The organism is Microbacterium sp. CJ77 (assembly GCF_002911615.1).
Taxonomy (GTDB): domain Bacteria; phylum Actinomycetota; class Actinomycetes; order Actinomycetales; family Microbacteriaceae; genus Microbacterium.
Genome location: NZ_PQBR01000025.1, coordinates 399,776 through 456,837 on the forward strand (window position 1 = coordinate 399,776; position 57,062 = coordinate 456,837).

The 57,062-nt window shown below is 67.2% G+C and carries 53 protein-coding genes (2 of these 53 running past the window's edge); 39 read left to right on the forward strand and 14 right to left on the reverse strand.

Annotation, left to right across the window (positions count from 1 at the left end; translation table 11 throughout):
- From C2868_RS16660 to C2868_RS16675, 4 genes are all read left to right on the forward strand, one after another.
- A protein-coding gene (locus C2868_RS16660) for a hypothetical protein (RefSeq protein WP_146048096.1) crosses the window boundary here: on the forward strand, positions 1–307 show its 3' portion. 155 nt of this gene lie to the left of the window's left edge; 307 of the gene's 462 nt are visible here — the last part of the coding sequence; its start codon lies off the left edge, out of view; its stop codon occupies positions 305–307.
- A gap of 283 nt (positions 308–590) precedes the next feature.
- Positions 591–1,424, forward strand: a complete 834-nt coding sequence (locus C2868_RS16665) for a DUF4238 domain-containing protein (protein WP_100809980.1) — start codon at positions 591–593, stop codon at positions 1,422–1,424.
- Positions 1,425–1,735: 311 nt separating this feature from the next.
- Positions 1,736–2,221, forward strand: coding sequence for a hypothetical protein (locus C2868_RS16670; RefSeq protein WP_100809981.1), 486 nt, complete (start codon positions 1,736–1,738; stop codon positions 2,219–2,221).
- 313 nt (positions 2,222–2,534) lie between these two features.
- Positions 2,535–3,431, forward strand: a complete 897-nt coding sequence (locus C2868_RS16675) for a hypothetical protein (RefSeq protein ID WP_100809982.1) — start codon at positions 2,535–2,537, stop codon at positions 3,429–3,431.
- 136 nt (positions 3,432–3,567) lie between these two features.
- Here the strand turns inward: C2868_RS16675 and C2868_RS16680 are convergent, their stop codons facing one another.
- Positions 3,568–5,010: an IS1182 family transposase gene (locus C2868_RS16680; RefSeq protein WP_081766114.1), complete on the reverse strand. Its 1,443-nt coding sequence runs from the start codon at positions 5,008–5,010 to the stop codon at positions 3,568–3,570.
- Between the two features lie 434 nt (positions 5,011–5,444).
- On the opposite strand from C2868_RS16680, the gene C2868_RS16685 reads away from it, so the two are divergent.
- Positions 5,445–5,798: a hypothetical protein gene (locus C2868_RS16685; RefSeq protein ID WP_100809985.1), complete on the forward strand. Its 354-nt coding sequence runs from the start codon at positions 5,445–5,447 to the stop codon at positions 5,796–5,798.
- A complete protein-coding gene (locus C2868_RS16690) occupies positions 5,755–7,422 on the forward strand; it encodes an ATP-dependent endonuclease (protein ID WP_100809986.1) in 1,668 nt (555 codons plus the stop codon). The genes C2868_RS16685 and C2868_RS16690 overlap by 44 nt, the downstream gene beginning before the upstream one ends.
- Before the next feature lie 45 nt (positions 7,423–7,467).
- Here C2868_RS16690 and C2868_RS16695 read toward each other — a convergent pair whose 3' ends face one another.
- A complete protein-coding gene (locus C2868_RS16695) occupies positions 7,468–7,917 on the reverse strand; it encodes a hypothetical protein (RefSeq protein ID WP_100809987.1) in 450 nt (149 codons plus the stop codon).
- Between the two features lie 312 nt (positions 7,918–8,229).
- On the opposite strand from C2868_RS16695, the gene C2868_RS16700 reads away from it, so the two are divergent.
- From C2868_RS16700 to C2868_RS16715, 4 genes are all read left to right on the forward strand, one after another.
- The gene (locus C2868_RS16700; protein WP_181003498.1) at positions 8,230–10,986 is read left to right on the forward strand and encodes an AAA family ATPase; all 2,757 of its coding nucleotides are present in this window, start codon (positions 8,230–8,232) and stop codon (positions 10,984–10,986) included.
- A gap of 127 nt (positions 10,987–11,113) precedes the next feature.
- Positions 11,114–12,091: a hypothetical protein gene (locus C2868_RS16705; protein ID WP_100809989.1), complete on the forward strand. Its 978-nt coding sequence runs from the start codon at positions 11,114–11,116 to the stop codon at positions 12,089–12,091.
- Positions 12,091–12,924: a GSU2403 family nucleotidyltransferase fold protein gene (locus C2868_RS16710; RefSeq protein WP_100809990.1), complete on the forward strand. Its 834-nt coding sequence runs from the start codon at positions 12,091–12,093 to the stop codon at positions 12,922–12,924. Before C2868_RS16705 ends, C2868_RS16710 begins: the two co-directional genes overlap by 1 nt.
- 90 nt (positions 12,925–13,014) lie before the next feature.
- Positions 13,015–13,278: a ribbon-helix-helix protein, CopG family gene (locus C2868_RS16715; protein ID WP_100809991.1), complete on the forward strand. Its 264-nt coding sequence runs from the start codon at positions 13,015–13,017 to the stop codon at positions 13,276–13,278.
- 70 nt (positions 13,279–13,348) lie between these two features.
- Here C2868_RS16715 and C2868_RS16720 read toward each other — a convergent pair whose 3' ends face one another.
- Positions 13,349–13,585, reverse strand: a complete 237-nt coding sequence (locus C2868_RS16720) for a helix-turn-helix domain-containing protein (RefSeq protein ID WP_146048098.1) — start codon at positions 13,583–13,585, stop codon at positions 13,349–13,351.
- Positions 13,586–13,659: 74 nt separating this feature from the next.
- Here C2868_RS16720 and C2868_RS16725 point away from each other — a divergent pair, with 74 nt between their 5' ends.
- On the forward strand, positions 13,660–14,322 hold the full coding sequence (locus C2868_RS16725; RefSeq protein WP_146048099.1) for a hypothetical protein: 663 nt from the start codon (positions 13,660–13,662) through the stop codon (positions 14,320–14,322).
- On the forward strand, positions 14,309–15,460 hold the full coding sequence (locus C2868_RS16730) for a site-specific integrase (RefSeq protein ID WP_100809994.1): 1,152 nt from the start codon (positions 14,309–14,311) through the stop codon (positions 15,458–15,460). The genes C2868_RS16725 and C2868_RS16730 overlap by 14 nt, the downstream gene beginning before the upstream one ends.
- Positions 15,461–16,069: 609 nt before the next feature.
- Here C2868_RS16730 and C2868_RS16740 read toward each other — a convergent pair.
- Both C2868_RS16740 and C2868_RS16745 read right to left on the reverse strand, forming a co-directional pair.
- Positions 16,070–16,723 (reverse strand): cation diffusion facilitator family transporter, encoded by a 654-nt coding sequence (locus C2868_RS16740; protein ID WP_036300494.1) that lies wholly within the window; start codon positions 16,721–16,723, stop codon positions 16,070–16,072.
- Positions 16,720–17,079, reverse strand: coding sequence for a helix-turn-helix transcriptional regulator (locus C2868_RS16745; RefSeq protein ID WP_100809995.1), 360 nt, complete (start codon positions 17,077–17,079; stop codon positions 16,720–16,722). Before C2868_RS16745 ends, C2868_RS16740 begins: the two co-directional genes overlap by 4 nt.
- 1,180 nt (positions 17,080–18,259) lie before the next feature.
- On the opposite strand from C2868_RS16745, the gene C2868_RS16750 reads away from it, so the two are divergent.
- Together C2868_RS16750 and C2868_RS16755 are read left to right on the forward strand one after the other, a co-directional pair.
- Positions 18,260–18,484, forward strand: coding sequence for a hypothetical protein (locus C2868_RS16750; protein WP_100809996.1), 225 nt, complete (start codon positions 18,260–18,262; stop codon positions 18,482–18,484).
- Position 18,485: 1 nt separating this feature from the next.
- Positions 18,486–18,779, forward strand: a complete 294-nt coding sequence (locus C2868_RS16755; RefSeq protein ID WP_100809997.1) for a putative quinol monooxygenase — start codon at positions 18,486–18,488, stop codon at positions 18,777–18,779.
- Here the strand turns inward: C2868_RS16755 and C2868_RS16760 are convergent.
- The 4 genes from C2868_RS16760 to C2868_RS16775 form a co-directional block, all read right to left on the reverse strand.
- Positions 18,776–19,783: a YafY family protein gene (locus C2868_RS16760; protein WP_100809998.1), complete on the reverse strand. Its 1,008-nt coding sequence runs from the start codon at positions 19,781–19,783 to the stop codon at positions 18,776–18,778. The two genes, C2868_RS16755 and C2868_RS16760, sit on opposite strands and share 4 nt — an antisense overlap.
- Before the next feature lie 65 nt (positions 19,784–19,848).
- The gene (leuD, locus tag C2868_RS16765) at positions 19,849–20,445 is read right to left on the reverse strand and encodes a 3-isopropylmalate dehydratase small subunit (protein ID WP_100809999.1); all 597 of its coding nucleotides are present in this window, start codon (positions 20,443–20,445) and stop codon (positions 19,849–19,851) included.
- A gap of 1 nt (position 20,446) precedes the next feature.
- A complete protein-coding gene (gene leuC / locus C2868_RS16770; protein WP_100810000.1) occupies positions 20,447–21,919 on the reverse strand; it encodes a 3-isopropylmalate dehydratase large subunit in 1,473 nt (490 codons plus the stop codon).
- Positions 21,920–21,990: 71 nt separating this feature from the next.
- Positions 21,991–23,238 (reverse strand): CaiB/BaiF CoA-transferase family protein, encoded by a 1,248-nt coding sequence (locus C2868_RS16775; RefSeq protein ID WP_100810101.1) that lies wholly within the window; start codon positions 23,236–23,238, stop codon positions 21,991–21,993.
- A 392-nt stretch (positions 23,239–23,630) separates the two neighbouring features.
- Here C2868_RS16775 and C2868_RS16780 point away from each other — a divergent pair, with 392 nt between their 5' ends.
- The 11 genes from C2868_RS16780 to C2868_RS16830 all read left to right on the forward strand — a co-directional run bounded on the left by C2868_RS16780 (position 23,631) and on the right by C2868_RS16830 (position 34,212).
- Entirely contained in the window at positions 23,631–24,467 is an 837-nt protein-coding gene (locus tag C2868_RS16780; RefSeq protein WP_100810001.1) for a mycofactocin-coupled SDR family oxidoreductase, read from the forward strand.
- Positions 24,468–24,547: 80 nt separating this feature from the next.
- A complete protein-coding gene (locus C2868_RS16785; protein WP_100810002.1) occupies positions 24,548–25,666 on the forward strand; it encodes a sugar ABC transporter substrate-binding protein in 1,119 nt (372 codons plus the stop codon).
- Between the two features lie 24 nt (positions 25,667–25,690).
- A complete protein-coding gene (locus tag C2868_RS16790; protein ID WP_100810003.1) occupies positions 25,691–27,340 on the forward strand; it encodes a sugar ABC transporter ATP-binding protein in 1,650 nt (549 codons plus the stop codon).
- Positions 27,341–27,368: 28 nt separating this feature from the next.
- A complete protein-coding gene (locus C2868_RS16795) occupies positions 27,369–28,418 on the forward strand; it encodes an ABC transporter permease (RefSeq protein WP_157813872.1) in 1,050 nt (349 codons plus the stop codon).
- A 40-nt stretch (positions 28,419–28,458) separates the two neighbouring features.
- Positions 28,459–28,896 (forward strand): heme-binding protein, encoded by a 438-nt coding sequence (locus tag C2868_RS16800; RefSeq protein WP_100810005.1) that lies wholly within the window; start codon positions 28,459–28,461, stop codon positions 28,894–28,896.
- Between the two features lies 1 nt (position 28,897).
- Positions 28,898–29,995, forward strand: coding sequence for an amidohydrolase family protein (locus C2868_RS16805; RefSeq protein ID WP_157813873.1), 1,098 nt, complete (start codon positions 28,898–28,900; stop codon positions 29,993–29,995).
- Entirely contained in the window at positions 29,992–30,381 is a 390-nt protein-coding gene (locus C2868_RS16810; protein ID WP_100810007.1) for a hypothetical protein, read from the forward strand. Before C2868_RS16805 ends, C2868_RS16810 begins: the two co-directional genes overlap by 4 nt.
- A gap of 1 nt (position 30,382) precedes the next feature.
- Positions 30,383–31,321 carry a hydroxymethylglutaryl-CoA lyase gene (locus C2868_RS16815; RefSeq protein WP_100810008.1) on the forward strand — a complete coding sequence of 313 codons (939 nt, stop codon included), beginning with the start codon at positions 30,383–30,385 and terminating at the stop codon, positions 31,319–31,321.
- Between the two features lie 78 nt (positions 31,322–31,399).
- Positions 31,400–32,125, forward strand: a complete 726-nt coding sequence (locus tag C2868_RS16820) for a GntR family transcriptional regulator (RefSeq protein ID WP_100810009.1) — start codon at positions 31,400–31,402, stop codon at positions 32,123–32,125.
- Between the two features lie 159 nt (positions 32,126–32,284).
- Positions 32,285–33,409 (forward strand): ATP-binding cassette domain-containing protein, encoded by a 1,125-nt coding sequence (locus C2868_RS16825; RefSeq protein WP_100810010.1) that lies wholly within the window; start codon positions 32,285–32,287, stop codon positions 33,407–33,409.
- The gene (locus C2868_RS16830; RefSeq protein ID WP_100810011.1) at positions 33,406–34,212 is read left to right on the forward strand and encodes an ABC transporter permease; all 807 of its coding nucleotides are present in this window, start codon (positions 33,406–33,408) and stop codon (positions 34,210–34,212) included. The genes C2868_RS16825 and C2868_RS16830 overlap by 4 nt, the downstream gene beginning before the upstream one ends.
- A 51-nt stretch (positions 34,213–34,263) precedes the next feature.
- On the opposite strand, the gene C2868_RS16835 is transcribed toward C2868_RS16830, so the two are convergent.
- Entirely contained in the window at positions 34,264–34,659 is a 396-nt protein-coding gene (locus C2868_RS16835) for a YccF domain-containing protein (RefSeq protein WP_100810012.1), read from the reverse strand.
- A gap of 245 nt (positions 34,660–34,904) precedes the next feature.
- Here C2868_RS16835 and C2868_RS16840 point away from each other — a divergent pair, with 245 nt between their 5' ends.
- From C2868_RS16840 to ligD, 3 genes are all read left to right on the forward strand, one after another.
- Entirely contained in the window at positions 34,905–37,355 is a 2,451-nt protein-coding gene (locus C2868_RS16840; RefSeq protein WP_100810013.1) for an ATP-dependent helicase, read from the forward strand.
- A gap of 236 nt (positions 37,356–37,591) precedes the next feature.
- Positions 37,592–38,770: an SseB family protein gene (locus C2868_RS16845; RefSeq protein WP_146048100.1), complete on the forward strand. Its 1,179-nt coding sequence runs from the start codon at positions 37,592–37,594 to the stop codon at positions 38,768–38,770.
- A 130-nt stretch (positions 38,771–38,900) separates the two neighbouring features.
- Positions 38,901–39,932 carry a non-homologous end-joining DNA ligase gene (gene ligD, locus C2868_RS16850; RefSeq protein ID WP_100810015.1) on the forward strand — a complete coding sequence of 344 codons (1,032 nt, stop codon included), beginning with the start codon at positions 38,901–38,903 and terminating at the stop codon, positions 39,930–39,932.
- Positions 39,933–40,090: 158 nt separating this feature from the next.
- Here the strand turns inward: ligD and C2868_RS16855 are convergent, their stop codons facing one another.
- Both C2868_RS16855 and C2868_RS16860 read right to left on the reverse strand, forming a co-directional pair.
- Entirely contained in the window at positions 40,091–41,122 is a 1,032-nt protein-coding gene (locus tag C2868_RS16855; protein ID WP_100810016.1) for an ATP-dependent DNA ligase, read from the reverse strand.
- A 57-nt stretch (positions 41,123–41,179) separates the two neighbouring features.
- Complete coding sequence (locus C2868_RS16860; protein ID WP_100810017.1) at positions 41,180–42,331, reverse strand: AI-2E family transporter; 1,152 nt, start codon at positions 42,329–42,331, stop codon at positions 41,180–41,182.
- A 104-nt stretch (positions 42,332–42,435) separates the two neighbouring features.
- Between C2868_RS16860 and trxA the strand changes: the two genes are divergently transcribed.
- Positions 42,436–42,819 (forward strand): thioredoxin, encoded by a 384-nt coding sequence (gene trxA / locus C2868_RS16865; protein ID WP_100810018.1) that lies wholly within the window; start codon positions 42,436–42,438, stop codon positions 42,817–42,819.
- Between the two features lie 59 nt (positions 42,820–42,878).
- Positions 42,879–43,139 carry a hypothetical protein gene (locus C2868_RS16870; protein ID WP_100810019.1) on the forward strand — a complete coding sequence of 87 codons (261 nt, stop codon included), beginning with the start codon at positions 42,879–42,881 and terminating at the stop codon, positions 43,137–43,139.
- 13 nt (positions 43,140–43,152) lie between these two features.
- On the opposite strand, the gene C2868_RS16875 is transcribed toward C2868_RS16870, so the two are convergent.
- Both C2868_RS16875 and C2868_RS16880 read right to left on the reverse strand, forming a co-directional pair.
- Positions 43,153–44,436 (reverse strand): acyl-CoA dehydrogenase family protein, encoded by a 1,284-nt coding sequence (locus C2868_RS16875; RefSeq protein WP_100810020.1) that lies wholly within the window; start codon positions 44,434–44,436, stop codon positions 43,153–43,155.
- 69 nt (positions 44,437–44,505) lie between these two features.
- The gene (locus C2868_RS16880) at positions 44,506–45,177 is read right to left on the reverse strand and encodes a TetR/AcrR family transcriptional regulator (protein ID WP_100810021.1); all 672 of its coding nucleotides are present in this window, start codon (positions 45,175–45,177) and stop codon (positions 44,506–44,508) included.
- 163 nt (positions 45,178–45,340) lie between these two features.
- Between C2868_RS16880 and C2868_RS16885 the strand changes: the two genes are divergently transcribed.
- The 9 genes from C2868_RS16885 to C2868_RS16925 all read left to right on the forward strand — a co-directional run.
- The gene (locus C2868_RS16885) at positions 45,341–46,909 is read left to right on the forward strand and encodes an FAD-dependent oxidoreductase (protein WP_100810022.1); all 1,569 of its coding nucleotides are present in this window, start codon (positions 45,341–45,343) and stop codon (positions 46,907–46,909) included.
- A gap of 85 nt (positions 46,910–46,994) precedes the next feature.
- Positions 46,995–48,158, forward strand: a complete 1,164-nt coding sequence (gene sucC / locus C2868_RS16890) for an ADP-forming succinate--CoA ligase subunit beta (protein WP_100810023.1) — start codon at positions 46,995–46,997, stop codon at positions 48,156–48,158.
- Between the two features lie 28 nt (positions 48,159–48,186).
- Entirely contained in the window at positions 48,187–49,089 is a 903-nt protein-coding gene (gene sucD / locus C2868_RS16895) for a succinate--CoA ligase subunit alpha (RefSeq protein ID WP_100810024.1), read from the forward strand.
- Positions 49,090–49,235: 146 nt separating this feature from the next.
- Positions 49,236–50,639 carry a DUF6350 family protein gene (locus tag C2868_RS16900; RefSeq protein WP_181003499.1) on the forward strand — a complete coding sequence of 468 codons (1,404 nt, stop codon included), beginning with the start codon at positions 49,236–49,238 and terminating at the stop codon, positions 50,637–50,639.
- A gap of 40 nt (positions 50,640–50,679) precedes the next feature.
- Complete coding sequence (gene purN, locus C2868_RS16905) at positions 50,680–51,273, forward strand: phosphoribosylglycinamide formyltransferase (protein ID WP_100810025.1); 594 nt, start codon at positions 50,680–50,682, stop codon at positions 51,271–51,273.
- A 40-nt stretch (positions 51,274–51,313) separates the two neighbouring features.
- Positions 51,314–52,921: a bifunctional phosphoribosylaminoimidazolecarboxamide formyltransferase/IMP cyclohydrolase gene (gene purH / locus C2868_RS16910; RefSeq protein ID WP_100810026.1), complete on the forward strand. Its 1,608-nt coding sequence runs from the start codon at positions 51,314–51,316 to the stop codon at positions 52,919–52,921.
- A gap of 139 nt (positions 52,922–53,060) precedes the next feature.
- On the forward strand, positions 53,061–54,689 hold the full coding sequence (locus C2868_RS16915) for a DNA-3-methyladenine glycosylase 2 family protein (RefSeq protein ID WP_232711111.1): 1,629 nt from the start codon (positions 53,061–53,063) through the stop codon (positions 54,687–54,689).
- Positions 54,686–55,219 (forward strand): methylated-DNA--[protein]-cysteine S-methyltransferase, encoded by a 534-nt coding sequence (locus tag C2868_RS16920; protein WP_100810027.1) that lies wholly within the window; start codon positions 54,686–54,688, stop codon positions 55,217–55,219. Before C2868_RS16915 ends, C2868_RS16920 begins: the two co-directional genes overlap by 4 nt.
- 172 nt (positions 55,220–55,391) lie before the next feature.
- Positions 55,392–57,062, forward strand: partial view of an ABC transporter ATP-binding protein gene (locus C2868_RS16925; protein ID WP_100810028.1) — the 5' portion only. The gene runs 267 nt beyond the window's last position; the window shows 1,671 of its 1,938 coding nt (coding positions 1–1,671); its start codon is at positions 55,392–55,394; its stop codon lies off the right edge, out of view.

A 57,062-nucleotide genomic window follows, 5' to 3' on the forward strand; every position in this document is an offset into this window, starting at 1 on the left:
CTTCTTCGTGGCATGGGTAGTCCTGTCCTGGAAGCCCAAGCCCGCCTCGGCGCCGACTCCGGCTCCGCGCTCCGGTGTCCGTAGCTCAGTCCCGGGGCGCCACGTCTACGGGCGGCTCGCTGTCGAGAAGAAGATTGGGACTGATGCGCTCCACGTGAAGTGGGCGGACAACGGCGTCATCGTGGGATACCTCGTCCCCTCCACCAACCGAGGCGGCTGGCAAGTGCTGGATCACGAGGAGAATGAGCTCACGTGGGCCGGGAGCCCGGAGGAGGGCGCAGCGTACCTCGAGCGCCACGCCCCATAGGGAGACGAGCGGTCGAAGATAGGGGAATGATCTTGCTGGATGGATCGCTGGAATTCCAGCTCCCCCACCTGTGCGATGAACGCAGGGGTCGGTTATAGCGATATCCAGACCGGTGGGAAAATCACCGTGCACACCTCGAAGAGCTCCCTGAATGGCCCCGCCCAACCTATTCCCACACGAGCGTAGGAAGTGGCGCGCGTAGCGACCGACAGAAACCACAACTGCGGCGAGTCTGAAGAGCAATCCCGTCGGACGAGACAAGAGAGGAACGGCTCGCGTGGGGATGCCCTTCGACCACTACATCAGCCGGGCGCACATGCGCCAATGGGCCACGAACCATCGGGTCAGCATGCTGCAGCGCGGTAGGAAACCCAAAGTGATCGAGGTGGGCAAAAAGGTTGCCGCCGAACAAGGGCTCAACGACCCGGCGCTCGAGGCGGCCTATGGGAAAGTGGAGGACGCCTTCAGTCGGGCGCTGCGACGACTGCTCGACTTCTCGAGCGCTCCGACAGACGACGAGTGGCGCGCCGTCCGGGAGTACACCGTACTCATGCACGACCGGTACCCCGCGCTTCGCGGCTCAGCAGTTGACGAGCATGGTGTCTACGGCGGGAACGCCATAATGGCGCCAAACCCTGCCAACTGGGGCAACGCGGACGGCGCAACCGCGCCCCTGGCGCAACTCGCAACGTTAATGGACCGTGAGCAACTCAAGGACGCGCGGCGGCAGCTCTTGTCGGTCAACGCGCAGCTGTTGCCTCGCATCACACAGGTCTTCCGCGTCGGGCCGATGTTGCTCGGCGATGCCGGCGTCCACGCGCTCACGCTGCGCCCCGATGCGGACACAGAGCGGACGTATGTCGCGATGCCGTTGTCGCCGGACGCGATGGTCGTTTTCGGCAACCAGAATGCCGACGACGATGAGGTGCGCGACATTGGGCGCCTCCTCACAACGAAAGTTGCGATGGAGTCGACCGTGGTCATCGACACCCCGGAAGCCCCCGTCATCACCAGCTTCGTTACAGAGATGTGGTCGCACCAGCCGGAGCCCACCGGCGCCGGACTGCCCAAAACAGTTCGCGTCTTCAATCGAATCGATGACATCTCCGCCAGCTGATCAGTATCGGCGGAGGTCGACGGGACGGGCACAACGCGTATCCGTGAGACCTACAAATCGGCCCGAGCCGGGCGTCCGGTCCTCAATTCTGACTCTCGACCTTGAACCTGGCCTGCTGCTCCGCCTGGGTCGCACGGATCCCTCAGCGGGCGGGATGAGTTGGTGCCGCGACTCATGGCGATGTGTCCGATCGCCTCGACTGATCGGGTCCCAAACCTTCTGACTCGACGGTGATGGTCAAGGGGTTGGGGCCTCTTTGCACCGGCGCAGCGGTGAGCAGGGCCTTAACTTTCGCGCCTTAAGGTCGGAGCATGACCGACGATCACGATGCAGCCGATCACGATGCAACCCGCAAGCAATTCGAGGCGTTGTTGTCCCTGCACAAGTACTTCCTCAACGCGGACTTCCAGCGCGACGTGTTCATGAAGCGGGTCACGCGTGAACGGTCGCCAGGTGAAGTTGACTTCGTCACCGCGCTGGACGACCAAATCGCCATGAGCTTTTGGTACGCGACCGTTTACATCGTGATCGAAGGCTGGCGAAAAGCTGGGCTCGCCGACTCGGACGTCGACTTGCTGCTCAGCGACGACCGCGTCGATCGCCTTCGCCGCTTTCGCAATCAGGTCTTTCACTACCAGCGCGAGTATGACAATCCCAGACTGCTTGAGTTCCTCGGGACCGGCGATGACGATGCCCAGGCCGCGACGCAATGGATTCGACGCATACACATAGCTCTCGGGAGATCCATCCGACAGGCGCTGCAGGAGATGCTGGACGAGCAACGCGCAGGAGCATGATCGGCGACCATGATCGCCAGGAGTAAGAGCAGGCGTTAACCCTTGGGGTGCGTGTGCGGCAGGTGCTTCGCCCAAGACCGTGCGCAGTTAGAGCCACCCTCGAAGGCTGCCCATGAACAGGGCGCCTCCGAGAGAACTCCGGGATTGATGATCTGTCGGCGAAAGGGGGTCGATGCGGCGGGAATCGTAGCTTCGCTACAGGTATTGAGACAGGTCGTCGGACCGCCGAGCCATCTGGGCTGAAGGCTCTCTAGGATTGCGCTGAAGCGCTGGGCACGCCGACCGGTAACGCCGTCTGACCCTGGGGTATGCGATGACATTGAACTCGATCTGGCATTACACGGACGGTCGCGGGCTGGAGGGGATCGTCACGCACGACAAGCTCCGAGCAACGTCGTTTCGGCATCTCAACGACTCCAGAGAAGCTGACTATGCGACCGGCCTACTGAAAGCCGCAGCCGAGAAGCGCCGTGACTCCGTTCCAGCCCCTTATCAGGCGCGCTTCGATGAGCTCATGGAGTACGCCGAACGGCGAGGACTTGACCTCTTCCTTCTCTGTGCGGCCCGAAAGCCGGACTTACTGACTGTTTGGCGAGGCTATGGCGGCAGGGTCTCATACGCCATCGAGCTGGACGCCACTGTTGACCTTCTCCCCGTTGAGCGAAGCAAGGAGAAAACCCACCCGCACCCTCCAGCCGGACACGAGATCGAGCGCGACGAAGACGGCTACATCGTTCAGGACCCTGACCAGCTGCACATCGAAGCGGTCCCGTGGCGGAAAGTTCGTTACGACACGGCCGGTGTGGATCAGCGGGTGGACAGGATCGCCAAGCTGGCGGAGAAGCCCAAGCACGCGCTCACCGACATGTTCCTGCCATGGCACGAACTCGCTGACATCAAGATGCTCGAGCTGAAACACCCTGCCTTCAAAGATGAGCGGGAAGCGAGGATGATCCTCGAAGTGGCTCCCCGCTGGAAGTTCGTTTACCACTACGAAGGACGATTCGGGGTCACGCCATTCATTGAACTCTCCGCCCTCAATGGTGAGAATCAGCGGTACGCGAACGACAGATACCTCACGAAGGCTGGCCCGCTTCCCATCCGCTCCGTGACGATTGGACCTACGCCGCTCGGTGATGAGGTCATCGATGCGACACGGGAATTCCTAGGTGCGCGGGTCAGAATCGGGTGGCGTGGCGCGCGGCGTTGACTCTGGCATCGCGCGCTGACGGTCGCGAACGGGAACGGGCGGGCCGTTGCGGTGTGAGAGCGTGCGGGATCGCACGGCGAGGGGCTCGTGGCGACTGTCGGTGCGTGCTGTGACGCCCAGGGACCCCTGGGGAGGCCTATGCGGGCGCCAGCCCGGCGGCTGTAGCGACGCGGAGCTTGCGGAGGTTGTGGCAGATCGTGTGGAGTAGCCATTCGCCTTGGGCGCCGGCGAGTCCGCGTAGCCGGAGCTGTCCGGCGTTTTGCCGGGTCTTCATCTGCCCGAACGCGGGTTCAACGATGGCTTTGCGGCGCGCGTAGTCGGTGCGGCCCTGCTCGGTGCGCAGCGCGTGCGCCATCCGCTCCCGCCGGCTCGCGTCCTCTGGGGCCGGGTCCGGGGCGCCGGCGGTAGGGAAGCTCTCGCCGTGACGTTGCCGTCCCGTCGCGATCAACACCTGTGCGTCCAGATCGTCGGCGGCTTCGAGGTTGGCTTCCGAGCAGTAGCCCGCGTCAGCGAGGACGACCTCTGGGGAACGCTCGATTCCTGCCGCGTCGAGGTTCCGTAGGGTCTGCTCGGCCATCGGGACGAACTGCTGGATATCGGTGGCCTGCTGGGTGACCTCGGCGCTCAACACGATCTGGTGGCCCTCATCGACAACGGCCTGCGCGTTGAACGCGTAATCGAAGCCGCGGACCGTCTTCATCATCCGCGCCTCAGGATCGGTGAAATTGCGTTGCGCTTTCGGCTTCGGCGCCGCCGTGTCCACCGCAGTCGCGACGGCCGCGTCGGCCTGCTCAGGGGGCTGACCGGCGGCGTCGGCCTTCTTCCGCGCCACGGCTGCCGCCTTCTCGGCGGCGTCGGCCTCGATCGCGTCCTTCGCGGCACGTAGTTTTGCCAGGCGCCCCTCACGGCGGGCCAGCTCCGGGGCGACCTCGTCCCCGCGCCGGTCCTGGCCGAACTGCTGATCCTCGGCCTCATCGACCGCCTCCGCCTCGGCGAGCAGCGCAGCGACCTCGGCTTGGAGCTGATCGATCTTCGGCACGATCCGGTCATAGCTCATCGCCTTATGCCGCGACGCGTTCGCAGCCAGCTTCGTGCCATCCAGCGCGACCCGCCCCAACCGCACCAGCCCCGCCTCCGCGCAGACCCGCAGCACCTGCAGGAACAACCCCGGCAGGGCATCCAGGTGACGCCGACGAAACCGGGCCAGCGACCGGTAGTCGGGCGCCTGGTTGCCCGACAGCCACCGGAAGGCGATATCGCGCTTGCAGCGCCGCTCCAACTCACGAGACGAGGTCACGCCCGTCGCGTACGCGAACAGCAGCAGCTTCAACATCATCCGCGGGTCATACGGAGGCGCACCCGAGGCGGACGCGTACGACGCGTAGACCGGCGTCAGATCCAAGAGCTCTTCGACGACCTCGGAGATGAACCGGGCCTCATCATCCTCGTCCAGCCAGTCATCCAGACTCGGCGGGAGCAGGAAACACTGCCCCTGGTCATACCCACGGAACGTCTTGCCCGCACCCGCCGGTGCAGCCGATCCCGGCGCCCGCGCCTCACCCGGCTCGACCTCGAACAGACCCTCCAGGCTGGCAGTCACCGTCATGAATCGATTCTCCCAGCACCCCGCGCTATCCACCGGATTCACCCCGGCGCGTTAACGGAAGGATCTGACCCACGCACCTAGAAGTGAACGGCTACCCGGATGTCGACGTTTCTCGAAGCACTATCCCGTTCCGATCCTAAGCTCGTGGTGACAACGCAGGCATGGGACGCTGTCCGCTCCGAGGCGGCTTGACGATTCCGAGGTCGCTGCTCGTCGCTGCGGGTCGCGAGAGGTACACCGAGAGACTCGCGCATGACGTCGTCGGCTCGCTGCGCGGCGTCTCGCTTCCGAGCAGTCCAGCTTTCGGCGATGGGTTCACCTGAGACCCTCACCGGTTGAAACCTCGACGTGTCCGTACGCCCAGCTAGGGTCAGAGGCGTTGATCTTCGAGGCGTGAGGGGGGCGCGATGCAGCTGTCATCGTTTCAGGTGTACAAGTACAAGAATGTGCTGGACTCGAGTGAGGTGTCCGCCGAGGAGGACATCACGACCCTCGTGGGAATGAACGAGTCCGGTAAGTCCACGATGCTGGACGCGCTTTACCGGCTCAATCCCGTCTACGGCGACGGCTTCGTAGAGCTTGAGGACTACCCGCGCTGGAGGCGGAGTCGCGACAGCCGCAGCGAGGACCTCCTGCAGGTCTCGCCGATCCAGGCGACCTTCCGCCTCGACAAGGCCGATCTCGACACGCTGACGGCGACCCTTGGCGACGGGCGTCGTGGCTGCCGACAGTGCGCTGGTCGGTCGCCGCTACAGCGGTGAGACGTGGGCACAGGTCGAGCTCGACGAGGCACGGTTCCTCCAGAACGTTCTCGAAGGGCACCCTGACGCACAGGCTTTCGCTGAGCAATACAACACCGTCGCCGCACTACGCGCTGCGCTTCAGGCGGTGGCTCAGGAGGAGGCCGATGGCGTTGCCCGTGCCGCTGCCGAAGCCGCGGATGCAGCAGCGGGGGTCGAGGACGCGGGCGAGACTGTCAGATCGTCGGCTCCCACTTCTGCGCCTGGCACGTCCACCCAGGAGGTGCTCGCACGCATCTCTGCGGTCGTCGGTACCGGCGATCTCGGGGCCGTCGCAAACTCGATCATCCTGGCTCGCATGCCCAAGTTCTTCCTCTTCTCGGACTACCAGAGTCTAGAGGGACGGGTTGATGTGGCGACGCTCAGGGAGGATGCGGACGAGCAGCCTGGTGCATCTCCCCGGCAGACCGCTCGTGCTCTCCTGAAGCTCGCGAATACCGACGTCAACGCGATGGCAAATTCAAACTTCGAGTCGAGCACGGCGGAACTCGAGTCGGTCTCCAACGACCTGTCCAGGGAGATGAAGGCGTACTGGAGCACCAACCCCGAGCTCCGCATCAAGATCATGACGGAGCCCGAGACGGTCGCGGACGCTCGCGGAGAGCGCAGCGTCATCCGCTATCTCAACTTTCGCGTCGAGGACCGCAAGCACGACTTCACCAACAACTTCTCCCGCCGGTCGTCGGGCTATAGGTGGTTCTTCTCGTTCCTCGCGGCATTCAGCGAGTTCGAGAGCCGCGGCGAGGACGTCGTCATCCTGCTCGACGAACCCGGCCTCACGCTCCACGCCAAGGCCCAGAGGGACTTCCTGCGATTCATCAACGAGCGCCTCGCGCCGGCCGGGCAGGTCATCTACACGACACACTCGCCGTTCATGGTCGACCAGATCGAGCGCGTCCGTGTGGTCGAGGATCGCGGCGAGGACATCGGGTCGGTCACCTCCTCCGACGCGTTGGAGGTGGGCGAGGACAGCGCGTTCCCGCTGCAGGCCGCGCTGGGCTACGACCTTAGTCAGAACCTCTTCATCGGCGAGCGGAACCTGCTCGTCGAGGGCCCGTCGGACCTTGCCTATCTCGACCTGATCAGTCGTGCCCTCCGCAAGGTCGGAAGGGTGGGGCTCGACGAACGCTGGCGCATCCTTCCCGCTGGCGGTTCCTCGAACGTACCCACCTTCGTGTCACTCCTCGGCCGGAAGGTCTCGGTCACCGTCCTGCTCGACTCGGGTGTCGAGGGCGCGGGCAAGGTCGAAGCAGCGATGAACGCGAACAAGATCGACAGCGATCGGGTGATTCTCGTCAGCTCGGTGCTTCAGCAGAATCACGCCGATATCGAGGACCTGTTCTCGGTGGACGATTACCTCGCGCTCTACAACGAGGCGCTGGGCAGGAGCGTCACGGCTGAGAGGCTGTCGGAGCACCACGATCGCATCCTGAAGCGGCTGGAGTCCGCGGGAGAGCCCAAGTTCGACCACTGGCGGCCCGCCGAGATGCTGCTGCGCGACCCCGCCCGCGTGGACGCGTTGTCCGCAACGACGCTCGACAACTTCGAGGCCCTCGCCAAGAAGATCAACGCGACCCACCCCTGACGACTCCTCCACCCCACCCCGGTCGCGAGTGGCGACATGAGGACGTCACACGCACATGCACGATCCGTCGGCGGTGTACTCGGTGAAGCAGACTGGGCAAGTTCGCGCTTGCTGCTCCGCGAGTCGGCGCTCTGCGGACAAGGTCGCGGGCTTCTCGCCGCCGACAAGGCGCTCGTAAGAGAGTCTGCAACGTTCGGTTACCCGATCAGAGTCGCGCTCGTAGTCACGAAGGAGTCTCGTCTGTCGGGAACTCAAGCCCAGTGGTTTCTCATTCGGCGTCCGGAACTGCTCGAGGTTGGACGCCATACTGTCGATTTTCCAGTCGACACCGTCGACCGTGCGGCCCAAGGCTTCGGCTAGAAGAGCCTGAAGATCCTGGTCACGACGACTCCCGATGAGGAGGATGTGGAGCGCAGCCTCTTCGCCCTCGAGCGTCCAGTCCTCGCCGAAATTGCTCGCGCCAGTCTGAAACTTCATGTCGTCGTCTGTGGGCATGAAGCCATTCTTCCCGCTTCGCTCCTCGGGTGGGTGATCGAGAGCGGGTCCTGCCTCGAGCGATACGCCGGGCCATGCTGGGGAATCGACGAGGCCGCAGGCTGAGGAGTGGACCGATTCTCGTAAGATCCGCCCGCGAAGGTGGCCGATGAAGGTCGCTCATGCGAACACGTCGAGACGCCTTGGGACGATCGACGGAACGCGATCGCCGACGATACGAGCCGCGACGCAAGAGCGACAAGAGTGACGAAACGACAATGCACGTAGGCACCATTCCTGGTGGTGACACAACTACGCATGTATCCTGCTGTCATGCGAGGCGGATTGCGGAGTTGGAAGCGCGGGGCTGAATCCCGCGGCATCCGCAATGCGATCTCGTACGCGTTCGACGGCACATGTGATGCGCACCGTGCTCCGACAGGAGTTGAATCTGCACGGCACTACGGTGCGACCGACGAGGCCACCGTCACACGATTCGTGGCGGTAGCGGGGGAGCTGGCTCGCGACGAGCTGGATGCGTCCGCGCTGCGGCGGTGGATCCAAGGGGAGGACCCCAAGACGGGTGAACCACGCGGACTCATGCACCGATCAGATAACACTGACCTGCTCCTAGACGGGACGATCAACTTCCCGAAGTCCTACAGCGTCGCAGCGCTCCTTGACCCGGAGCTCGCCCACGAGTTCGAGTTGCTGCAGGACCGGATGCGCGACCGCACCATCCTGCTCTGGCAGCGCGAGTTGAACGCGCGTCGTGGCCGGGGCGGACGCATCCGTGAAGACATCGCTCGGCTCGAAGTCGTCGAGTTGCAGCATCGGCGGTCGCGGGCGCTCGACCCGCACATCCATCGACACCTGTGGCTGAACATGAAGGTGCAGGGGACCGACGGCAAATGGTCGAGCCTCGACTCACGGGTTGCGCTCAAGCTCCACAACGTGGTCAACGCGGAGGGTGAGTTGGCGGCTCGCAGCGACCCACGATGGGTAGCCGCACTCGCCGCCCACGGCTACACGCTCGACGCGAATGGCGAGATCGCGCAGCTTGTCCATGTCGTGCGCCCGCTCTCGCGACGCTCGAACCAGATCGAGGCCAACCGTGTTCGGCTGATTGCGGAGTGGCGCGAGGAGCACCTTGGGCGGCAACCTGGCGTCGACGATCTTCACCACATCGACGAGCTGGCTTGGGCGCAGCGACGCCCGGGAAAACCTGCACATCTTGATGAAGCCGAGTGGGAAGAACGGGTGCGCAGTGAACTCGCCAATATCGATCCCATCCTTCTTTGGCGGCGGAATCCTGCCCGGCTCGACCCCACGTCGATCGCCGACCTCGATCGCGATTTGCTCGCGCGGATGGCGCTCGTCGAGGCCGACGCTCGTTCGGTCTCGAGCAGTGGGCGGTTCTCGTCATGGGATCTGCGTGCCAGCGCCATCCGGGCCATCTCCCGAACCGGGGTCGTCGCCGAGAGAGACACGCTCGACGAACTGGTCGACGACGTCGCGTCTCGGGCGACCGAGCACACGATCGACCTGGTGCCCGACGATCCGGCCAAGCCTGCGCACATCAAGGCGCTCATGGCCCAAGCGACGGTGCTGCTCAAGCTGCGCGTCGCGAATAGGTTTGCAGCACTCGCCACACCCGGGCAGCTGCCCGACGAACGACAGATGCGTACCGTCGCACGGCGTTTTGTGGGGGAGAGCGCGGAGCTCGTTGGTGCGCAGATCGCTGCGGCCTCCGCCATCGCCGGGACCGGGCGCCTCGTGTCGGTGACCGGTCCTGCCGGGTCGGGCAAGACGACGCTGTTGCGCGTCGCACTCCACGCCCTGCGACTGCAGCGGCGACGCATGATCGTGGTCGCGCCGACCAAGAAGGCGGCTGCCGTGGCCGAGCGCGAGATCGGGGCCACGGCATCCAGCCTGCACGCGTTGCTCGCCGACCACGGTTGGCGCTGGGGAATCGACGAAGCGGGAGCGGCTGTGTGGACCCGCCTGCAGATCGGTCGGACGGATGCGGCGACCGGCCGCACGTACCGCGGCCCGCGTGACTTCCGACTCAGCCGAGGCGATCGCATCGTGGTGGACGAGGCCGGGATGGTGGACCTCCACACCGCGGACGCGCTCGCGATCGTCGCGGGGGAGACCGGCGCCGGCATTGCCATGATCGGCGACCCGCGCCAGGCTGCGCCCGTTGGCCACGCGGGCGCGATGGCCGCGATGACCCAAGTAGCCGACAACGTCGTCGAGCTGAGTGAAATTCATCGCTTCACCGACCGCGCCTATGGGGATCTCACGCTGAGGTTGCGCGAGGTCACGACGGCAGAAGATGCGGCCGAAGTCGCCGCGGCCCTCGGTGACGGAGGGCACGTCGCGCGGGTCGCAAGCACGGATGCGGCGCACGATCTTATGGTGGACGCCTGGTTCGACTGGGCTGACCGCGGCAAGCGCGTCGCGCTCGTGACGGCCACCAACGACGATGCCGCCGCAATCAGCGAAGCAATCCAGCGGCGTCGCGTCGAGACCGGCGCACTCCGCGCGGATGCCGTCGCTCACGGTCGTGACGGTCAGCAGCTGCTCGTCGGCGATGTCGTGCAGACTCGGCGGAATGACCGGAGCACCGGAGTGCAGAATCGGGCGACCTGGGTAATCACCGCGATCCGGCCGGAGCGCATCGAACTCCGGAATCTTGCCGACACCACCGAGCGCCGACACGTCTCGGCCGAGTACGCATCCGACCAGGTGCAGCTCGCTTACGCGTCGACGGTGCACGGGATTCAAGGCGACACCTCGGATGCGTCTGTCGTGGGCCCGGGCGTCGATGCGGCGGGACTCTACGTCGGGCTGACCCGCGGGCGAGCCTGGAATCAGGCCGTAGTTGTCGCGGGCTCTCAGGATGCGGCGCTGGGCGAACTCGCCGAAGCGATGCGCCGCGGCAGCCCAGAGTCGACCCTTGAGGACTCGCGACATGCCGCACGGCTGGATTTGTCGCGTGCGGCGAGGGACGCAACTCGGTCGCCTGTCGGTGAGGCCCCGTCGTGGTTGCGAGAGGCGCCGCACGGCGCGGGTCTGAGTCGGTGATGGCGCCGCGTTGACTGATGTTCCATATATTGCTATGTTCCACTTTATGCGGAACGTATACTTTTCTGGAACGGACTCGCTCGTAGATGGGTTCAGCTCCGCGCTGGAATCGGTTGGAGCGCGTTCGGTGATCGTCGAGCGCCAAACCGGCAGCAGTGGGGTCGACGCGGAAGTGCGCGCGCAGTTCGGATCAGTTCCGCTCGTGCTGGACGCCGACGTAAAGCTGACCCCGCCACGAACCCGTTCCGAGGTCGGAGCGCTGCCGAGCGTTCGACCCGGGAGCGTGCCGGTGATCGTCGCGCCCTTCCTTTCGCCCGCGGTGCGTGACGAACTCATCCGAGCCGGGTGGTCGTACTGGGATGCGACCGGAAATATGCGCATCTCGAGCGACGACCCGGCTGTCTGGATCGATCGGGTCGGCGCATCGCGGGACCCGGAACCTCGCGACGACGGGCCGCAGCGACTTCGATCACTGAAGGCCAAAGCGGTGTCGCAAGTCATCGTTCAACTTCTAAGCGCCGGGCGAACGGCATCGGTGCGGGAGCTCTCCCGTGAGACCGGCACCGGTCTGGGTACTGCTAGTCGCGTGGTCGATCTGCTTCGCGAAGAGGGCCTGTTTAAGAACACCACCGGGGGTCCCATCGTCGTTGCTGATCGACTGGCTCTTGCACAACGTTGGGCCCGCGACTACGGATTCGCCAACACGTTCAAGCCGACCCGATACTTCTCGCTCCTGGGCGAAGAAGTGGCGCTTGACCGACTGCAGCGATCTGGACTTACGTACGCGCTGACGGGTGTTCGTGGTGCCGCGATCGAGTTCGAGTCTCGCGAGCTGGTCGCGCCGCTGCCCGCTTCGGGTATCTGGCTCTATACCGACGACATCCCGAGCGTCGAGCGTGCGATGGACCTGGCTCCGGACCGAGGCGGCAACATTCTTGTCGCTCGGACTGATTTTCTGGCTCCATTTAAGGAAGGGACGCAGGGTACCGAGCCGCGGCTAGCGGTCCCATGGCGAATCGTCGGCGACCTGTTGGGAGCGGGCGGGCGCCTGGCTTCAGTCGGTGAAGAGCTTGCGGCAATCCACTCCCCGGGAATGGCCGGCTGATGCCCGCAGAGAACGTCAGTCCCGAGTACGTCGCCGCGCGACGAGTCCTGCTGGACGCGCTCGAAGCATTGGGCCCGCACCTCGACGCAATCGTGCTCGTCGGTGCACAAGCGGTCTACGTCCATGCCCCGCTTGGTGACCCTCGACCGATCTACACAACCGACGCCGATTTGGCGCTCGATCCCGAGCTACTCGCCACGCATCCCGACATTGCGCGGTCGCTTGCCGACGCTGGCTTCGCTCCGAACGCGACGGGCAATCCCGGAAGTTGGGTGTCCGTCGACGGCATCGTCGTAGACCTGATGGTGCCGCTCGGCGCGATGCCGCCGAGTTCGCGCCGCACCGCGCCGCTCGAGGGGCACGGTTCCCTGACCGCCCGTCGCACCCGCGGGCTTGAGCTCGCACTCTTCGACAGCGCCCCCGTCACGCTCACGGCGCTGGAGCCTCAGGACTCCCGGGCAATAGCGGTTCGCGTGGCTGGGCCGGCCGCTCTCGTGATCGCCAAAGCGATCAAGATTCAGGAACGAGTCGAGGGTGCTCGCGAGGATCGTGTGACATCGAAGGATGCCGGTGACCTGCTGCGATTGCTTCGAAACGTCCCCGCGGAATCGATCGGCGCATCTTTGCGTGATCTGGAGGCGACGAATCCGGTCGTGCAGCCCGTCGTGTCGGCGGCGGTCGACTGGCTGGACGATCAGCTGACTGGTCGTTCACCTCTCATCGACCTCGCTGTAGCCGACAGGACAGGCATCGAGGCGCCCGCCCAGGTCAGCGCGGCCGTGCGGCAACTCTTGCGTCGGATGCTCGACGCCTACCGCGACGCTGACGGATGATTTCGGGCCCGCGAAGCGCGTTGAGTGGTCAATGACAGCCGATCGTCATCGGCGCCGTGGCTCGCTGGAGTTTCGTATTACATTAATGACATGGCTGCGGACGAGACGATCAACGGCGCGCCGGTCACCGAAGCGCTGATCGCCGAGTGGGCGGCCGACGCCGAGGTCGGCTATGACCTCCCGGCCTTGAGGAAGCGCGGTCGGGGGCGGCCGGGGCGGGGCGCGGAGCCGTCGCAGGTAGTTGCCCTGCGTCTGACGGCCGAGGAGCTTGCCGCCCTCGACGCAGCTGCTGCTCGTGAGCACAAGTCTCGCTCGGATCTCATCCGCGAGGCCCTCGCGATGTACGCGGCGTGAGGGTTCGCGAGACCGGCCTCAAGCAGGGGTTCCCGTGGACGATGCCGTTCAGGCCGCGTTCTGCCCTAACTCAGCGACCCGTGAGTACGTCGTCGGTGCGTGTGCACGCCCGACTCTCCATCCAGTCGAGGACGCCGGAGCGCTTATACAGGATCGTCTTCGCAGAAATGCGGTAGAAGGTCGGGCCGCCACCGCGGTATCGCAGCTGCGCGAGAGCCGCGCGCGTCATGTGCATCATCTGGGCGGCGTCATCGAGATCGAGCCATTCATCCGCGGCATCCACTTCCTGTCCCCTCTGCGTAACCATGTCATCAATACGCACAAGCTAGAACCACTTGCGTAGCTATGTCAATAGCGCGCACCGTGTGGCATCATGTCGATGTGAGCAAGACGATCAGACTCTCGGGCCGCAGCATTCTCGTGCCGCCAGGCCTGTCGTTGAAGCCGATCATCGAAGCCGACATGCTCGTCGGAAGAGATGACATCGTCGGGCTCGAAGACGACGAGCGGGCCCGTGTTCGCCTGCGACTCGAATACTCCTCGGATGCGGGCAGGTACGAGATCGCCGAGTTCGCACTCGATCGGGGCCAGCTGCCGCTCGAGATCGGTGGGGCGCTGCTCCGCACAGTTCGCGTCCACACCATCGCGCGACGCGCCATCGCCTACTCGCTGCCGCTGTGGACTATCGGCATCATCATGCTCCGCGACAAACAGCGCCAAGGAATGCTCGACGACTTCGCGCCGTTCGAGCCCACGCATCCGGAGACCCTTCACCTAACGGCGCTGGTCTATCGCATCGCAGAGATCTCGAACGAAAATCCGGCGCTCGCCGTAGCCGAAACGATGGGGCTGAAGCAGCGGACAGCGACGAACTGGATCGCGCGGGCCCGGTCTGGGGGCTACATGACGACGGTCGTCGATCAGCCCGGAGCGCGACTCATCGCAATGGGCCTGATGGAGAAGATGGGTATTGAGCCCGACATCTCCGACGAGGAGCACCAGGCATTTCTCGACTCACTGATCGGTCGCCATGGGAACGATTGAGGCCTACGAGACAGGCGCGGGCAAGCGGTATCGCGTCCGCTACCGAACGCCAGATCACCGCCAGACCGACAAGCGCGGCTTCCGCACCAAGCGCGACGCCGACCTCTTCCTCGCCACCGTCGAAGTCTCGAAGGCAACGGGGGAGTACATCGAACCAGCTCGGGCGCGCACCACGATCGCCGAACTCGGAGTCGGATGGCTCGAGGCAAAGCGTTCGCGACTGAAGCCGTCGAGCTACAAGGCGCTCGAAGACGCATGGCGCGTCTACGTCATGCCGCGGTGGGGAACCACTCAGGTCTCGGCAATTGCGCACAGCGACGTGCGAACGTGGGTCTCGCAGCTGTCCGCGGGCACCGCGAAGACGAACCGGCGAGACCATCCGCGCACTCGTGCGCAAGGCGCGAGACCCAAGAGCGCAACGGTCGTGATTCGCGCACACGGGGTGCTCGCATCCGTCCTCGACATCGCGGTCAAGGATCGCCGCATCCCGCACAACCCTGCGCGCGGTGTCGATAACCTGCCTCGGAAGGGCAGAAAGGCGCACCGATACCTCAGCCACCAGGAGATCGAGCGCCTCGCCGTCGCATCCGGAGATCACTCGACCGTCGTGTACCTCGCGGCGTACACAGGGCTTCGTTGGGGCGAGTTAACCGCGCTGCGCGTCCGCGATGTTGATGCCTTGCGCCGGCGGCTCGCGGTGAACGAGAACGCCGTGCGTGTGGGCGCGCAGATCCACGTAGGGACGCCGAAGACCCACGAACTGCGGTCGGTGCCGTACCCCGAGTTTCTCGAACTGCCGATCGCGCAGTTGTGCGAGGGGAAGTCGCGCGATGCGATCCTGTTCGGCGACGGCCTCGACTATCTGCCGCGCCCGCGGGCCTCGGGGAAGTCACGTTCGTGGTTCACGACCGCGATGGACATGGCCGGCCTTGAGCGGATGACGGTGCACGACCTGCGTCACACGGCCGCATCGCTCGCGATCAGTTCGGGCGCGAATGTGAAGGCGGTGCAGCGGATGCTCGGCCACGCGTCCGCGGCCATGACGCTAGATGTCTACGCCGACCTGTTCGACGACGACCTGGACACGGTGTCGGCGTCGCTTAATGCTGCGCGGACGCGTGCCGTCGCCGCGACTTAGTCAATTGACTGACGGAAAGTGCTCGTCGATGAAACCGTGGGCAGCTGGGCTAGGCGGTGTGGTGTCACTGCCAAGCGGTCGATTGGTGCGCGGGCGCGGGCTGAGAAGCGGCCCGATCGACGTTGGCTGACGCGCCGGATTTCGGGGTGTATCTCAGGGCCCGCATGCACCAGGCGAGTTGGCAATCGCAGTGGATTGCGTGGCCGGACTTCCGTCTGCCTCGAGAGCCGTCGAGCGCGCTATCCGCACTACGTGAGGCTTAGGACCGGTCGGCCACCGAGAGGGTGGAGATTGCTTGCGGTGGCGGGACAGGGCGAACGGGAACCGCTCTCGCCATCCTCGCACGGTACGACGGGGTACCGGCCGATGACGCCGTCGCATGGGTGCGCGCCGCCTATCGGCGCAACGCCGTCGAAACCCCCTGGCAGCGCAAGTTCGTGCGTGAGGCACAGCTACCGCTCTGACCCGAAAACGATCGTTTCCGGGACTATGATCCGCTGTTGGCCGCGAGCGGTCCGCAAACGGGGGCCGTATCGAAACCGGCTTTCGGGACAGGCGGTTTCGGTACACAGTTTCGGGCCAGCCGGGTCCGAGTTAGGTGGTCATGGTTTAGCGGTCGTCGTCGTCAGAAAGGTCTTCGAGCACTTCGAACGGCGACTCTACGTCGCCGCGCCATGCCTCGATGCCTTCACGGATTGCGAGAACGGCAACCACGAGAGCAGCCACGGAGTCGGCCCACCACCATCCGAACAGGGTGTTGAGAATGAGGCCGATGAACACGGCCCCCGAGAGGTAGACGCACAGGATGAGCTGCTTTGCGTCGGCCATGACGCTCTTAGAGTCCAGTTCGCGACCGGTGCGCACTTCAAACCACGCCAGAAGCGGCATGATGACCAAGCTCAATGCGGTGATACCCAGGCCGAGCAGGCTGTGTTCCGGTCCCTCCTGGGTGATCAGACTCGTTACCGCGTCGACGGTCACGTAGGCGGCGAGGGCAAAGAACGCGAGGCCGATTGCGCGAACGGTGACCTTCTCCCAACGCTCGGGGTCTTTCCTCGTGAACTGCCAGGCGATTGCTGCGGCTGACAGCACTTCCACGATGGAGTCGAGCCCGAAGCCGATCAGTGCTGCGGACGACGCCAGCGTGCCGGCCCAAATCGCGACGATCGCCTCGATGACGTTGTAGGAGATCGTGAAGCCCACGATGAAGCGCACTCGGCGGTGCAGCTTCGCGCGACGTTCGCCGCTCAGAACCGCGCTCATGCGCTCGCCCCCGTTCCGCAGCAACCCGGCACGGTGCAGGAGGAGTCGATGCAAGGTGCGCTCTCATCGACTGCCAACGTCACGTCTACGAGCGTCTTCAACGCTGCTGCAAGGTGAGGGTCGGCGATTTCGTAGCGGGTCTGTCGACCCTCGGGCTCGGCGACGACAATCCCACAGTCCCGAAGGCATGTGAGGTGGTTCGACACGTTTGACCGTGACAGGCCAAGATCGCGGGAAAGGACAGCCGGATAGCTCGGCTCGTCGAGCAACCTCATCAGGATGCGAGAGCGGGTCGGATCAGCCATGGCCCGGCCGAGCCGGTTCATGACGTCAAGTCGCGAGGTAATAGTCAGCATGCGATGACTATACATCGGATGCTGACTTATTGAGAGGTGGCCAATCGTCTGTGGTCATTGAGAGAGCTACTGGCCCGCCTTTGTGGGTTTCCGCAAACGTTCAAAACTGATCGATTGCGGCACGACGACCAGGTGCAGCGCCGCGATGTCGGCACGCCGTGCCGAAACCGTGTGCCGAAACCCCCAGGCCCCGAAACTGAAATTCGTCGTTTGCGGTACCCATCGCCGGCGGAGACAGGCCGGTGACAACCGCAGCTGAGGCAGCTCCCGCCCGCGATACATGCGTCCATTCTCGTCGCGGGCCGGGCACAGCACCGAGCTCCCTCAAAGGATTCTTCAGTGGTGACCCGCATCAGAGCGATGATCGAAGCAATCACCACTGGGACATGTCTCACGGGAATTCGAGTGATGAGCCTGGGACATCTACCACCGCACACCGGGGCTGATCTGGACATCTGTTGGTGGAATTCACCATCTCCACCGAAGGGCTGGCCCATGCTGTCGCTGACGGCGCTCAATGCTCTGCCTCCGAGGTGCGCATCTGCTCCGGGGGTCCCCACGCCGGGTGCGCCCGGCATCCAAGCTGCGACGCCGTGCGATGCCTTCGATTCCCATGCAGCGTATTGAATCGGCGTCGAGCGATTGTCATAACTCCCGTTACCAGTTACCCACGGCATCCACAATCCGCGACCGGCATCCTCCCGGGAGACAGGGCGGCGACACCTTGATCGTGTGTTTCCTGCTCACAAAATGTGGGCAAAATGTGGGCAAAACGCGTTTCGACGAGAATGCGAGGGCCCGAGATCCGCGTAATTGCGGGGATCTCGGGCCCTTCAAACTAGACGCGACGGCGGGAGTCGAACCCGCAACACGACCGGTATGAACCGGAGCCCGGGACCACCCGGATCGCCGCGATGACTCGACCGTAACGACATCCGTCGGTGCCGTCGAGTGCCATGACCGATCGTGACGGATCGTTTCCGCGGATGACACATTCCGGACACGGATGCCTCGGGCAGCGACGGGAATGGCGCACAGAACGATCGTCGCGGTCTTTCACTGGACGGAAATGTCTTGGCGCGACGGACGTCACGGGAGCCTAATAGAAAGGCGAACTCATGGAACAGGACGCGGCCGGGCGGCTGCATCCTGTTCCCCCCTCTCGGCGTCAGGAACGAACATGACCACCACACTCGATGACCTGCAGAAGATGCTCTCGGTCGACGGATACGTGCTGTCCGTCGAGACCGGGCAAGACCGGACGAACGCCGTCATCACGGCGGGCGAGGGCGTCTGCAGTGACTGCCTCGTCCCCAAGGTCGTCATGACCGGGATGCTGGCGAAGGCGCTCGACGTCCCGGCCGACACGATCAGCCTGGAATACCCCGACGACCAGGCGCACTGACGTGGCCGTCGCGAGCATCGTCAGGTTCACCTTCCGCCCCGAGGTCAGGGACGAGATCCCGGCGCTCGTGGACGAGATGCTCCGGGTGACACGGACCTTCGCCGGGCTCGAGCGGCTCGACATCCTCCGCGATGCAGCGGACCCCGACACCTGGACGCTCTACGAGGTCTGGTCCGGGCGGGAATCCGAGGACGCCTATCGGGCCTTCCGGGCGACGCCCGAGGGTGCGATTCCGCGTCTCGGAGAGGTGCTGGCCGCGCCGCCGATCCTCGAGAACTTCGTCGTCAGCGACTAGCGCCACACGTGACTGGGCGCGGGATGCGGCTGTGCGGGCGCGGCCTCCAGGGCCGCGAGCATCCGGACCAGAGTCTCGCGAAGCTCTGAGCGCGCGGGCTCGGCGAGGTCGGTCGTGTACCCGACCCCCTCGGGAATCCATGACATCCCGTACATCGTCTCGCGGAAGTCCCGCCCGCCGACGGGCCACCAGGTGCGTCGATCGTCGACGGCCTCGGCGCCCTGCGACCATTGGCCGAACGCGGCGCGCATCTCGTCGATCGGCATGTTCATGACCACGCTGGCCTCGACCGCCGTGCGGACCCACGAGGTAGCGACGGTGATGTGTTCGTCGATCTGCTCGGCCGTGAGGTCGCGCGGCGCGAACAGCACGCGGGTGTGCTGCAGGTCGGCCAGGCGATCGACGCGGAACGTGCGCCAGTCGTCGCGATCGAGATCCCAGCACAGCAGGTACCAGTTGCGTTCGGCGGGCGCGAGGACATACGGATCGACGCGTCGCGCGGTCACGACATCCGACGCCGACGTGTAGGTGAACCGCACGCGTTCGTGGTCTCGGCAGGCGAGCGCGAGCTCACCCAGCACGTCCGGTGAGACGGCCGAACCCGCCCCGATCCCTGTCGGCTGCACCGTCGCGGCGAGGGCGTTCACGCGACGACGGAGAGTCGCCGGCAGTACCTGTTCGAGCTTTGCGAGTGCGGCCAGGGTCGTTTCGGGTCCGCCGACCAGTCGCTGCGTCGCCGCGGCCCGCAGGCCGATGGCCATCGTCACGGCCTCGTCGTCGGTGAGCAGCAGGGGAGGCAGGGCGGATCCGGCCTCCAGCCGGTAACCCCCGGCCGAACCCGGTACCGACTCGATGCGGTAACCGAGCTCGCGGAGCCTCTCGACATCCCGCCGAACGGTCCGCTCGGTGACACCCAGGCGCTCCGCCAGCTCGGATCCCGGCCAGTGCCGGTGCGTCTGCAACATGTTGAGGAGCGTCAGCGCCCTCGTCGTCGTATCGGACATGGCCCCAAGACTGCCCGATGATGAGGACAGGATGTGTCCGCATCCGTCTTCGCGTTGGCGGTCGCTCAGTGGGCGGGCAACGTGCGTGGCCGCCAACCCTCGCGGCGCGCTTCGAAACGGGCGATCGCGTCCTCGTTACGGAGAGTAAGCCCGATGTCGTCGAGGCCGTGGAGGAGGCGCCAGCGGGTGTATTCGTCGATCTGGAATGAGATGCACTCGTCACCGATGCGCGCTTCACGCTGGTGCAGGTCGACGGTCATGGTGATGCCGGGGGACGCCTCGATCGCAGCCCAGGTGCGTTCGAGGTCGTCATCGGAAATGGCACCAGTGAGAAGCCCTTGTTTGCCGGAGTTACCGCGGAAGATGTCTGCGAATTTCGGGCTCAGGACGACCCTGAAGCCGTAGTCGCGGAGTGCCCAGACAGCATGCTCACGGCTCGAACCTGTGCCGAAGTCGGGTCCGGCGATGAGGATGCTGGCGTTCCGGTAGACGGGTTGGTTCAGAACGAAGCCGGGGTCCTGCCGCCAGTTGAAAAACAGAGCATCCTCGAAGCCGGTCTTCGTAATCCTCTTGAGGTGGGCGGCAGGAATGATCTGGTCGGTGTCGACCGCCGATCGCTTCAGCGGTGCGGCTACGCCGGTGTGGGTCGTGAATGCGTCCACATCACACCTCCGCCCCGGTCGATGCGCTCAAGGATCTGGTGACGGGTTCCAGATCGCTCGGGCTGGAGAGCGTCCCGCGCACCGCGGTCGCTGCCGCGACGAGCGGCGACACAAGATGCGTCCGCCCGCCCTTGCCCTGCCGACCCTCGAAATTGCGGTTGCTCGTCGATGCGCAGCGTTCGCCGGGGGCGAGCTGATCGGGGTTCATTCCCAGGCACATCGAGCACCCCGCGAAGCGCCACTCCGCCCCGAAATCCTTGAAGATTTTGTCGAGACCCTCGGCCTCGGCCTCCAGTCGCACGCGCGCCGAACCCGGCACGACCATCACGCGGACGCCATCGGCTTTCGTGCGGCCCCGGATCACCGATGCGAACGCTCTCAGGTCCTCGATGCGGCTGTTTGTGCACGATCCCATGAAGACCGCGTCCACCGGAATGTCCCTCATCGGTGTGCCCGGGGTGATGTTCATGTACTCCAACGCGCGCTGGGCCGCGGCACGCTCGCCAGGGTCCACAAATCGCTCCGGCGGCGGAACCACGTCGCTCAGCGCGACACCCTGACCCGGATTCGTCCCCCACGTCACGTACGGTTCGAGCTTGTCCCCTTCGAGGCACACCTCCGCGTCGTACACGGCACCCGGATCGCTGGGAAGCGTGCGCCAGTAAGCGAGCGCTTCGTCCCAGTCTCGTCCCTTCGGCGCGTGTGGTCGACCTTCGAGATAGGCAAAGGTCGTTTCGTCGGGCGCGACCATCCCCGCGCGCGCTCCGGCCTCGATCGACATGTTGCAGATCGTCATGCGACCCTCCATCGACAATGCACGGATCGTGCTGCCCCGGAACTCCAGCACGTACCCCTGCCCGCCATTCGTTCCGATCTCCGCGATCAGCGCGAGAATGATGTCTTTCGCCGTCACTCCCGGCCGCAACTCGCCCTCCACGGTGATTGCCATCGTCTTGAACGGTTTCAGCGGCAATGTCTGCGTCGCCAACACATGCTCGACCTCGCTCGTGCCGATTCCGAACGCCATAGCCCCGAACGCTCCATGCGTCGAGGTGTGTGAATCCCCGCAGACCACCGTAATGCCCGGCATCGTGAGCCCCAGTTGCGGGCCGACGACGTGCACGATCCCCTGCTCCGCATCCCCGAGCGAATGCAAACGCACCCCGAACTCCGCCGCGTTACGGCGCAAGGTTTCGATTTGCGTCCGACTCGTCAAATCCGCGATCGGCTTGTCGATATCCCAGGTCGGTGTGTTGTGATCCTCGGTCGCGATCGTGTTCTCCAGACGGCGCACCCCGCGGCCCTCCGCCCGCAACCCATCGAACGCCTGTGGGCTCGTCACCTCGTGCAAGAGATGTAGATCTATGTAGACCAGATCCGGTTCTGAGCCCTCGCCCCGTACGACCACGTGATCGTCCCAGACCTTCTCAGCCAGGGTGCGCGGGTGCTCGGGGAGGCTTTCGTTGATCGACATGTTGATGTCTCCCTTCGTGATCGGTGGCCGTCGGCCGCTCCTGGGACGCGCCGGTTCCGCGGTTGGGACTGCTACTGGACGATTCCTCGCTCACGGAGCCCGGCGATGCGGCGGTCGTCGTACCCGAGTTCCGACAACACGTCCTCGGTGTGGTCGCCGAGCCCCGCGCCTGCCCAGCGAACGGTGCCCGCGGTCCGGCTGAGACGGGGAAAAACGTTCTGCATCGGTATCGATCCGAAAACGGGATGCGGCACCCGAACGACCGTTTCCCGGGCACGGAAGTGCTCGTCGTGCAGCATGTCCCGCGCCGTGTAGATGCGGCCACAGGGCACCGCGGCATCCTCCATCAGCCGCTCGAGTTCTTCGGTCGAGCGAGCCGAGGTGAATGCACTGATCTCCCGGTCGAGTTCCTCCTGGCGCTGCCCCCGCGCCGAATGTGTCCCGAATTGGACCGAGTCGACCCATTCGGCGCGACCGATCGCCTCGGCGAATCGGCTGAACACTGAATCCTGATTCGCAGCGATGAGAATCCAGCTTCCATCCGCGGTCGGATATGCGTTGCTCGGCGCGACGTTCGGCAGAATCGATCCCGATCGTTCGCGCTGGTATCCGGCAACATCCCACTCCGGCACGAGCGACTCCATGACTCCGAGCACTGATTCGAAGATGGCGGCGTCCACGATCTGACCGCGCCCGCTGGCGGTCCGCTCATTCAGCGCGGCGAGCGCACCGATCGTGCCGAACATGGCAGCGAGCGTGTCTCCGATCGAGATTCCCACTCGAGACGGGGGGAGCGACGGGTCACCGACGACGTAACGGAGACCGCCGATGGCTTCGCCGATCGCGCCGAATCCGGCACGGGCCGCGTACGGCCCCGATTGTCCGTAGCCCGATACACGCACCATGATCAGGCCGGGGTTCACGGCAGCCAGCGATTCGTAGTCGAGCCCCCAGCGCTCGAAGGTGCCCGGCCGGAAGTTCTCGATCACGACATCTACCTGGCCGACGAGCGCGCGCGCCACGTCCTGGCCCTCTGCAGTGCGCAGATCAATTGCGACCGTCCGCTTGTTCCGGCCGATGACGGCCCACCACATTGATTCTCCTCGCGGCAGTTCGCGACCCCATTGTCGGATCGGATCCCCTGTGCGCGGCGCTTCCACTTTGATCACGTCGGCCCCAAGATCGCCGAGCAGCTGTCCGACGAACGGGCCTGCAATCAGCTGCCCGAACTCGGCCACGCGTATGCCGGTAAGCGGACCGGAAGCGACCGCCGGTCCTGCGGGCGACTCGGCATCGTCTGCGGTTCCGCGTGCGCTCATCGGCATTCCTCCTCGAAGTTCGACGCTTGTCCCCCCGGGTCCCGACTCGCTTTGACGAGAGACCCCCGGGCGGTGCGTTGGTTGTATGCAATCAAGACAATGCCGCTCTCGTCAAGCAACCTTGCATACAAGTTGGACTGAGAACCCAGGCGTTAGCGTGGAGTGCTCGCGCCTGATTCGCGCCGACAAGTGGCTCAGAATCGCCAATTTGTGCGGGAATTGCCCGGAGAGTGACGCGTCGTGCGCTCGCTGGAGAGAAAGTCTTGACAGGACGGCGCGAGAGTGATTGTGTGCATTTACGCAATAACTTCGACTCGACGGAGAGCCTGAAACGGTGACGAGATGTCCCGGCGAAGGGTGATCCGGCGCGCCCTGAGGAACTGAGGACCCCGATGACGCTGTCCAGAAAGCACGCCTTCATCACCGGAGGAGCCCGAGGCCAAGGCCGCTCCCACGCCCTCGCCCTCGCGAGGCGAGGCATCGACGTCGCGCTCGTCGATCTGCCGGCCGGTGTCGCCATTGCGAGCACGCCGGTGCCGTTGAGCGGGGCTTCGGACCTGCAGCAGACGGCTGAAGAGGTGCGCAGCTTCGGTGTCCGCTGTCTGACGTTCGAAACAGACGTGCGTGAGAGGGACGCGCTCGTCAGTGCGGTCGACGAGACCGTCGCAGAGTTCGGGTCCGTCGACTACGTCGCTGCCAATGCGGGAATATTCTCCTGGTCACGGATCGAGGACATGCCCGAACCGATGTGGCGCGACATGATTGACGTCAACCTGACCGGGGTGTTCCACACGTTCCACGCGGTGGCGGGTCACCTTGCTCGACAGGACTTCGGACGGGTCGTCGCCACCGCCTCGATGGCCGGTCGGGGCGGGTTCGCTCACCTCTCGCACTACACGGCCGCGAAGTGGGGACTCATCGGTCTCGCGAAATCCTTCGCACTGGAGATGGCGCAGTTCGGCACCACCGTGAATGTCGTCGCTCCCACCAACTGCGACACGCCGATGCTCAACAATCCCGCGGCGTACGAGTTCTTCGCGGGAAAGCCCGGTGCGACTCGCGAAGACGCGGCCGAGCAGGCGGCGGCGATGCTGCCGATAGACCTTCCGTGGATTCAGCCCGAAGACGTGACAGCGGCCTTCCTCTACCTGTTCTCCGACGGAGCACGGTACGTCAACGGCGAAGTCCTGCACGTCTCCGGAGGAATGAGCGCGAGCAACGCGGTCTGAGCGCTGACCAACTGAGCAGTGCTGTCTCCCTTCACATCCCAACCCACATCAATTCCCGCCCGACAAAGGAGTCCTAGACCATGACCAAGTCCTTCGCACACAGCGCGATCGCGGCCACCGCCGTCATCGCCGCCCTCGTCTTCTCGGGATGTTCGAGTTCGAGCCCCGATGCGAGTCCCGAAACCCCGCAGGGATCCGAGGGTGTCAGTCAAGACATGATCGATCTGGTGGCACAAGCCAGCGGTGAGATCGGTTTCGAGGGCCCCGCGAGCAGCCCAGGCATCGTTCCGGATCAGTCGATCGCGGTGATCACCTGTGCCGCGGCGGCAGCCGGATGCGTCCGCGTCGCCGAGGGTGTCAAAGCGGCTGGAGAACTCGTCGGATGGTCCGTCTCGGAACTGGACGGGCAGGGTCAGGCGGCCGGTCAGAATTCCGCGATCCTCCAGGCGGTAAGTCAAGGCGTCGACGGGATCGTCCTCGTGGCGATCGACTCGTCGAGCGTGAGCCAGGGCATGTCCGCGGCGGCTGACGCAGGAATCCCGGTCGTGAGCGTTCAGGCCGACAACGTGGTGGGAAACGCCCCGACGGATGTCTATGCGGAGCCGGTCTCGGGGTCGTTGCGCGCAGGGGAGGCGCTTGGCGCCTACGCCGTCGTGGAGAGTGACGCGACCGCCAAGGTCGCGACCCTCTCCACCGACGAGCTCGCCGTGACGCGCAACCGCACGGCCGGTTTCGTGGAACAGATCGACGCATGCTCGGGCTGCGAAGTGGTCGACACGCAGAACTACCTGCTCTCGAAGGCGGTAACCGATGTCCCCCTCCTGGTGAGCTCCATGCTCCAGTCGCACCCCGACCTCGACTACATCTTCGTGGACATCGGGCAGTTTGGTGCTTTGACCGCACAGGCGATCCAGTCCGCGGGCAGCGAGGCCGAGGTGCTCTCGGTTGACTGCAACCCGGACGACATCGTGCTCATCCGCGACGGCGCGGGCCAGAGCGCGTGTGCGGCGAACGCGCTCGGTGCTGGAGGCTGGGCCGCCGTGGCAGCACTGAACTTCGCCATCGCGGGCGAACCCACCCCGGAGGGGCTCGTCGTGCCGACGAAGCTCATCACGGTCGACAACCTTCCCGACACGGACGAGTGGGCTGGCGATTTCGACCTGGCCGCTGAATATGGCGCCTTCTGGGGCATCAACTGACGGGCTGCGCGCTCTGATCCGCTCATGACCGAGGAGGGAAGAACCGTGGGAGACACCGGTGGCGACACGCGTGCCGCGTCTGATCGGGGGCAGGAACCCCCGACGCAGGGGGCTGACCGTGACGTGCTCACTCTGCGCAACGTCTCCAAGACGTTCAACGGGAACACCGTCCTGAGAGGAGTGGACCTGGACCTACGGTCGGGCGAGGTCCACTCCCTCGTCGGAATGAACGGTTCGGGGAAGTCGACCCTCATCAAGCTGCTCGCCGGCGTTCATGTCCCCGATCGTGGGAGCGAGATCGTCCTACGTGAGCCGTCGGCCGGGTCCGCCACCCAATCGGGGCGCGGGCGGGTGAGGCAGGCTCTGAGCCTGAGCGTAGCCGCCCAGCGGCCCAACATCGGCTTCGTCCATCAAGATCTCGGGCTCATCCCGGAGTTCACCCTGCTCGAAAACTTCGAGCTGACACTGGGAGGCAGTGCGGATCGAGCCCGCGGTCTCGATGCGGCCCACCGCGTCGAGACCGCGCTCGAGCGAGTCGGTGTCCAATCCTCGCCGTACGCGACGGTGGCCCAGTTGGGTGCAGCCGATCGCTCGCTGTTCGCGATCGCGCGAGCGCTCGAGCAACTGCGCCACACGTCGCGGCCTATCTTGGTGCTCGACGAGCCGACCGCGTCTCTCCCCAAGGAAGAGTCCGAACGAGTCCTGCGAACCATGCGTCAGCTGGTCGCCCAGGGCGCCGCGGTCCTGTTCGTCAGTCACCACCTGTCCGAAGTGCTCTCCGTATCGGATCGCGTCACAGCGCTTCGCGATGGGCGCGTTACCCTGAGCGCCGCTCGCGAGGCGCTCACCGAACAGGTCCTGGTCGACGCAATCCTCGGCGATCAGCAGTCGTCCCTCTCTCCGCATGAGCGTCGGGAGCACGAGCGCGGTGATAGGTCGCCTGCCGTCATCGTGGAGGCTGTCACGTCCCACAACGTCCACGGGGTGTCGTTCGAGGCCTATCCCGGAGAGGTCCTCGTGATCACCGGCCTCGTCGGATGCGGGAAGAGTCAGCTCGGGCGGATACTCGTGGGTTCGCATCGCGCGGCCTCTGGTGGGGTTCGCTATCCCGGACTCGCGGAGTCGCCGCGATCTGTCAGCGCCGCCATCGACTCGCGGATCTCCTACGTGCCGGCTGAGCGCAAGACAGCCGGAGGCGTCGGGGACTTCACCCTCGAAGAGAACGTCTCGCTCTCGTCGCTGCGATCCATGATCCGCGCCGGAGCGATCGACGCCCGCGCAGAACGTGCGCTCGCGGAGCGGTTCGTCGAACTCCATCAAATACGGCCGCCGCTGCCGCCGCAGCCCTTCTCCATGTTCAGCGGGGGCAATCAGCAGAAGATCGTGATGGCGCGTGCGATGGCGATCGAACCTCGCGTACTCGTGGTCGATGAACCCACGCAGGGCGTGGACGTGGGCGCCATCGCTCTGCTCTATCGGCGGATCGAGACACTCTCCGCGGCGGGGGCGACAGTCATCGTCATCACGTCGTCGTTCGAGGAAGCGGTAGCGCTGGGCGACCGCGCGATCCTCCTCGACAAGGGCCACGTGATGGGAGAGATCTCGCGAGCTGATCTCTCCGTCGAGTCGCTCGTCACGCTCTCGTTGCGGGGGAAGCGATCACATGCCCGGTGAGCCTCTGGTGTCCGGAAAGGAAGACCCAATGACCACTTCGTCTATTCAGGAGGCAGGCTTCGTGTCGCCCGACCGGGAGTCGGGCCGACGAACGCCGAAGCCACGACGTGCGCGCTCGGGCGGCGATCGGATGGCGGGTGAGGGGTTCTTCTCCCGCTTCACTCTGGTCCTGGTCCTGATCGCGCTCGTCGCGGTCTTCTCGGTTCTCCGTCCCGAGACGTTCCCGACCTACACGAACCTCACCTCGATTCTCAGCAGTCAGACGGTGCTGCTCGTGCTCGCCGTGGGGGCGATGTTCCCCCTAATTGCTGGTGAGTTCGATCTCTCCGTCGGTTTCATGCTCGGGTTCACCGCGATGTTCTTCGCCGTCGCCACGACCCAGTGGTCGCTACCATTCGGGCTCGCGATCCCGCTCGTGATCCTGGTCGGTGCGGTTCTCGGCACGGTCAATGCAATCCTCATATTGAAGTTCGGCATCAATGCGTTCATCGCGACCCTGGCGTCCGGCACCGTGCTGCAGGGTCTCACACTGTGGCTGTCCGCCGGACGAGTCGTCGCAGGCGTCCCCGCCGAGATCACGGCGATCGGCCGGGCTCAGGTCGCCGGGATGCCCATCCTCGTCTTCTTCGCCGCCGCGATCGCGGTCGCCGCATGGTTCGTGCTCGATCGAACGCGCACCGGACGCCTTCTCTACGCGACGGGACTCGGTAGGGAGGCCGCTCGGCTCGCGGGCGTCAAGACCTCCAAGCTGCTCGCCGGGTCGTTCGTGGTATCCGGAGTCATGGCCTCGCTCGCAGGCATGATGCAGACGGCGAATCTCGGGGCCGCCAATCCGGATGTCGGCGCGCAGTACCTGCTGCCCGTCTTCGCCGCGGCGTTCCTCGGAGCGACGGCGATCCGCCCCGGCCGCTTCAACGTGCTCGGAACGGTGCTTTCGCTGCTCCTGCTCGCCTTTGGCATCTCCGGGCTGTCACAGCTCGGTGCCCCACTCTGGGTCTCGTCCGTCTTCAACGGACTAGCCCTCATCGTCGCGGTCGCCATCGCGGTGCGCCGTCGTCGTGCCGTCACCCGCGGCTGAACAGCAGATCGATTCCGACCCCGACAAGAGGAGAAAGAAGATGTCCGACGTGACATTCAGCAAGAAGTCCGTATCAGCGACGGCGGCTCTCGCCGGAATTGACGCGGCGGTGAAGAAGGCCGAGGAACTCGGCATGCCCTTCGTCATCGTCGTCGTCGACGATGCGGGATTGGTCAAGGCGAGCCTTCGAATGGACGGGGCGCCCCTCGTGAGCCTGCAGGTCGCCGAGGACAAGGCCTATACGGCCGCCGGATTCGGACTCGCGACAAACGACTGGTTCGACTTCCTGAGCGGCGACGAGCCGCTGAAGCTCGGAGCGCCGAACGGCATCAAACGGCTCGTGCCCTTCGGAGGCGGCTATCCGCTCAAGATAGACGGTGCAATCGTCGGTGGCATCGGAGTCAGCGGTGGGCACTGGAGCCATGACATGGAGGTCGCCAAGGCCGGGCTCAGCGCCATCACGGGCGAGGAGGCCTGACATGCACGGAGACTACTTCGTGATCGACGCCGTCGGCCACACGTACGACTTCTCCCACGACAATCGTCGACCGGACGTTCCGGAGGAGATTTACTACGGCTTCATCCGCTGGCTGTACGGATACGGACACGAGCCACTCGAGAAGACGAGTGATGGATACCTGCTCGGATACGACGAGTGGGCGAACGGATGGACCACCGACGAGCTGATCCGCATGTTCTTCGTCGAGAGTGATGTCGATATGGTCGCGATGCACGCCGTCAACTTCTTCAACCTGTTCACCCGTGGCGCGAACCCGTGGCCGCAGTGTCTTGCGGTGAAGACGGCGGCGCCCGACCGCGTGCTGCTCTACCCTGCCGTCGACCCGTTGTCCGATCGCCAGCAGGAGTTCGACAAGATGGCTGAGGCCGCGGAACTGGGTGTCGACGGATTCAAGTTCTACCCCGTGAGCGGCATGATCGACGCGCGCAATCGTGCGGTCAGCTACGACTTCTCAGACGAGACGATCCTGCCGTATTTCGCGCACGCCCGGAGCCTCGGGGTTCGTCACATCGGCATCCACAAAGCGTTGCCTACAGGGCCCGGGCCGAATCAGCACGACAGGCCGGACGACGTGCTCGGGGCCGCCGTCGCGTTCCCGGACATGACATTCGAGGTCGTTCACTCGGGATGGGCGTTCGTGGAGGACTGCGCGCTGCAGCTGACGATGAACGGCAATGTCTACGCAAACCTGGAAACGACGGCGAACGCGATCGTCAGAATGCCGCGTCGCTTCGCACGCGCGGTCGGTGCTCTGCTGGCGGAATCTCCCGACCGCGTTCTGTTCGGCAGCGGTGCTCCACTTACACATCCACAGCCGATCATCGAGGCGATCGCGAATTTCGAGATGCCGCAAGACCTGATCGATGAGGGGCTTCCGGAGTTCACAGACGACCTGAAGGCGAAACTCCTCGGCGGAAACATGGCTGCGCTCCACGGGATTGACATTGCGCAGCGCAAGAAGGTGCTCGACCAGGATGGATTCGCGCGCGAGCGCGCGGCGTATCTCGAGGAGGGAGGAGCGCCATGGTCCCTGAAGCGCGAGAGGATCAACGCATGACCTGCGCGACGGCGGGGGAGTTCATGGAGCTGGTCGGTGAGGCGCTCGACAGTGTGATCGACCCGTGCAGTGTGGGTCGAGGTCTGCATGCGGGGCTGCGCGACATGGGGATGGTCGGTTCGATCGAGCTCGGTTCCTTTACCGGCTCTCTGCCGGGAAGCGTCATCGTAACGCTCCAGACCACCTCGCCCGCGTGCACATTCCAGACGTGGTTCGACGACCGTGTGAAGCAGGAGGTCGCACAGCGCCTGCCGGGCGTCGCGTGCGACGTCCGGTGGTCCACCGCCTTCGACTGGTCTGACGATTCGATGAGCGACGCGCTGAAGGCACGCATCCGAGAGAAGCGCGAGCGGGTCCTGCTCACGCTCGGGAGGGTGCCGGCCTGAGATGGTCCAGCTGATAGAGGTCGGGCCGCGCGACGGCCTGCAGAACGAGTCCGCGGTGCTCGATCCCGATATGCGCATCGACTACATCGCCTCGATCGTGCGGTCCGGTCTCACCCGCATCGAAGCCGTGAGCTTCGTGCGCGAGGATCGCGTACCCCAGATGGCTGGAGCCGAGGAGGTGATGGCCGGTGTTCCGCGCGTCGCCGGAGTGTCGTACTCGGCTCTGGTTCTGAACGCGCGCGGCGTGGAGCGGGCGCTCGCCGCCGGTGTGGACGAGATCAACTTCGTCGTGCTCGCGTCGGAGACTTTTTCGAGACGGAACCAGGGCACGTCGATCGCCGCCGCTATCGACTCGTATGCGCACGTGAGGAAGATGATCGCGGGTACGGGCATCCGTTCTACGGTCACCGTGGGCGCGGCGTTCGGGTGCCCCTTCGAAGGGGACACGCCGCTGTCGCGCGTGCGGGAGATCGTCGCGCGCGTCACGCAGACCGGAGCTGATGAGCTTTCGCTCGCCGACACGATCGGGGTCGCGGTGCCGGCCGAGGTCGTGGGCGCCATCGACGTCGTGCGAAGCGTCACGACCCTCCCGCTGCGGATGCACCTGCACAACACCCGCAATACCGGCTACGCCAATGCACTCGCCGCAGTCGGCGCCGGGGTCGTCGCCCTCGACGCGTCAACGGGTGGAATCGGCGGGTGCCCGTTCGCGCCCGCGGCGACGGGGAACATCGCGACCGAAGACGTGCTGTACCAGCTGCGCCGTTCGGGTTACGACGTGCGCGGGGACTTCGACGCCATCGTCGATGTCGGGCGATGGATCGGCTCGGCGTTGGGGAAGACTCGCGTCGAGGGCATGCTAGAGTCGGCCGGCTGGTTTCCGTCGCCGAACTCCACGCCATCTCGGGCCCCGGATTCCAGAGTCGATGCGGCCGAGTGATTTCGACCCTCGATCTTGCAGTCCGGCAGGCTGCCGGGCGCTCGCACGGCGGTATCGACCGAGGGGTGACCGAGCTATATGACAGAACGTGCTTCTTCGCGTACCGTCCGTGACGCCGACGCGGGGGAGCGCGCCGCCGTCACGGGGAGTGAGCGCGTCTATGAGGCGATCATGGACCTCATCCGCGACGGTGCGATCGCACCGGGAGACTCGTTGCGCGAGTCGAGCCTCGCCAACGAGCTGGGTGTCTCTCGAACGCCCGTCCGCGAGTCGCTTCGGCGTTTGGCGGCGGAGGGCATCGTGGAGTTCCTTCCCAACCGCGGGTCCACCTTGGTGGCATATGACCGCGATGACGTGGCGGAGCTCTTCACACTCCGTGCGCTGCTGGAGCCCGAGGCGGCCGCCGGCGCGGCGGTCCATCGAGCCGACACCGACCTCTCGCTGCTGAACGAACTCCTCACGGAGATGGACGCGGCAGTGGCGAGTCGGGACCGCCGCGCCATGGCACAGCTCAACGCCGAGTTCCACGGCGCCATCGTTGCCATGTCCGGCTCCCGGGTGCTTCCCGAACTGATAAACCTGGTCACTCGGAAGCCGATCGTGCAGCGCACCTACAACCGCTATTCGGACGCTGAACTCGAACGATCGCAACGGCACCATCGCGAGCTCGTCGAAGCCATCGGCGAGGGCAACAGCTCATGGGCTCACTCCGTGATGCGCGTCCACATCGAGGCGGCACGCAGCCTATACCTCGGCGATGAATGGCAGCGAGGATCGTCGGACGGACCGACGTCGGCGCTCTGAGCGTGGATGGGTCGTGGTGGGAACCGCGGCGAACCGGCGGTTCGTGACTCAGTGCACCAATGCCCGCGAGGAGTGCCCTCTTCGTCGTATCGGACATGGCCCCAAGACTGCCCGTTGATGAGGACAGGATGTGTCCGCATAGCGTTCTAGCTTCTGTCCATGCCGAACGAACCCATCATCGAGGCCCGCGGGCTGACGAAGAGATTCCCCGTCAAGAAACAGACCGCCGAGAAACAGACCGTCGAGAAACAGACCGCTGAGAAACAGGCTGCCGAGAAGAAGACCGTCGCCGCCGTCACCGATCTGACCTTTCGGGTCGAGCCGGGCGAGCTGGTCGCGTTCCTCGGCCCCAACGGGGCCGGCAAGTCCACGAGCCTGCGGATGCTCACGACCCTGCTGCCGCCCACGTCGGGCACGGCCCGCGTGGTGGGCCACGAGATCCTCTCGGACCCGTCCGGCGTTCGTGCGCGTATCGGGTACGTCGGGCAGCTGACGAGCGGCAGCTTCTCGCAGCGCACCCGCGACGAACTGCTGAGCCAGGGCGCGTTCTACGGGATGTCGCGAGCAGACGCCGTCCGGCGCGCGGACGAACTCATCGAGTCGCTCGACCTCGGGACTTTCGCGGCGCGCACGGTGCAGCAGCTGAGCGGGGGGCAGAAGCGGCGTCTCGACATCGCGCTCGGCCTGATGCACGCGCCGGCCCTGCTCTTCCTCGACGAGCCGTCGACGGGTCTCGACCCCCAGAGTCGCGCGAACCTGTGGGAGCACATCATCGACCTCCGTCGCACGCACGGCACGACGATCTTCCTCACGACGCACTACCTGGAGGAGGCCGACCGTTACGCCGAGCGCGTGATGGTGATGGACAAGGGCCGGGTCATCGCCGACGACACGGCCTCGGCCCTCAAAGCGACGCTGGCGGGTGATGTGCTCGCCTTCGGGTTCGCGTCGGCGGACGAGGCCGACCGTGCAGCCGAAGTGGTCCGCGGGCTGGTTTCCCGTGCCGGACTCGCGGATCGCGAGGTGCGGCGCGAGGGCGAGGCATCCGTCGGCGTGACCGTGCCCGAGGGCGACGCGCTGCTGCCGCAGGCGGTGCGCGAACTGGACGCCGCGGGCATCCGGGTCACGCGGGCGACGGGTGTGCCACCGACCCTCGACGATGTCTTCCTCGCCCTGACCGGGCGAACCCTGCGTGAGGCCGGTGAGGGCGGCGCGGATGCGGAGTCCGAGGCGACAGAAGAGACGGATGCCACGGCATCCGAGAAGACGGGAGCGAACCGATGACCACCCAGACCCCGACGCCCGACCCCGCACCAGCGCGCACCGTCGTGAGGCCGAGCGTCCCGCGCGACACGTGGAATGTGCTGACGCGCGAGCTGCGCCCGACCCTGCGGGATCCGTTCTCGCTGATTTTCAGCCTGTTGCAGCCCCTCGTCTTCCTCGGGCTGTTCGGGCCGCTCCTGATCGGGCAGTCGGGTGCCCCGGTCGGCGAGACGCTGCAGTGGTTCGTTCCCGGTGTGCTCGTTATGATCGTGCTGTTCGGCACCGGCGCGACCGGCTCGAACCTGCAGTACGAGATGATGACAGGCTCGCACGAGCGCACACTCGTCGCCCCGCTCGCGCGGTCGTCGCTGCTCGTGGGACGCGCGCTCAAAGAGGTCGCGCCGATCGTCGTGCAGGCGATCGTGATCGTGCTGATCGCGTGGCCCTTCGGGTTCCAGATCAGCGTGGCGGGGATGGTCATCGGGCTCGGCCTGCTGGCGATCTTCGGCATCGGGCTCGGCTCGTTGTCGTACTCGCTCGCGCTAGCGACCAAGAACCGCGAGTGGCTGTTCTGGGGGGTTCAGCAGACGCTGATCTTCCCGCTGCTCATCCTCTCGGGCATGCTGCTGCCGCTGGATGCAGCGCCCGAGTGGATGCGCGCGGTCGCGACCGTCAATCCCGTCAACTGGGTCGTTCAGGCCGAGCGGGCGCTGTTCGCGGGCGACCTCGCTGATGCGACGGTGCTGTGGGGATGGGTCGCCGCGATCGTGCTGGCCGTCGTGGGGCTGGCCGTCGGCATCCGGTCGATGCGTCGCGCGGGGTGAGCCGGGCCCCGCGCTGCTCGTCTCGGTCAGCGCGGGGCTGCCTCGTTGGGCCTAGCGGGTGTCGAACGCGCCGCGGCGGGTGTCGACGATGTCTTTGCCCAGCGGCATGAGCGAGATCGGCACCATCTTGAAGTCGGCCACGCCGAGCGGGATGCCGATGATCGTGATGCAGAGCACGACACCCGAGACGATGTGCGCGAGCGCGAGCCACCAGCCGGCGAGGATCACCCAGACGACGTTGCCGAGGAACGAGCCGACCCCGGCGGTCGGCTTCGAGATGATCTCGCGTCCGAACGGCCAGAGGGCGTACAGGCCGATCCGGAACGAGGCGATGCCCCAGGGGATCGTGAGGATCAGGATGCACAGCACGACGCCGACCGCCATGTAGCCGACGAAGAGCCAGAAACCGGCGAAGATCAGCCAGATGATGTTGAGCAGTGTGCGCATGCCAGAAGTGTGGCACGGCGGGCTGTGCTCGAACCCTTCGGCATGGACGTGATCGCCGTGGCGTACATCTGAGGCGTACATCTGAGAGGTGATGTGGGACGGATGTTGCGTTTGAGGCGCCCCGTGCGCGATGCGGGCTGGTCGTTCCTCCGAGATGTTCGCACGACGCGGCGCAGGGCACGGTGGTCGGCCGTCTGACGCTGGTAGGAGGCGGTGTCGGCGCGCCCGCCTAGACTTGACGGGACATGACCGAAGCCTCCTCGCCCCTCGAAATCGGGTCACGCGACCCCCTCCTGGGCGACCTGCTCGAGGGCCTCAATCCGCCGCAGCTCGAGGCCGTGCTCTACCGCGGCCCCGCGCTGCTCATCGTCGCGGGCGCCGGGTCGGGCAAGACCCGCGTGCTCGCACACCGCATCGCGGGACTGCTGCGCGCCCGTGAGGCCTGGCCGAGCGAGATCCTCGCGATCACTTTCACCAACAAGGCGGCCGCCGAGATGCGCGAGCGCGTGCACGCGCTGGTCGGCGAGGCCACGCGCGGCATGTGGATCTCGACGTTCCACTCGGCGTGCGTGCGGATCCTCCGCCGCGAGGCCGAGGCGTTCGGGTTCAAGTCGTCGTTCACGATCTACGACTCGGGCGACTCGCGTGCCCTGATCAAGCGCCTCATCAAGGAGCACGAGGGCGACAGCTACGGACTCACGCCCGCCGGGGTGAAGGGCCGCATCTCGAAGCTCAAGAACGAGCTCGCCGACGCCGAGTCCTACGCTCGCACGGCGAACATGAGCGACCCGGCCGAGCGCATCTTCGTCGAGATCTTCGCCGACTACCAGCGCTCGCTGCAGCGCTCCAACGCGTTCGACTTCGACGACCTCATCGCGCAGACGGTCTACCTGTTCCGCGCCTTCCCGAAGATCGCCGACACGTACCGTCGACGCTTCCGCCACATCTTGGTCGACGAGTACCAAGACACCAACCACGCCCAGTACGCGCTGATCCACGAGCTCACGCGTCCGCTGTCGTCCGACGAGCCCGAGCCCTTCGAGGGTTCCGGCGGCATGATGATCTTCGAGGCGCCGGCGCCCCGGGCATCCGAGGGTCTCGAGCCCGCGTCGCTCACCGTGGTCGGCGACTCCGACCAGTCGATCTACGCGTTCCGCGGCGCCGACATCCGCAACATCAGCGAGTTCGAGCGCGACTACCCGGGCGCCAAGGTCGTGCTCCTCGAGCAGAACTACCGGTCGACGCAGACGATCCTGAACGCCGCGAACGCCGTGATCTCGCACAACTTCGACCGCAAAGACAAGAAGTTGTGGACGGATGTCGGGGCGGGCGAGAAGATCGTCGGCTTCACCGGCTACTCCCAGCACGACGAGGCCCAGTTCGTCGCCGACGAGATCGAGAACCTGCACCGCTCAGGTCTCGCCTACGGCGACGTCGCGGTGTTCTACCGCACCAACTCGCAGAGCCGTGCACTGGAAGAGATCTTCATCCGCTCGGCGCTGCCCTACAAGATCATGGGCGGCACCAAGTTCTACGAGCGCGCCGAGATCAAGGACGCCTTGGCGTACCTCGTCGCGGTCGCGAACCCCGCCGACGACATGGCCGTGCGGCGCATCCTGAACAAGCCGCGCCGGGGCATCGGAGACGTCACCGAGTCGGCGATCGCCCGGTATGCGACGAGCGAGGGCATCTCGTTCCGGGACGCGCTCGCCAACGCGTCCGCGCTCGGTGTCGGACCCAAGATCCAGGCCGCGATCGTGCAGCTCGACGCCGTTCTCGCTGAGGCAGCCGCCCTCATGCTGCCCGCGAGCGGCGAGCTCGCGCCCGCATCGGCCGTCGCGGACGGCCTGGCGCTGCTGCTCAACAAGTCCGGGTTCATGGATGCGCTGCGCGCGAGCCGCGACCCGCAAGACGAAGCACGGCTCGAGAACCTCGACGAGTTCGTCTCGGTCGCCAAGGAGTTCGCGCGGAACAACCCCGAGGGCACGATCATCGACTTTCTGGCCGAGGTCGCCCTGGTCTCGGACGCGGATGACCTCGAGGACGCCTCGGGTTCTGTGTCGCTCATGACGATGCACACGGCCAAGGGTCTGGAGTACGACGCCGTGTTCGTCACGGGCGTGGAAGAAGACCTGATCCCGCACCGGATGTCGGCGAACGAGCCCGGGGGACCGGCCGAGGAACGACGCCTCTTCTACGTCGGCGTCACCCGGGCCCGCAAGCGCCTGTACCTGTCGCTCGCGATGACGCGCGCGCAGTTCGGCGAGGTCACGGTCGCGATGCCGAGCAGGTTCCTGCAAGAGATCCCGGCCGACCTGATCGATTGGCGGCAGTCGCCCGGTGATGTGAACTCGCGCGGTCGGGGCTCCGGCCGGGCGCTCGGCGGCGGTTATGGCGGTGGGGGATTCAGCGGGAGCGGCCGTTCGGGCGGCTCCGGCGGCGGCAACCGTTACGGCAGCGACCTCGTGCCCACCTCGACCGCGCTCGACAGGTTCCCGAACAGGGTTCCCGCCCGGGTGCGGGACAACGGCGACCTCGAGCTGGCCAGCGGCGACCGCATCCGGCACGACGACTTCGGCGAGGGGCGGGTCGATGCCGTCACGGGCGAGGGCGCGCGACGGGTCGCGCACATCCGCTTCGACACGGTCGGCGCGAAGAAGATCCTGATCAAGATCGCGCCGATCGAGAAGATATAGCCCGGCCCGGTCGGCCCGCCCGGCCCGGTCGCCCGGTCGCGGGGCGTCCGGGCGTACACGGCGATCCGCACAACATTCCGGACGACGTGCCGTTCTCGCCCCCCCGCACCGCTGATTCGGGCCCGCGGCAGCGTTCTTTCCGGAATGTTGTCCCGCGCGATGCTGTCCGCGCGCGGGAGATGACGCGGACCGACTCCACCGGGTGTAGCGGATCGCGGCCGGGTTAGTCTGGTTCGATGGCTGTGTTCTCGAGACGCCCGAAGCGTGCGGATGCCGCACCCGACACCACGAACGGCACGTCCGAGGGGGCCGAGGCCGACGAGGCTCCCGCGACCTCGACCGAGGAACCGGTCGAGTCCGTACCCCAGGTGGGAATCTCGCTGTCGACGTATCGCGGCGGCGGGGGAGAGGTTGGGCGTCCGACGACGTTGCCGGATGCCGCCTCCGTGCCCCCCGCGGGCGGGGCGGCCGCGACGGGGCAAGCTGCTCCGGGTGCAGCGTTCTCCGCGTCCGCGCCGAACCTGCCCGCGGGAAGCCCGGCCGGTCCGGCTGAATCGCCGCCGCAGACCGAGACCGTCCCGGGGCTGCGTGACAACGTGCTGCTCGCCCAGGCGCTCCGCCGCCTCGAGTCGCCCGCCAAGCCGGAGCAACTGCTCGATGTGATGCGTCAGTTGATGCAGAACCACCTGTTTCTGCGGATCAAGGGCGACGCCCGCGCGATGCTCGCCGAGGGACGCGAGCTTCCCCTCGCCGTTGCCCGTCGCGGCGACGATGCCTACGTGCTCGTGTACAGCACGGGTGCTGCGCTGCAGGCGGCCCTCATGGCCGACAAGGACTCGGACACCTCGGCGGTCGGACAGCCGGCGCTCACGATCCTGAAGCACGTCATCGCTGGAACCTACGCGGGTGTGATCGTCGACGGATCGTCGGCGCCCGCGCGCGCCGTGCTGCCCCGCGCCGTGATCGAAGCAGCCGTCAATCAGGCCGACCCCGAGCTGCGGATCAAGACCGCCCTCGCGGCGCCCCGCACCCCCGAGACGGCGGCGGCCGTGGCATCCGCGCTCACCGAGGCCCCGTTGTACGTCGCCATCAACGAGACGGGCCCAGCGGTCGAGGGTGAGGCGCCGCGCTTCGGCATTGCCGAGGCTCGGACATCCGATGGTCGCCGCCTGATCGAGGTCTACTCGCACCCGCTCGAGGTCATCGCGCGTGGTCGGGGAGACCGGCCGATGCCGTTCCCTCCCGAGCAGCTCGGGGCATCTCTGCGCGACCACCCTGCGGTTGCCGGGGTGATCGTCGACGCCGCGGGTCCCTGGATCATCCTCGACCGTGAGGCACTTGCACCCGTGATGGCGCTGCCCGCACCGCCCGCGGGGACGCTCGCCGAGGGCTCCGCGGACGACTCGGGTAGCTGACTCCGGCTCTCGACCCTCATCCGTCGGACCGCGGGGACGAATCTCGGCGGCTGCGGCTGCGGCTGTGCCGTGGCGGTCGATCCGGAGCAAGGGGGTGTCGGATGTCCCGACCCCACCCTAGGGTCGGACCATGGCGAGCGAACGCATCACCCTGACCGTGCCCGGGTCCGGCAGCACACCCGACCGCGAGGTGGGACTGTCGAGCCCCAATCGCGTGCTCTGGCCCGAGGTCGGCATCACCAAGCACGAGCTCGCCGAATACATGATCGCGGTGTCGGTGCCGTTCCTCGCGGCGAACGGCGACCGGCCGGTCTCGCTCGAGCGGTATCCCGACTCGGTCGCGGGCGAGAGCTTCTTCTCGAAGAACCCGCCCAAGGGTGCGCCCGACTACGTCCGATCCGTCAGCGTGACGTACAACAGCGGCCGCAGGCATCCACAGCTCGTCCTCACCGAGACGGCCGCTGTGTTGTGGGCGGTGCAGATGAACACGATCGTCTTCCACCCGTGGGCCTCGCTCGCCGTCGATACCGACAATCCGGTCGAGTTGCGGATCGACCTCGACCCGCAGCCGGGCACCGACTTCGCCGATGCGGTCGTTGCGGCGCACGGCCTGCGCGAGGTGTTACGTGAGGCCGGGCTCGAGCCGTGGATCAAGACCAGTGGCAATCGCGGCCTGCACGTCTTCTGCCCGATCGAGCCGACGCACGAATTCCTCGACGTACGGCACGCCGTGATCGCTGCCGCGCGCGAGTTGGAGCGACGGATGCCCGACCGGGTCACGACGAATTGGTGGAAGGAAGAGCGGGGCGAGCGGATCTTCGTCGACTTCAACCAGGCCAACCGCGACCGCACGATGGCGGGCGCGTACAGTCCGCGGGCCCTCGCGACCGCGACGGTTTCTACACCCGTGACCTGGGAAGAGCTCGACGATGTCGACCCGGCATCCTTCACGGTCCGATCGATCCCCGAGCGTCTCGCCGCGACCGGGGACCCGTGGGCCGGGCTGCTCGATGAGCGCGGACGCATCGACACGCTGCTCGAGTGGTGGCAGCGCGACCTGAATGCGGGACTCGGCGAACTGCCGTTCCCACCCGAGTTCCCGAAGATGCCGGGCGAGCCCCCGCGGGTGCAACCGAGTCGCGCCCGCAAGCCCGACGCCTGAGCGGGCGGTTCGTCTCGTCGCTGCGTTCCTCGCTCAACGACGGCGGCCAAGCACACGCGCCGAGACACCCATCGTGCAGCGAAACACCCCGTGACGAGGGGGGTCTCGTCGCAAGAGGGGTGTCTCGGCTGCAGGACCCGGCTTCGGGGTGAGCCGCGTCAGGTCAGCACGCGGCCCAGGTCGTACGCCGAGACCTGCTCGAGCTGGTCGAAGCGACAGGATGCCGGATCCCGGTCGGGACGCCAGCGCTCGAACTGCACGGTGTGCCGGAACCGCATGCCCTCGAGCTGGTCGTACCGCACCTCGAGCACGCGCTCGGGTCGGAGTCGCACGAACGAGACATCCTTCGACGCCGAAAAACGCGACCGGTCCGTCTCTCCGGTGACGGCCTCCCCGATGTCGTCGCGCTCGACGAGCGGGGCGAGCTCGTCGACCAGCTCCAGCCGCCGCTTGTCGCTCCAGGCCGCGACCCCACCCACGCCCCGCAGAATCCCCGACGAATCGTAGAGCCCGACCAGCAGTGAACCAACGCCCCGGCCGCTCTTGTGGATCCGGTATCCGAGGGCCACGACATCCGCCGTGCGCGCGTGTTTGATCTTCAGCATGGTGCGTTTGCCGGGAGAGTACGGCTGGTCGAGCGGCTTCGCCACGACACCGTCGAGCCCCGCGCCCTCGAACTCGTCGAGCCATCGGCGGGCGAGCGCGGCATCCGTCGTCGTGCGCGTCAGGTGGATCGGATGCGGCACCCCGGCCAGCACGGTCTCGAGTCGTGCGCGCCGCTCGGCGAAGGGCGCCTCCAGCAGCGGCTCGCCGCCGACGGCGAGCAGGTCGAAGGCGATCAGCATCGCCGGCGTCTCGGCGGCGAGGCGCTGAACGCGTGAGTCGGCGGGGTGGATGCGCTGAGACAGGGTCTCCCAATCGAGGCGCTGCGATCCCTCGGGGCCGACAGCCACGACGATCTCGCCGTCGAGCACGCACGGCTCGGGCAGCAGCCGGGCGAGGGCCTCGACGAGCTCGGGAAAATACCGTGTCAGTGGCTTCGCGCCGCGCGACCCGAGCTCGACGGATTCCCCGTCCCACGACGCGATGACCCGAAAGCCATCCCATTTCGGCTCGAAGCTCAGCCCCTCACGGTCCGGGATAGCGGGCACGGCCTTGGCGAGCATCGGTGCGGGGATGTCGTGCGCCATGGGTCCCATCCTGACGTTCGCGCGAGTGCGGGTCGAGGCATCCGTCCGCCGGGGCGGCTAGACGGCCTCGGAGCGTTTCTGACGCGCCCAGCGAGCGGGCTTGTCGGGGCCGTCCCACACCTGGATCGCCCCCCACGCGACGGCCGTGATCGGCACCGCGAGCACAGCACCGAGCACCCCGCCGAGCACGGTTCCGATGGTCAGGGCGATGAGGACGACGAAGGCGTGCAGTTTGAGCGTCCGGCCCATGAGCACGGGCTGGAGGAAGTTGCCCTCGAGCTGGTTCACGGCGACGACGATCGCGACGACGATCAGGGCGTTGATGAGGCCGTTGGAGACCAGAGCCACGAGGGCGGCGAGGATCCCGGCCAGGGTCGCACCGACGATCGGGATGAACGCGAGCAGGAACACCAGGACGGCGAGCGGGAGCGCGAGGGGCACCTGCAGGATCCAGAGGCCGACGCCGATGCCGACGGCGTCCACGAACGCGACGGCCGCGGTTCCGCGCACGTAGGAGCCGAGCGTGGTCACCGTCTTGTCGCCGATCCGGCGTGCGCGGGCGTAGTGCTCGCCGCGGAAGGGGCGCAGCACGAACTCCCAGAGCTGCGGCCCGTCCTTCAGGAAGAAGAAGAGCACGACGACGAGCAGCACGAACCCGGTGATGAAGCTCGCGACGGCGCTCACCCCGGCCAGCGCACCCGATCCGAACTGCGCGCTCGTGACGAAGTCGGTCGCGGTGGCGATCCACTCGTCGATCTGCGCCTGATCGAACTCGAACGGCAGCGTGCCGATCCACGCCAGGACGTCTTGCAGGCCGTCCTGCGCCTGGCTGTAGAGCGAGTCCCACTGGTCGCGCACGGCCCACACGATGAGCCATCCGATGCCGCCCAGCACGACGACGATCGTCAGCAGCGTGATCAGGGTCGCGAGGACCGAGGGCACGCCGCGCGTGCGCATCGCCCGCATGATCGGGTTGAAGGCGGACGCCAGGATCAGCGCGAGCACCACCGGAATCGTCACGAGCGTCAGCTGCTGGATTCCCCAGATGACGCCGATCACCACGACCAGGACGACGATGATCTGCACCGCGCGGATGGCGAGCCGACCGAACCCGTCGGACCACAGGCTGACGGGGGTCGCGATCTCGTCGAGCACGCCCGGTGTTTCCGGCCGTTCGGGTGCGGGTGTGTGGCGGCCGAAGAGTCCCATGGCACGAAGGTATAACGGGATCAGAGGTTTTTCCGGCCCTTGCGCGGTGGGGCACGACATGCTTAGCCGCGCCATCGGATACCCTATGGGGTATAATTGGGCCTATGGCGACGACAGAGATCACCCTCGACAACCTCGAACAGACCGTATCCGGCGAGGGAATCGTGCTGCTGGACTTCTGGGCCGAGTGGTGCGGCCCCTGCCGGATGTTCGGTCCGGTCTTCGAGAAGGCTTCCGAGCAGCACTCCGACATCGTCTTCGGCAAGATCGACACCGAGGCCGAGCGGCAGCTCGCGGCCGGATTCAACATCACCTCGATCCCCACCCTGATGGCCTTCCGCGACGGCATCATCGTGTTCGCGCAGCCCGGGGCGCTGGCCGCCCCTCAGCTGCAGCAGCTGATCGACGGGGTTCGGTCGCTCGACATGGACGACGTGCGCGCGCAGATCGCCGCACAGAAGTCGGCGGCGCCGCGGGACGCTGAATGACGGCGGATGCGGGCACCTCTGCGTCCCCGGACGCGACTCGGCGCGCACCACGCTGTGCGGTGACGCGCGGTGAACGCGTGGGTCGTGCCGCCGCGTCCATCTTCGTCGGCGCCTTCTCGCTGAGCATGCTCGACAACCCCTGGTGCGCGATTCCGGCCGGGGCGTGTGCCGTGCTGCTCATGGTCGGTGCGATCACGGGCGGGTGCCCGAGCGATCTGCTCCGTCCGCGGGAGGCGATGCGCGTGACGAACGCCTCCACCGTGCCCGACCATCCCGTGCCCGACTATCCCGTGGCTCCGGACCCCGTACGACTGCGCTGAGGCCCCGAACCGGTCAGACGAAGGCGCTCATTCCCGTGATGTCGCGCCCGATGAGCAGGGCCTGGATCGACTCCGTGCCCTCGTACGTGTGGATCGCCTCGATGTCGGCCAGATGCTGCATCACGACGTTCTCGAGCAGGATCCCGTTGCCACCGAGCAGGTCCCGCGCGGTCGACGCGACGCGGCGCGCGGCGCGGGTGTTGTGGAATTTCGCGAGTGACGCCTGCGTGGGACGAAGGGCGCCGGATGCCTCGAGATCGGCCAGGTATCGGCAGTAGAGCTGCATCGCGGTCAGTTCGTCGAGCATCTGCGTCAGGCGTTCCTGCACCATCTGGAACTTCGCGAGCGGCTTGCCGAACTGCATGCGCTGCAGGGAATACGACAGTGCGGCTTCGTAGCACGCGGTCGCGTGCCCGAGCGCCGACCACGCGACGCCCGAGCGCGTCGCGTACAGGACGGTCGATGCATCCTTGAAGCTCTTCGCGCCGGGCAGCACCGCGTCGATCGGCAGGCGCACGTCGTCGAGCGTGATGTGAGCCTGATGGATGCCACGCAGCGACGCCTTACCGAGGATCGGGGTGCCGCTGTACCCCGCACGATCCTGCTCGACGAGGAAACAACGGACGGCGCCGTGCTCGGGAGCATCCGGATCGTCCACCCGCGCCCAGACGAACGTGATGCCGCCCGATGCGCCGTTGCCGATCCACTTCTTCGTGCCGCGGAGCACCCATTCTTCGGTGCCATCCGCGGCGGTCTCGCGGCGCGCCGTCGTCTCGAGTGAGACGGAGTCGGACCCGTGGTCGGGCTCCGTCAGCGCGAAGGCGCCGAGGGTCTCGACGGTCGCGAGGGGGCGCAGCCACCGGGCCTGCTGGTCGGGGCTGCCGAAGAGCGCGAGCGTTCGGAGCGCGAGGCCGCCCTGCACGGCGAGGATCGTCCCGAGTGACCCGTCTCCGCGAGAGAGCTCCATGTTGATCAGGCCCGCCGCCAGCGGCGAGAAGTGCGTGACGCCGGGGTGGTCGACGCCGTCACCCGTGAGGTCGAGCTCGCCGATGCGCCGCGCGACCTCGAGGGGGTATTCGGCGCGGTCCCAGGCCGCGCGCATCGTGGGTGCGACCTCGTCGACGAGCGTCTTCGCACGATCCCACGCGGCGCGATCCGCGGGTGGGATGTCCGCGAACACCGCGTAGTAGTCGGTGTCGAGGCGCTGCGTGACGTCGTAGTGCGTGACGCGCTCGCCGGGAAACGTCACGTCGTCGTGTGAGGCATCGGTTGCGGCGGTGGGTGCGGTGCTGCTCATGCGGACAAAGCTACTCCTGAGGCATCCGGTTTCACCACTCGCGGGACGCAGTTCCACATCCCGAACGGGTCAGTCGAGGGACGTACGGATGCGCCGCGCCACCTCTGCCGCCGGTGTCGCGCGGGGGAACACCGCGATCACGACGTCGTCTGCCGCGGCGGGCACCGGATCGGGATGCACGCCGTACCGGCGCAGAGCGCCATCGAGAGCGTCCTGCAGGTCCGACAGCGGCACGCGCCTGGTGCCGCGCAGCAGCCGGCGCAGCACGTGATTGTGCAGTGCCGTGACGAGTGCCGCGAACCCGACCGCGTCGAGCGGATCGATTCCGGGCAGCGCCGAGCGCAGGTACTCGTCGAACAACCGCTCGTAGCGGAAGACCGTCACGATCTCGCGATCGCGAAGTGCCGGAACACGCCGCACGATTTCGTAGCGGCGGCGCGCGACCTTCGGGTCGTTCGCGAAGTGCCGGAACACGCGCTGAGAGGCCTCGCACACGGCGACCCACGGATTGTCGTGGCCGAGCTCGAGCCAGGTGCGCAGGTCCGCGAGCAGCTCCTCGTGATCCGCGAAGACGACGTCTTCCTTGCCGCCGAACTGGCGGAAGAAGGTGCTGCGCGAGACCCCCGCGGCCCGCGCGATCTGCTCGACGGACGTCGCTTCGAACCCCTGCTGGGCGAAGAGTTCGAGGGCCGCGGCGACGACGACGGTGCGCGCGGCGGACGGTGACGGTGTCTCGCTCATGTCGACAGAAGCCTAGACCCGCGCGCCCGGGCTCCCGGGCGCGGGGGAGCCCGGCGCCGGATCCCCGGCCATTCGGTGATCCAGCAGCCGTCAGGAACGGCCCGCCCGCCGGAGCGCTGTCAACCCCGTTGATCGATCCCGAGTGCCGAGGTCTGCTGGTGTCATGCCCCCACTCTGGAAGCTCGATCGTGCAGCACCGTCTCTCTCCGTCCCGTTCAGTCCCGCTCGGCACGAGGTCGTGATCGTCGGGGCCGGTATCACGGGGCTCGCGACCGGGGTCATGCTGGCGACCCTCGGGCGTGACGTCGCGATCGTCGAGGCGGGCGAGATCGCGGAGCTCACGACCGGGTCGAACACGGGCAAGGTCTCGCTGCTGCAGGGCAGCACGCTCTCCACGCTGCGTCGCCATCATTCCGCGTCGCTGGTGCGTGCCTACGCCGACGCGAATCGCGCGGGCGCGGAGTGGCTCGCCGGATTCGCGGAGGATGCCGGTGTGAGCACGACAACACGGACGGCGTACTCCTATACGCCCTCTGACTCGGGCCTCGATATCGTCGAGGCCGAGATCTCAGCGGGGCGAGAGGCCGGTCTCGATGTCCGCCGCGCAGACGAGGCGGAGCTGGCGACGCCGTTCCCCGCCCTGGCTGCCGCGGCCCTCGACGGCCAACTCGCGATCGACCCGGTCGAGCTCGCCGATGCACTCGCCCGGGTCTTCGTCGCGGCCGGCGGCACCCTGCATACGGGCACGCGCGTGCGGGGGGTGCACGCGGTTCCCGAAGCCCTCGTACGGACGGATGCGGGGGCTCTCCGCGCCGATCGGATCGTGCTCGCGACCGGCACGGCGATCATGGACCGCGGGCTCACGTTCGCCAAGACCCGCGGCCTGCGATCGCACTGCGTCGCGTTCGCGTTCGACGGCGAGGTCCCGGACGGCATGTTCCTCTCGGTCGACGGACCCGCGCGGTCGGTGCGCTCCGTGGCGTCCGGTGACGGGCCCGCGGGCATCGCCCGCCTGATCGTCGGCGGCAACGGACATCCGGTCGGACGATCGATCTCGGATGCGTCCGAGATCGACGAACTCGTCGCGTGGACGCACGAGCACTTCCCGGGTGCCCGCGAGGTCGCGCGGTGGTCGGCGCAGGACTACGAATCGCACAACCTCGTGCCGTTCGTCGGGGTCATGCCGCGCACGCTCGGCCGCGTGCGGTTCGCGACGGGTTACGCGAAGTGGGGACTGACGAACGGGCCGGCCGCCGCGATCCGTCTCACCTCCGAGATCATGCGCGTGCCGTTTCGCGAGCGTCCGTCCTGGATGATCGCGCTCGGTACCCGACTCACGGTTCCGGCCGACCTGGCCCGGGGCGCGCGCGAGAACGCGCTCGTCGGGGCGGAGGCGGCGAAGGGGTGGTTGCGCGCCGAGTGCACCGCCGTGCCCGTGCCGCGCCCCGCCGAAGGCTGTGGGGTGGTGGCGCAGCGTGCGGGTCACCCGGTCGCCGTGTCGAGTGTCGACGGACAGACCCGGGCGGTCAGCGCCGTCTGCTCCCACCTGGGTGGGGTCGTCGCATGGAACGATGCGGACCGCACCTGGGATTGTCCTCTGCACGCCTCGCGATTCGCCCCCGACGGCACACGGATCGAGGGGCCTGCGATCGACGACCTCACTCCGCTCGGGGCTTCGGGCGACGGGGCGGCGGGCGGGAGCCCCGCGGACACCGCGCATTCGACCAAGTAGTAGGCTCGTTGATTGGTCGATATCTCTCGACATCAAGACTCTTTTTCGAAGAATTCCCCCCGGCGCGACAGCGAAGGACTGCAACGTGGATCTTTACGAGTACCAGGCACGTGACCTATTCGAGAAATACGAGGTGCCGGTTCTCGCGGGCATCATCGCCGACACCGCCGAAGAGGCGAAGGCGGCCGCCGAGAAGATCGGTGGCGTCGTCGTCGTCAAGGCCCAGGTCAAGGTCGGCGGCCGAGGCAAGGCCGGCGGCGTGAAGGTCGCCAAGACCCCCGAAGAGGCGTACGAGGCTGCACAGCAGATCCTCGGCCTCGACATCAAAGGCCATGTCGTCAAGCGCGTCATGGTCGCGGCCGGCGCCCGCATCGCCACCGAGTACTACTTCTCGGTGCTGCTCGACCGCGCCAACCGCTCGTACCTGAGCCTCGCGAGCGTCGAGGGCGGCATGGAGATCGAGCAGCTCGCCGTAGAGAAGCCCGAGGCCCTGGCCCGCATCGAGGTCAACCCGCTCACGGGCATCGACGCCGCGAAGGCGCTCGAGATCGCGCAGGCGGCCGGCTTCGACGCCGAGCTCGGCCCGAAGGTCGCCGACGTGTTCGTGAAGCTCTACGACGTCTACAAGGGTGAGGACGCCACGCTCGTCGAGGTCAACCCGCTCGTGCTCACGGAAGAGGGCGACATCATCGCGCTCGACGGCAAGGTCTCGCTCGACGAGAACGCCGCGTTCCGGCACCCCGACCACGAGGCGCTCGAAGACAAGGACGCCGCCGACCCGCTCGAGGCGAAGGCCAAGGAGAACGACCTCAACTACGTCAAGCTCGACGGCCAGGTCGGAATCATCGGCAACGGCGCCGGGCTCGTCATGTCGACCCTCGACGTCGTCGCCTACGCGGGCGAGGCACACGGCGGCGTGACCCCGGCCAACTTCCTCGACATCGGCGGCGGAGCATCCGCGGCCGTCATGGCTGCAGGCCTCGACGTCATCCTCGGCGACCCGCAGGTCAAGAGCGTCTTCGTCAACGTCTTCGGCGGCATCACCGCGTGCGACGCGGTCGCCAACGGCATCGTCGGCGCGCTCGACACCCTCGGCGCCACGGCCTCGAAGCCGCTCGTCGTGCGCCTCGACGGCAACCGCGTCGAGGAGGGCCGCGCGATCCTGCGCGAGTATGCCCACCCGCTGGTGACCCTGGCCGAGACGATGGACGAGGGCGCCGACAAGGCCGCCGAACTCGCCAACGCCTGACTCATCCGGATCAAAGGACTGTAGAGAAATGTCGATCTTCCTCAACAAGGACTCCAAGGTCATCGTCCAGGGCATCACCGGCGGCGAGGGCACCAAACACACGGCGCTCATGCTGAAGGCCGGCACCCAGGTCGTCGGGGGCGTCAACGCCCGCAAGGCCGGCACGACGGTTTCGCACACGGATGCCTCGGGCAACTCCGTCGAACTGCCCGTCTTCGCTTCGGTCAGCGAGGCCATGGCCGCGACCGGCGCAGACGTCTCGATCGCCTTCGTCCCCGCGGCCTTCACGAAGGACGCGATGCTCGAGGCCATCGACGCCGAGATCCCGTTGCTCGTCGTGATCACCGAGGGCGTGCCCGTCGGCGACAGCGCCGAGGCGTGGGCCTACGCCCAGAGCAAGGGCAACGCGACACGCATCATCGGTCCGAACTGCCCCGGCATCATCACGCCCGGCGAGGCACTGGTCGGCATCACGCCCGCCAACATCACCGACAAGGGCCCGATCGGCCTCGTGTCGAAGTCGGGCACCCTGACGTATCAGATGATGTTCGAGCTGCGCGACCTGGGCTTCTCGACCGCGATCGGCATCGGTGGCGACCCCATCATCGGCACGACGCACATCGACGCGCTCGCCGCTTTCGAGGCCGACCCCGAGACGAAGGCGATCGTCATGATCGGCGAGATCGGCGGCGACGCCGAGGAGCGCGCTGCCGACTACATCAAGGCTCACGTCACGAAGCCGGTTGTCGGCTATGTCGCCGGCTTCACGGCCCCCGAGGGCAAGACGATGGGCCACGCCGGCGCGATCGTGTCTGGCTCGGCGGGCACGGCTCAGGCCAAGAAGGAGGCGCTCGAGGCGGCCGGGGTCAAGGTCGGCAAGACGCCGAGCGAGACCGCCGCGCTCATGCGCGAGGTCATCGAGGCGCTCTAACACGCGCACGAAAAGGGCGGGTGCCGCGGGTCGAGCCGCGGCATCCGCCCTTTCGCGTGCGCGGCCACCGAACCGTGCGCCCAACACTGCTGTCCGGGCGTGCCTGTGCGGGGCCCGCCCGCCCCGCGGGTAGGGTCGAGTCCGCCATGCATCGCCTCATCGTCGCCCTGCTCAGCGCGCTCGACGCCCTCATCCAGGTCGCGGGGGGACTCGCGGTGATCGCCGCACCCCTGACGGCCCTGTGGGTGTTCGGGTTCGGCGGCGCGGCCGACTGGGGCGCGCTGTGGCCCGCGACGACCGCCGTCTGGCACGCGGGCAACCTGGTGCCTCTTCGGGTGACGCTGCCCGACACCGTCATCGCCGCCGGGATATCCGCGGATGCCGCATCCTTCGCCTTTTCGCTCGCCCCCCTCGGGTTCGCCGCCTTCACGGTCATCTTCGGTCTGCGCTCGGGTGCCCGCGCTGCGCGGTCGGGTGCGTGGGTCATCGGCTTCGCCTCGGCCGTCGTCGTGGCCGGGGCGCTCTCGACGTTGATTGCTCTGACCTCGCACTCCGACGTCGTCTCGGCGGTGCTGTGGCAAGCCATCATCATCCCGACCGCCCTCTACTCGGGTGCGGTGCTCATCGGCGGCTTCGTGTCGGCATGGCGCAACGGCGACGACGGAGCCGTCGATGCCCTCCGTGACAGACTCGAGCGCCGGGGCTCCGCCGACGCGGTCGTGAGCGCGACGGCTCTCGGTGCGGCCGTGACCCTTGCCGCTCTGGTCGGTGTGGGGGCCCTCGTGCTCGCGGGCGGGGTCGCGACATCGGGCGGCGAGATCATCGCGCTCTACCAGGCGGGCAATGTCGACATCCTGGGCGCGATCGTCGTCACACTCGGCCAGCTCGCCTACGTTCCCACACTCATCGTGTGGGCGATCTCGTGGATAGCCGGCCCGGGGTTCGCGATCGGTGCGGGCAGTGCGGTCTCGCCCGTCGGGTCCGACCTGGCCGTCGTACCGTCGATTCCCGTGCTCGGCGCGATCCCCGACGCATCCAATGCCTGGTTCCTGCTCGTCGCGCTCATCCCGGTCGCGGCGGGTGCGCTCGGGGGATGGTTCGCCCGTGCGCGCCTTCACGCGGCGATCGAGGGCGCCGATTCCCGCGGGGAGTCCGGCGACGCGATGGCGCCTCGCCTCGTCACGACCCTGGGTCTGGCGGTCGTCTCGGCCGCGGCCGGGGCGGGGATGGCGTTCGCCGCATCCGGGTCCATCGGTCCGGGCCGGCTGACGGATGTCGGTCCGCAGCCGGGTCCGATCGCCCTGGCGGTGGGCGTCGAGGTGCTCATCGGGGCCGCGATACTCCTGCTCTCCCCGCTTTCTGGCACTCGGAGACCTCGAACGCTCGTCGAAGACGAGGGCCCATCGGGGAGTGGGGCCCGGGAGGCCCCCTCATCGGCGTGGCAGGACCACGCGCCGGCGCAACGGGGCCCGGAGCCGGACCCCGCGCGCGACGACGAGGCCGCGGACGATCAGGCGACGACACCGATCGAGCCGCTCACTCGGTGGTAGCGCCCCGGGCGCGTCTGCCCGACCCCGGTAGACTTGCGGAGTGCTCACGGTCGCGGTCCTCATCTCGGGCACGGGATCGAACCTTCGCGCACTCCTCGAGGCCGCGAGCGAATCGCACTACCCCGCCCGGATCGTGATCGTCGGCGCCGACCGTGAGGCCGAGGGCTTCGCGCACGCCGACGAGTTCGGCATCCCGACCTTCCTCGTCCCGTGGTCGAGTTTCGACTCCCGCGAGGCGTGGGGTGACGAACTGCTCCGCCAGCTCGATGTCTGGAGCCCCGACCTGATCGTGTTGAGCGGCCTGATGCGGCTGCTTCCCCCCGCCGTGGTCGCCGCCTACGCGCCGCGCATCATCAACACCCATCCCGCCTACCTGCCCGAGTTTCCGGGCGCACACGGCGTCCGCGACGCGCTCGCCGCCGGTGCCGCCCAGACGGGCGCGAGCGTCATCGTGGTCGACGATGGCGTCGACACCGGCCCGGTCCTCGCCCAGGAGCGCGTGCCCGTCCGCGACACCGACGACGAAGCGTCCCTGCACGAGCGCATCAAGCCCGTCGAACGGCGCCTGCTGATCGACGTCGTCCGCCGCATCGGATCCGGCGAGCTGGATCTCGCCGCGGCGTCCTCGAACTGAAACAGACCCCACCTACCCGTCCCCGCAAAGGAGCACCCCCATGGCCGGACCGAGCCACGACAAGTCCCTCTATCGTGACCGCGATGTCGTCCCCGTTCGTCGCGCTCTCGTATCCGTCAGCGACAAGACCGACCTGCTCGTCCTGGCCGCGGCCCTGGTGGACGCGGGCGTCGAGATCGTCTCGACCGGTTCGACAGCCGCGACGATCCGCGACGCGGGATACACCGTGACGGACGTCGCGTCCGTGACGGGCTTCCCGGAGTCGCTCGATGGCCGGGTCAAGACCCTTCACCCGGGCGTGCACGCGGGTCTGCTCGCCGACCTGCGCCTCGAGGACCACGAGCGCCAGCTCGCGGACCTCGACATCGCTCCCTTCGAGCTCGTCGTGGTCAACCTGTATCCGTTCGTCGAGACCGTCGCGTCCGGCGCCGAGGCCGAGGACGTGGTCGAGCAGATCGACATCGGTGGCCCCGCGATGGTGCGCGCCTCCGCCAAGAACCACGCGAACGTGGCCATCGTGGTCTCGCCGTCGTCGTACCCCGCGGTGATCGACGCGGTCGCATCCGGCGGTACGAGCCTCGGTCAGCGCCGCGAGCTGGCGGCACGCGCCTTCGCGCACACCGCGGCCTACGACTCGGCCGTCGCGACCTGGTTCGCCGAGGGGACGCTCGCCGAGGGCGAAGACCTGCCCGGTCACCTGACGATCCGCGCCGAGCGGCTCGCGACGCTCCGCTACGGCGAGAACGCGCACCAGCGCGCCGCCATCTACACGCGCACCGGAGGCCACGGCATCGCCCAGGCGACGCAGCTGCAGGGCAAGGAGATGAGCTACAACAACTACGTCGACGCGGACGCCGCCCTGCGCGCCGCCTTCGACATGATCAAGCCCGCCGTGGCGATCATCAAGCACGCCAACCCGTGTGGGATCGCCGTGGCGGCCCCGAGCGCGCTCGACCCGATCGCGAGCGCGCACCTGCGCGCGAACGAGTGCGACCCCGTCTCGGCCTTCGGCGGAGTGATCGCGGCGAACCGTCCCGTGACGCTCAAGATGGCCGAGAACCTACGCGACATCTTCACGGAGGTCATCGTCGCGCCCGGGTTCGAGCCCCAGGCGCTCGAGGTGTTCGCCGAGAAGAAGAACCTGCGTCTGCTGCAGCTTCCGGCCGACTGGAAGCAGGAACGGATGGATGTCCGCCTCGTCTCCGGCGGCCTGCTGCTGCAGGATGCGGACCGGTTCCCCGACGACATCGAGTCGGTCGCGAAGGACTGGGAGCTCGTCTCGGGCGAGCGGCCCGAGGGCGATGACATGACCAACCTCATCTTCGCCTGGAAGGCGTGCCGCGCCGTCAAGTCCAACGCGATCGTGCTGGCCAAGAACTCGGCGACGGTCGGCATCGGCATGGGCCAGGTCAACCGGGTGGACTCGTGCCGCCTGGCCGTGGACCGCGCGGGGGACCGCGCTCCGGGCTCGGTCGCCGCATCCGATGCCTTCTTCCCGTTCGCGGACGGCCCCAAGGTTCTGCTCGACGCCGGGATCTCGGCGATCGTGCAGCCGGGCGGCTCGGTGCGCGACGACGAGGTCATCCAGGCGGCGCGCGACGCCGGTGTGACGATGTTCTTCACGGGCGAGCGGCACTTCTTCCACTGAGCCCGAGTCTTCGCGCCGAGTGCGCTCGCACGAGAGGTGTTTCGGCGGTCGAGCAGGTGGGAGGGTCGGCGGCCGAAGCCCGTGCCGCCATGTCCGATTTCCGCGAGTCGGGCGCGCCGGATCGTGTCAGGCTGGAGGCATGAAGCAGTCCGCCGCCGCCGCGCCGAGGCATCCGTCGATGACGTTCGATGAGCGTTATCGGGCGATCTCGTCGCGTGACACCCGCTTCGACGGGCAGTTCGTCACGGCCGTGCGGACGACCGGCATCTACTGCCGGCCGAGCTGCCCGGCGCGCACGCCGAAGCCGGCGAACGTGTCCTTCTTCGCCACGTCGGCCGCCGCGCACGAGGCGGGGTACCGGGCGTGCAAGCGTTGTCTGCCCGAGGCTGCGCCCGGGTCGCCCGAGTGGGACCTGCGCGGCGATGCCGCTGGTCGCGCGATGCGACTCATCACCGACGGGGTCAGCGAGCGCGAGGGCGTTCCCGGGCTCGCCGCGCGCCTCGGGTACTCCACGCGGCATCTGAACCGGATGCTGACGGCCGAACTCGGCGCGGGTCCTCTGGCCCTCGCCCGGGCGCAACGCGCACACACCGCGCGGATGCTCCTCGTGGGCACCGACCTGACGGCGGCCGAAGTCGCGTTCTCGGCCGGGTTCGCCAGCGTGAGACAGTTCAACGAAACCGTGCGCGAGGTGTTCGGCCTGACCCCGACCGAGTTGCGTGCGCGGGCTTCGCGTGTCGGGCCCGACCAGGGGGGCGCGGGGATCATCCGGCTGGCCCTCCCGTATCGGCGGCCGTTCGACGCATCGGGCCTGTTCGCGTGGATGGTGGCGCGGGCGATCCCCGGGGTCGAGGTCGCGACATCCGATTCGTTTGCGCGCGCCCTGCGCCTGCCGGGCGGCCCCGCGTGGTTCCGTGTGCGCGATGCGGCCCGGCAGGGCCGACTCGTGCTCGAGGCTCGGGTCGCGCGCCCGGGCGATCTCGCGGCGCTCGTCGCGAGAGTGCGGCGACTGTTCGACCTCGACGCCGACCCCCTCGCGATCGACGAGGCGCTCGCGACGGACCCGCTGCTCGCCGAACGTGTCCGCGCCGTGCCCGGGCTGCGGGTGCCCGGCGCGGCCGACCCGCACGAGATGTTGATCCGGGCGATGGTCGGACAGCAGATCACCGTCGTCGCGGCGCGAACCGCGCTGACACGGCTGACCCTCGAACTCGGCGAGCCCGTCGAGCCATGGGAGGGCGTGGACAGGCTCTTCCCGACGATGTCCGCGATCGCGGACCACGGCGCCGAGGTGCTGCGGGGCCCCCGCGCGCGCATCGGTGCGATCACGACGGTCGCCGCGGCGCTCGCCTCGGGCGAACTCGAGCTCGGCCCGGGCGACGACTCCGCCGCGCAACGGGCCGCGTTGCTCGCGCTGCCCGGTATCGGGCCCTGGACCGCGGATTATGTCCGGATGCGCGTGACGGGCGACCCCGATGTGTTCCTCCCCGGCGATGTCGCCGTGCGTACGGGCGCGGTTCGCGCGGGACTGCCGGGCGACCCGCGCGAGCTGACGGCCCGGGCGGCTCTGTCCGCCCCGTGGCGGTCGTACCTGACCGGGCACCTCTGGCGTGCCGTCGCGGACCTGCCCGCGCCCGGGCCTCTCGCGCGCCGGGCGGACATCGGCGAGGAACAACACCCGTCGATCGTCGGATCAACGCCCGCCGGGGCCGATTCCGCACCACCTCTCCTTCCTGATGCACGCCGCACGAAAGGCACCCCCGCATGAACGCAGCCACCCAGAGCGCCCTCGTCGAGGCGATCGACACCCCCGACGGCCCGCTCATCATCGTCGCCGACGCGGACCAGCGCGTGCTCGGCTCCGGTTGGACGACGGATGCCTCGGCCGTCATCGCCCGCATCCACCCGGCCCTCCGGCCCGGCACCGTGCGCGAGGCATCCCTCGACGCGGCGGCCGCAGCCCGCGCGTACTACGCCGGGGCCATCGGCGCAATCGACGATGTGCCCGTGCGCCAGCACGGCACCGACCTGCAGCTGAAGGGTTGGAGCGCGCTCCGCCGCATCGCACCGGGGGAGCCCCTGACCTACAGCCAGTTCGCCGCTGTCTTCGGGTCCCCGACCGCCGTCCGAGCCGCGGCATCCGTCTGCGCGCGAAACGCACCGGCGCTGTTCGTGCCGTGCCATCGTGTGCTCCGGAGCGACGGATCCCTCGGCGGCTTCGCGTGGGGACTTCCGGTCAAGGCGAGCCTGCTCGCCCGCGAACGCGGCGAGGCATACGTCCCGGTGCCGCTGGACTGATCGAGGACGCGCCCCCGACCGCAACGCGGGCGCAGCGGTCGCGCGCTTGCCCCGGGTCACACCGGCACATATCCTGGAAGGCTGTCCGCACCGCGCCTTCGACCAGGCCGGCGGTGCGCAGCTCTTCCGCACCGCCGCGCCGACCAGGCGATTCTGCACGCCCAAAAGGATCATGACTTCGACAGCCTCGACACCCACGCCCCAACCGTCGACCCCGCGTCTGTCGACCCCGCGCGCTCTCGCGCGCCTTCTGCCGTTCGCCCGTCCGGTCGCCGGACGACTGTGGCTGGGCGGTCTCAGCGCGCTGATCGCGAGCCTGCTCGCGCTCACGATTCCGCTCGTGCTCGAGGCGATCGTGGCGGGTCCCATCGCGTCGCGCGACTCGGGACAGATCGTGTGGGGTGCGGTCGTCGTGCTCGGGCTCGGACTCTTCGAGGCCCTCATGGTGTGGGCCCGACGCTGGTTCGTGCTCGGCCCCGCCACGAAGGTCGAGTACGACCTGCGCACCCAGTTCTACGAGCGTCTGCAGCGTCTGCCCGTCGCGTTCCACGACCGGTGGCAGTCGGGCCAGTTGCTCAGCCGCATGATGCAGGACATCGGTCTGATCCGCCGCTGGCTCGCGTTCGGTCTCGTCCTGCTCGTCGTCAACATGCTGACGATCCTGGTCGGTTCGGTCATCCTGTTCCGTTGGCACTGGGTGCTCGGCACGATCTTCGTCATCTGCTCGATCCCGCTGTGGATCGCGGGTTACCGCTTCGAGAAGAGGTATGGAACGCTCGCGCGGCAGAGTCAAGATCAGGCCGGTGACCTCGCGACAGCGGTCGAAGAGAGCGTGCACGGCATCCGCGTCCTCAAGGCCTTCGGGCGCGGTGGCCACGCCCTGCAGAAGTTCGCCCGTCAGGCCGAGGGTCTGCGCGAGACCGAGTTGAGCAAGGCCCGCGCGGTCGGGCTGATCTGGTTCTGGCTGGTGTTGCTGCCCGACATCGCCTTCGCGCTCTGCCTGGCAGCGGGCATCGTGCTCGCGCAGATCGGGCAGCTGAGCGTCGCGGAACTGTTCGCGTTCTTCGCGATGGCGACGGTGCTGCGCTGGCCGATGGAATCGATCGGCTTCCTGTTCTCGTTCCTGCTCGACGCGCGCACGGCAACGGATCGTCTGTTCGAGGTGTTCGACGAAGAGAACACGATCGTCGACCCCGACAAGCCGCGCAAGGCGGCCGAGGTTCGTGGTGAGCTCGCATTCCGCGGTGCGCACTTCCGGTACCAGGATGCGGCCGAGGGGGAGCGCGACCTGCTGGACGGCATCGACCTCGTGCTCCGCCCGGGAGAGACGATGGCGCTCGTCGGCCTGACCGGGTCGGGCAAGACGACGCTTACGACCCTGCCGACGCGCCTCTACGACGTGACGGCGGGCCGGGTGGAGCTGGATGGCGTGGATGTCCGCGAACTCACCCTGCACGAGCTCCGGGGCCACATCGGCATGGCGTTCGAGGACGCCACGCTGTTCTCGGCCACGGTGCGCGAAAACGTCCTGCTCGGACGCGAAGACCTCGAGCCCGGTAGCGCCGAGGCCGAGCGTGTGCTGCGCGAGGCCCTGGACGTCGCGCAGGCTGCGTTCGTCGACGATCTCCCGGACGGGGTCGACACGATCATCGGAGAGGAAGGACTGAGCCTGTCGGGCGGTCAGCGGCAGCGTCTGGCTCTCGCCCGCGCCGTCGCGGCCAAGCCCGCGGTGCTCGTGCTGGACGACCCGCTCTCGGCCCTCGATGTCGACACCGAGGCGCTCGTCGAGGCGGCGCTGCGCCGCGTCCTCGAGACCACCACGGCGCTGATCGTCGCGCACCGT

Excerpts from the sequence above, each read along its gene's own strand:
- C2868_RS16835 (WP_100810012.1), bottom strand. The coding sequence starts at position 34,659 with ATGCGCACACTGCTCAACATCATCTGGCTGATCTTCGCCGGTTTCTGG.
- C2868_RS16700 (WP_181003498.1), top strand. The coding sequence starts at position 8,230 with ATGCGAGGCGGATTGCGGAGTTGGAAGCGCGGGGCTGAATCCCGCGGC.
- C2868_RS16900 (WP_181003499.1), top strand. The coding sequence starts at position 49,236 with ATGCATCGCCTCATCGTCGCCCTGCTCAGCGCGCTCGACGCCCTCATC.
- C2868_RS16875 (WP_100810020.1), bottom strand. The coding sequence starts at position 44,436 with ATGAGCAGCACCGCACCCACCGCCGCAACCGATGCCTCACACGACGAC.
- C2868_RS16665 (WP_100809980.1), top strand. The coding sequence starts at position 591 with ATGCCCTTCGACCACTACATCAGCCGGGCGCACATGCGCCAATGGGCC.
- C2868_RS16730 (WP_100809994.1), top strand. The coding sequence starts at position 14,309 with ATGGGAACGATTGAGGCCTACGAGACAGGCGCGGGCAAGCGGTATCGC.
- trxA (WP_100810018.1), top strand. The coding sequence starts at position 42,436 with ATGGCGACGACAGAGATCACCCTCGACAACCTCGAACAGACCGTATCC.
- C2868_RS16720 (WP_146048098.1), bottom strand. The coding sequence starts at position 13,585 with ATGGTTACGCAGAGGGGACAGGAAGTGGATGCCGCGGATGAATGGCTC.
- C2868_RS16745 (WP_100809995.1), bottom strand. The coding sequence starts at position 17,079 with ATGCTGACTATTACCTCGCGACTTGACGTCATGAACCGGCTCGGCCGG.
- C2868_RS16820 (WP_100810009.1), top strand. The coding sequence starts at position 31,400 with ATGACAGAACGTGCTTCTTCGCGTACCGTCCGTGACGCCGACGCGGGG.
- C2868_RS16685 (WP_100809985.1), top strand. The coding sequence starts at position 5,445 with ATGCAGCTGTCATCGTTTCAGGTGTACAAGTACAAGAATGTGCTGGAC.
- C2868_RS16785 (WP_100810002.1), top strand. The coding sequence starts at position 24,548 with ATGACCAAGTCCTTCGCACACAGCGCGATCGCGGCCACCGCCGTCATC.
- C2868_RS16695 (WP_100809987.1), bottom strand. The coding sequence starts at position 7,917 with ATGCCCACAGACGACGACATGAAGTTTCAGACTGGCGCGAGCAATTTC.
- C2868_RS16805 (WP_157813873.1), top strand. The coding sequence starts at position 28,898 with ATGCACGGAGACTACTTCGTGATCGACGCCGTCGGCCACACGTACGAC.
- C2868_RS16675 (WP_100809982.1), top strand. The coding sequence starts at position 2,535 with ATGACATTGAACTCGATCTGGCATTACACGGACGGTCGCGGGCTGGAG.
- C2868_RS16750 (WP_100809996.1), top strand. The coding sequence starts at position 18,260 with ATGACCACCACACTCGATGACCTGCAGAAGATGCTCTCGGTCGACGGA.
- C2868_RS16815 (WP_100810008.1), top strand. The coding sequence starts at position 30,383 with ATGGTCCAGCTGATAGAGGTCGGGCCGCGCGACGGCCTGCAGAACGAG.
- leuC (WP_100810000.1), bottom strand. The coding sequence starts at position 21,919 with ATGTCGATCAACGAAAGCCTCCCCGAGCACCCGCGCACCCTGGCTGAG.
- C2868_RS16775 (WP_100810101.1), bottom strand. The coding sequence starts at position 23,238 with ATGAGCGCACGCGGAACCGCAGACGATGCCGAGTCGCCCGCAGGACCG.
- purH (WP_100810026.1), top strand. The coding sequence starts at position 51,314 with ATGGCCGGACCGAGCCACGACAAGTCCCTCTATCGTGACCGCGATGTC.
- C2868_RS16825 (WP_100810010.1), top strand. The coding sequence starts at position 32,285 with ATGCCGAACGAACCCATCATCGAGGCCCGCGGGCTGACGAAGAGATTC.
- C2868_RS16800 (WP_100810005.1), top strand. The coding sequence starts at position 28,459 with ATGTCCGACGTGACATTCAGCAAGAAGTCCGTATCAGCGACGGCGGCT.
- ligD (WP_100810015.1), top strand. The coding sequence starts at position 38,901 with ATGGCGAGCGAACGCATCACCCTGACCGTGCCCGGGTCCGGCAGCACA.
- C2868_RS16670 (WP_100809981.1), top strand. The coding sequence starts at position 1,736 with ATGACCGACGATCACGATGCAGCCGATCACGATGCAACCCGCAAGCAA.
- C2868_RS16810 (WP_100810007.1), top strand. The coding sequence starts at position 29,992 with ATGACCTGCGCGACGGCGGGGGAGTTCATGGAGCTGGTCGGTGAGGCG.
- C2868_RS16740 (WP_036300494.1), bottom strand. The coding sequence starts at position 16,723 with ATGAGCGCGGTTCTGAGCGGCGAACGTCGCGCGAAGCTGCACCGCCGA.
- C2868_RS16855 (WP_100810016.1), bottom strand. The coding sequence starts at position 41,122 with ATGGCGCACGACATCCCCGCACCGATGCTCGCCAAGGCCGTGCCCGCT.
- C2868_RS16880 (WP_100810021.1), bottom strand. The coding sequence starts at position 45,177 with ATGAGCGAGACACCGTCACCGTCCGCCGCGCGCACCGTCGTCGTCGCC.
- C2868_RS16795 (WP_157813872.1), top strand. The coding sequence starts at position 27,369 with ATGACCACTTCGTCTATTCAGGAGGCAGGCTTCGTGTCGCCCGACCGG.
- C2868_RS16710 (WP_100809990.1), top strand. The coding sequence starts at position 12,091 with ATGCCCGCAGAGAACGTCAGTCCCGAGTACGTCGCCGCGCGACGAGTC.
- C2868_RS16760 (WP_100809998.1), bottom strand. The coding sequence starts at position 19,783 with ATGTCCGATACGACGACGAGGGCGCTGACGCTCCTCAACATGTTGCAG.
- C2868_RS16715 (WP_100809991.1), top strand. The coding sequence starts at position 13,015 with ATGGCTGCGGACGAGACGATCAACGGCGCGCCGGTCACCGAAGCGCTG.
- C2868_RS16830 (WP_100810011.1), top strand. The coding sequence starts at position 33,406 with ATGACCACCCAGACCCCGACGCCCGACCCCGCACCAGCGCGCACCGTC.
- C2868_RS16780 (WP_100810001.1), top strand. The coding sequence starts at position 23,631 with ATGACGCTGTCCAGAAAGCACGCCTTCATCACCGGAGGAGCCCGAGGC.
- sucD (WP_100810024.1), top strand. The coding sequence starts at position 48,187 with ATGTCGATCTTCCTCAACAAGGACTCCAAGGTCATCGTCCAGGGCATC.
- C2868_RS16860 (WP_100810017.1), bottom strand. The coding sequence starts at position 42,331 with ATGGGACTCTTCGGCCGCCACACACCCGCACCCGAACGGCCGGAAACA.
- C2868_RS16840 (WP_100810013.1), top strand. The coding sequence starts at position 34,905 with ATGACCGAAGCCTCCTCGCCCCTCGAAATCGGGTCACGCGACCCCCTC.
- C2868_RS16915 (WP_232711111.1), top strand. The coding sequence starts at position 53,061 with ATGAAGCAGTCCGCCGCCGCCGCGCCGAGGCATCCGTCGATGACGTTC.
- C2868_RS16920 (WP_100810027.1), top strand. The coding sequence starts at position 54,686 with ATGAACGCAGCCACCCAGAGCGCCCTCGTCGAGGCGATCGACACCCCC.
- C2868_RS16885 (WP_100810022.1), top strand. The coding sequence starts at position 45,341 with ATGCCCCCACTCTGGAAGCTCGATCGTGCAGCACCGTCTCTCTCCGTC.
- C2868_RS16845 (WP_146048100.1), top strand. The coding sequence starts at position 37,592 with ATGGCTGTGTTCTCGAGACGCCCGAAGCGTGCGGATGCCGCACCCGAC.
- C2868_RS16790 (WP_100810003.1), top strand. The coding sequence starts at position 25,691 with ATGACCGAGGAGGGAAGAACCGTGGGAGACACCGGTGGCGACACGCGT.